54 protein-coding genes (2 of these 54 only partly in view) are annotated in these 57,079 nt (G+C 62.0%); 29 read left to right on the forward strand and 25 right to left on the reverse strand.

The features are described from left to right. Together ACPJXG_RS16205 and ACPJXG_RS16210 are read left to right on the forward strand one after the other, a co-directional pair. Positions 1-491, forward strand: the 3' portion of a protein-coding gene (locus ACPJXG_RS16205) for a voltage-gated chloride channel family protein (RefSeq protein ID WP_425251687.1). 763 nt of this gene lie to the left of the window's left edge; 491 of the gene's 1,254 nt are visible here — the last part of the coding sequence; its start codon lies beyond the left edge, outside the window; the stop codon is at positions 489-491. Next, a complete protein-coding gene (locus ACPJXG_RS16210) occupies positions 488-1,219 on the forward strand; it encodes a class I SAM-dependent methyltransferase (RefSeq protein ID WP_425251688.1) in 732 nt (243 codons plus the stop codon). The genes ACPJXG_RS16205 and ACPJXG_RS16210 overlap by 4 nt, the downstream gene beginning before the upstream one ends. On the opposite strand, the gene ACPJXG_RS16215 is transcribed toward ACPJXG_RS16210, so the two are convergent. Beyond that, entirely contained in the window at positions 1,216-2,142 is a 927-nt protein-coding gene (locus ACPJXG_RS16215; protein WP_425251689.1) for an ADP-ribosylglycohydrolase family protein, read from the reverse strand. The two genes, ACPJXG_RS16210 and ACPJXG_RS16215, sit on opposite strands and share 4 nt — an antisense overlap. 16 nt (positions 2,143-2,158) lie before the next feature. Continuing rightward, entirely contained in the window at positions 2,159-2,716 is a 558-nt protein-coding gene (locus tag ACPJXG_RS16220; RefSeq protein WP_425251690.1) for a helix-turn-helix domain-containing protein, read from the reverse strand. Positions 2,717-2,767: 51 nt separating this feature from the next. Here ACPJXG_RS16220 and ACPJXG_RS16225 point away from each other — a divergent pair, with 51 nt between their 5' ends. Next, the gene (locus ACPJXG_RS16225; protein ID WP_425251691.1) at positions 2,768-3,679 is read left to right on the forward strand and encodes a DMT family transporter; all 912 of its coding nucleotides are present in this window, start codon (positions 2,768-2,770) and stop codon (positions 3,677-3,679) included. Here ACPJXG_RS16225 and ACPJXG_RS16230 read toward each other — a convergent pair. From ACPJXG_RS16230 to ACPJXG_RS16255, 6 genes are all read right to left on the reverse strand, one after another. Further along, positions 3,676-4,623, reverse strand: a complete 948-nt coding sequence (locus ACPJXG_RS16230) for a cupin-like domain-containing protein (RefSeq protein ID WP_425251692.1) — start codon at positions 4,621-4,623, stop codon at positions 3,676-3,678. The two genes, ACPJXG_RS16225 and ACPJXG_RS16230, sit on opposite strands and share 4 nt — an antisense overlap. A 52-nt stretch (positions 4,624-4,675) precedes the next feature. Continuing rightward, a complete protein-coding gene (locus tag ACPJXG_RS16235; protein ID WP_219310555.1) occupies positions 4,676-5,668 on the reverse strand; it encodes a chemotaxis protein CheB in 993 nt (330 codons plus the stop codon). A 244-nt stretch (positions 5,669-5,912) separates the two neighbouring features. Next, the gene (locus ACPJXG_RS16240) at positions 5,913-6,656 is read right to left on the reverse strand and encodes a DNA-binding protein (RefSeq protein WP_035818092.1); all 744 of its coding nucleotides are present in this window, start codon (positions 6,654-6,656) and stop codon (positions 5,913-5,915) included. 142 nt (positions 6,657-6,798) lie between these two features. Further along, positions 6,799-7,416: an LON peptidase substrate-binding domain-containing protein gene (locus ACPJXG_RS16245; RefSeq protein ID WP_425251693.1), complete on the reverse strand. Its 618-nt coding sequence runs from the start codon at positions 7,414-7,416 to the stop codon at positions 6,799-6,801. 53 nt (positions 7,417-7,469) lie between these two features. Continuing rightward, on the reverse strand, positions 7,470-8,708 hold the full coding sequence (locus ACPJXG_RS16250; RefSeq protein WP_425251694.1) for a DEAD/DEAH box helicase: 1,239 nt from the start codon (positions 8,706-8,708) through the stop codon (positions 7,470-7,472). Between the two features lie 118 nt (positions 8,709-8,826). Then, positions 8,827-10,908, reverse strand: coding sequence for a TonB-dependent receptor plug domain-containing protein (locus tag ACPJXG_RS16255; RefSeq protein WP_425251695.1), 2,082 nt, complete (start codon positions 10,906-10,908; stop codon positions 8,827-8,829). Positions 10,909-11,294: 386 nt separating this feature from the next. Here ACPJXG_RS16255 and asd point away from each other — a divergent pair, with 386 nt between their 5' ends. Continuing rightward, positions 11,295-12,143: an archaetidylserine decarboxylase gene (gene asd, locus ACPJXG_RS16260; protein ID WP_425251696.1), complete on the forward strand. Its 849-nt coding sequence runs from the start codon at positions 11,295-11,297 to the stop codon at positions 12,141-12,143. A gap of 17 nt (positions 12,144-12,160) precedes the next feature. On the opposite strand, the gene ACPJXG_RS16265 is transcribed toward asd, so the two are convergent. Then, positions 12,161-13,066: a LysR family transcriptional regulator gene (locus tag ACPJXG_RS16265; protein ID WP_035818083.1), complete on the reverse strand. Its 906-nt coding sequence runs from the start codon at positions 13,064-13,066 to the stop codon at positions 12,161-12,163. Positions 13,067-13,180: 114 nt separating this feature from the next. Between ACPJXG_RS16265 and ACPJXG_RS16270 the strand changes: the two genes are divergently transcribed. The 3 genes from ACPJXG_RS16270 to ACPJXG_RS16280 all read left to right on the forward strand — a co-directional run bounded on the left by ACPJXG_RS16270 (position 13,181) and on the right by ACPJXG_RS16280 (position 15,801). After that, positions 13,181-13,780: an FMN-dependent NADH-azoreductase gene (locus tag ACPJXG_RS16270; protein ID WP_425251697.1), complete on the forward strand. Its 600-nt coding sequence runs from the start codon at positions 13,181-13,183 to the stop codon at positions 13,778-13,780. A gap of 57 nt (positions 13,781-13,837) precedes the next feature. Next, positions 13,838-14,713: a pirin family protein gene (locus ACPJXG_RS16275; RefSeq protein WP_425251698.1), complete on the forward strand. Its 876-nt coding sequence runs from the start codon at positions 13,838-13,840 to the stop codon at positions 14,711-14,713. Positions 14,714-14,844: 131 nt separating this feature from the next. Further along, a complete protein-coding gene (locus ACPJXG_RS16280) occupies positions 14,845-15,801 on the forward strand; it encodes a cation diffusion facilitator family transporter (RefSeq protein WP_425251699.1) in 957 nt (318 codons plus the stop codon). Between the two features lie 60 nt (positions 15,802-15,861). Here the strand turns inward: ACPJXG_RS16280 and ACPJXG_RS16285 are convergent, their stop codons facing one another. The 3 genes from ACPJXG_RS16285 to ACPJXG_RS16295 are packed head-to-tail and all read right to left on the reverse strand — an operon-like array spanning position 15,862 to position 19,442. Continuing rightward, positions 15,862-18,114: a RelA/SpoT family protein gene (locus ACPJXG_RS16285; protein WP_035818071.1), complete on the reverse strand. Its 2,253-nt coding sequence runs from the start codon at positions 18,112-18,114 to the stop codon at positions 15,862-15,864. Positions 18,115-18,153: 39 nt separating this feature from the next. Beyond that, positions 18,154-18,504, reverse strand: a complete 351-nt coding sequence (locus tag ACPJXG_RS16290) for a RidA family protein (RefSeq protein ID WP_034784210.1) — start codon at positions 18,502-18,504, stop codon at positions 18,154-18,156. A 56-nt stretch (positions 18,505-18,560) separates the two neighbouring features. Next, positions 18,561-19,442 (reverse strand): alpha/beta fold hydrolase, encoded by an 882-nt coding sequence (locus ACPJXG_RS16295; protein ID WP_035818069.1) that lies wholly within the window; start codon positions 19,440-19,442, stop codon positions 18,561-18,563. Between the two features lie 226 nt (positions 19,443-19,668). Between ACPJXG_RS16295 and ACPJXG_RS16300 the strand changes: the two genes are divergently transcribed. Further along, on the forward strand, positions 19,669-21,006 hold the full coding sequence (locus ACPJXG_RS16300; protein WP_425251700.1) for a dicarboxylate/amino acid:cation symporter: 1,338 nt from the start codon (positions 19,669-19,671) through the stop codon (positions 21,004-21,006). A 233-nt stretch (positions 21,007-21,239) separates the two neighbouring features. Next, positions 21,240-21,650, forward strand: a complete 411-nt coding sequence (locus tag ACPJXG_RS16305; RefSeq protein ID WP_425251701.1) for a DoxX family protein — start codon at positions 21,240-21,242, stop codon at positions 21,648-21,650. Positions 21,651-21,702: 52 nt separating this feature from the next. Here the strand turns inward: ACPJXG_RS16305 and ACPJXG_RS16310 are convergent, their stop codons facing one another. Together ACPJXG_RS16310 and ACPJXG_RS16315 are read right to left on the reverse strand one after the other, a co-directional pair. Then, on the reverse strand, positions 21,703-22,353 hold the full coding sequence (locus ACPJXG_RS16310) for a CoA transferase subunit B (protein ID WP_035818065.1): 651 nt from the start codon (positions 22,351-22,353) through the stop codon (positions 21,703-21,705). A gap of 20 nt (positions 22,354-22,373) precedes the next feature. Beyond that, positions 22,374-23,075 (reverse strand): CoA transferase subunit A, encoded by a 702-nt coding sequence (locus ACPJXG_RS16315; RefSeq protein ID WP_425251702.1) that lies wholly within the window; start codon positions 23,073-23,075, stop codon positions 22,374-22,376. Between the two features lie 147 nt (positions 23,076-23,222). Between ACPJXG_RS16315 and ACPJXG_RS16320 the strand changes: the two genes are divergently transcribed. Beyond that, positions 23,223-23,789, forward strand: coding sequence for a LuxR C-terminal-related transcriptional regulator (locus ACPJXG_RS16320; RefSeq protein ID WP_035818062.1), 567 nt, complete (start codon positions 23,223-23,225; stop codon positions 23,787-23,789). Here ACPJXG_RS16320 and ACPJXG_RS16325 read toward each other — a convergent pair. Next, positions 23,786-24,562, reverse strand: a complete 777-nt coding sequence (locus ACPJXG_RS16325) for an SDR family oxidoreductase (RefSeq protein ID WP_034752351.1) — start codon at positions 24,560-24,562, stop codon at positions 23,786-23,788. The two genes, ACPJXG_RS16320 and ACPJXG_RS16325, sit on opposite strands and share 4 nt — an antisense overlap. A gap of 263 nt (positions 24,563-24,825) precedes the next feature. Here ACPJXG_RS16325 and ACPJXG_RS16330 point away from each other — a divergent pair, with 263 nt between their 5' ends. After that, positions 24,826-26,502: an electron transfer flavoprotein-ubiquinone oxidoreductase gene (locus ACPJXG_RS16330; protein ID WP_174718100.1), complete on the forward strand. Its 1,677-nt coding sequence runs from the start codon at positions 24,826-24,828 to the stop codon at positions 26,500-26,502. A 139-nt stretch (positions 26,503-26,641) separates the two neighbouring features. Here the strand turns inward: ACPJXG_RS16330 and ACPJXG_RS16335 are convergent, their stop codons facing one another. From ACPJXG_RS16335 to ACPJXG_RS16345, 3 genes are read right to left on the reverse strand one after another with little or no spacing between them, the layout of a single operon-like run. Continuing rightward, positions 26,642-27,700 carry a class I SAM-dependent methyltransferase gene (locus tag ACPJXG_RS16335; protein WP_425251703.1) on the reverse strand — a complete coding sequence of 353 codons (1,059 nt, stop codon included), beginning with the start codon at positions 27,698-27,700 and terminating at the stop codon, positions 26,642-26,644. Positions 27,701-27,760: 60 nt separating this feature from the next. Then, a complete protein-coding gene (locus ACPJXG_RS16340) occupies positions 27,761-28,510 on the reverse strand; it encodes a class I SAM-dependent methyltransferase (protein WP_402721055.1) in 750 nt (249 codons plus the stop codon). A gap of 26 nt (positions 28,511-28,536) precedes the next feature. Then, positions 28,537-29,493: a glycosylase gene (locus ACPJXG_RS16345; RefSeq protein WP_099402292.1), complete on the reverse strand. Its 957-nt coding sequence runs from the start codon at positions 29,491-29,493 to the stop codon at positions 28,537-28,539. Positions 29,494-30,003: 510 nt separating this feature from the next. On the opposite strand from ACPJXG_RS16345, the gene ACPJXG_RS16350 reads away from it, so the two are divergent. The 11 genes from ACPJXG_RS16350 (at position 30,004) to ACPJXG_RS16400 (ending at position 43,158) form a co-directional block, all read left to right on the forward strand. Continuing rightward, positions 30,004-31,155, forward strand: a complete 1,152-nt coding sequence (locus ACPJXG_RS16350) for a DegT/DnrJ/EryC1/StrS family aminotransferase (protein ID WP_099402293.1) — start codon at positions 30,004-30,006, stop codon at positions 31,153-31,155. Further along, on the forward strand, positions 31,152-31,862 hold the full coding sequence (locus ACPJXG_RS16355; protein WP_425251704.1) for a WbqC family protein: 711 nt from the start codon (positions 31,152-31,154) through the stop codon (positions 31,860-31,862). The genes ACPJXG_RS16350 and ACPJXG_RS16355 overlap by 4 nt, the downstream gene beginning before the upstream one ends. Positions 31,863-31,991: 129 nt before the next feature. Next, positions 31,992-32,963, forward strand: coding sequence for a hypothetical protein (locus ACPJXG_RS16360; RefSeq protein ID WP_425251705.1), 972 nt, complete (start codon positions 31,992-31,994; stop codon positions 32,961-32,963). Then, positions 32,960-33,415, forward strand: coding sequence for a GNAT family N-acetyltransferase (locus ACPJXG_RS16365; RefSeq protein ID WP_425251706.1), 456 nt, complete (start codon positions 32,960-32,962; stop codon positions 33,413-33,415). The genes ACPJXG_RS16360 and ACPJXG_RS16365 overlap by 4 nt, the downstream gene beginning before the upstream one ends. Positions 33,416-33,550: 135 nt before the next feature. Beyond that, entirely contained in the window at positions 33,551-36,763 is a 3,213-nt protein-coding gene (locus ACPJXG_RS16370) for a tetratricopeptide repeat protein (protein WP_425251707.1), read from the forward strand. Positions 36,764-36,888: 125 nt separating this feature from the next. Then, on the forward strand, positions 36,889-37,776 hold the full coding sequence (locus ACPJXG_RS16375; protein WP_035818044.1) for a flagellin: 888 nt from the start codon (positions 36,889-36,891) through the stop codon (positions 37,774-37,776). Positions 37,777-37,956: 180 nt separating this feature from the next. Next, complete coding sequence (locus tag ACPJXG_RS16380) at positions 37,957-38,826, forward strand: flagellin (RefSeq protein WP_035818042.1); 870 nt, start codon at positions 37,957-37,959, stop codon at positions 38,824-38,826. Positions 38,827-39,002: 176 nt separating this feature from the next. Beyond that, the gene (locus ACPJXG_RS16385) at positions 39,003-39,875 is read left to right on the forward strand and encodes a flagellin (RefSeq protein WP_035818039.1); all 873 of its coding nucleotides are present in this window, start codon (positions 39,003-39,005) and stop codon (positions 39,873-39,875) included. 192 nt (positions 39,876-40,067) lie between these two features. Next, positions 40,068-40,949 (forward strand): flagellin, encoded by an 882-nt coding sequence (locus ACPJXG_RS16390; RefSeq protein WP_035818037.1) that lies wholly within the window; start codon positions 40,068-40,070, stop codon positions 40,947-40,949. Between the two features lie 173 nt (positions 40,950-41,122). Continuing rightward, positions 41,123-42,001 carry a flagellin gene (locus ACPJXG_RS16395; protein WP_425251708.1) on the forward strand — a complete coding sequence of 293 codons (879 nt, stop codon included), beginning with the start codon at positions 41,123-41,125 and terminating at the stop codon, positions 41,999-42,001. Positions 42,002-42,057: 56 nt separating this feature from the next. Beyond that, a complete protein-coding gene (locus tag ACPJXG_RS16400) occupies positions 42,058-43,158 on the forward strand; it encodes a hypothetical protein (RefSeq protein ID WP_425251709.1) in 1,101 nt (366 codons plus the stop codon). A 62-nt stretch (positions 43,159-43,220) separates the two neighbouring features. Here the strand turns inward: ACPJXG_RS16400 and ACPJXG_RS16405 are convergent, their stop codons facing one another. From ACPJXG_RS16405 to ACPJXG_RS16435, 7 genes are all read right to left on the reverse strand, one after another. Continuing rightward, positions 43,221-45,308 carry a flagellar biosynthesis protein FlhA gene (locus tag ACPJXG_RS16405; protein WP_035818030.1) on the reverse strand — a complete coding sequence of 696 codons (2,088 nt, stop codon included), beginning with the start codon at positions 45,306-45,308 and terminating at the stop codon, positions 43,221-43,223. Beyond that, positions 45,305-46,444 carry an EscU/YscU/HrcU family type III secretion system export apparatus switch protein gene (locus ACPJXG_RS16410; RefSeq protein ID WP_099402300.1) on the reverse strand — a complete coding sequence of 380 codons (1,140 nt, stop codon included), beginning with the start codon at positions 46,442-46,444 and terminating at the stop codon, positions 45,305-45,307. The genes ACPJXG_RS16405 and ACPJXG_RS16410 overlap by 4 nt, the downstream gene beginning before the upstream one ends. A gap of 137 nt (positions 46,445-46,581) precedes the next feature. Further along, positions 46,582-47,379 carry a flagellar biosynthetic protein FliR gene (locus ACPJXG_RS16415; RefSeq protein ID WP_219310537.1) on the reverse strand — a complete coding sequence of 266 codons (798 nt, stop codon included), beginning with the start codon at positions 47,377-47,379 and terminating at the stop codon, positions 46,582-46,584. A gap of 11 nt (positions 47,380-47,390) precedes the next feature. Next, the gene (locus ACPJXG_RS16420; protein WP_034757874.1) at positions 47,391-47,663 is read right to left on the reverse strand and encodes a flagellar biosynthetic protein FliQ; all 273 of its coding nucleotides are present in this window, start codon (positions 47,661-47,663) and stop codon (positions 47,391-47,393) included. A 3-nt stretch (positions 47,664-47,666) separates the two neighbouring features. Continuing rightward, the gene (gene fliP, locus ACPJXG_RS16425; protein ID WP_035818023.1) at positions 47,667-48,437 is read right to left on the reverse strand and encodes a flagellar type III secretion system pore protein FliP; all 771 of its coding nucleotides are present in this window, start codon (positions 48,435-48,437) and stop codon (positions 47,667-47,669) included. Continuing rightward, a complete protein-coding gene (locus tag ACPJXG_RS16430) occupies positions 48,434-48,799 on the reverse strand; it encodes a FliM/FliN family flagellar motor switch protein (protein WP_035818022.1) in 366 nt (121 codons plus the stop codon). The genes fliP and ACPJXG_RS16430 overlap by 4 nt, the downstream gene beginning before the upstream one ends. Before the next feature lies 1 nt (position 48,800). Continuing rightward, positions 48,801-49,601 (reverse strand): FliM/FliN family flagellar motor switch protein, encoded by an 801-nt coding sequence (locus ACPJXG_RS16435; RefSeq protein ID WP_099402303.1) that lies wholly within the window; start codon positions 49,599-49,601, stop codon positions 48,801-48,803. A gap of 629 nt (positions 49,602-50,230) precedes the next feature. On the opposite strand from ACPJXG_RS16435, the gene ACPJXG_RS16440 reads away from it, so the two are divergent. From ACPJXG_RS16440 to fliD, 7 genes are all read left to right on the forward strand, one after another. Next, a complete protein-coding gene (locus tag ACPJXG_RS16440; RefSeq protein WP_034787870.1) occupies positions 50,231-50,569 on the forward strand; it encodes a flagellar hook-basal body complex protein FliE in 339 nt (112 codons plus the stop codon). 60 nt (positions 50,570-50,629) lie between these two features. Then, entirely contained in the window at positions 50,630-52,360 is a 1,731-nt protein-coding gene (fliF, locus tag ACPJXG_RS16445) for a flagellar basal-body MS-ring/collar protein FliF (RefSeq protein WP_402721050.1), read from the forward strand. Beyond that, positions 52,338-53,378 carry a flagellar motor switch protein FliG gene (locus ACPJXG_RS16450; RefSeq protein ID WP_176388762.1) on the forward strand — a complete coding sequence of 347 codons (1,041 nt, stop codon included), beginning with the start codon at positions 52,338-52,340 and terminating at the stop codon, positions 53,376-53,378. The genes fliF and ACPJXG_RS16450 overlap by 23 nt, the downstream gene beginning before the upstream one ends. Then, complete coding sequence (fliH, locus tag ACPJXG_RS16455) at positions 53,375-54,064, forward strand: flagellar assembly protein FliH (protein ID WP_034787861.1); 690 nt, start codon at positions 53,375-53,377, stop codon at positions 54,062-54,064. The genes ACPJXG_RS16450 and fliH overlap by 4 nt, the downstream gene beginning before the upstream one ends. After that, the gene (gene fliI, locus ACPJXG_RS16460) at positions 54,061-55,371 is read left to right on the forward strand and encodes a flagellar protein export ATPase FliI (RefSeq protein ID WP_035818012.1); all 1,311 of its coding nucleotides are present in this window, start codon (positions 54,061-54,063) and stop codon (positions 55,369-55,371) included. The genes fliH and fliI overlap by 4 nt, the downstream gene beginning before the upstream one ends. 8 nt (positions 55,372-55,379) lie before the next feature. Then, on the forward strand, positions 55,380-55,817 hold the full coding sequence (locus ACPJXG_RS16465; RefSeq protein ID WP_046684908.1) for a flagellar export protein FliJ: 438 nt from the start codon (positions 55,380-55,382) through the stop codon (positions 55,815-55,817). 89 nt (positions 55,818-55,906) lie between these two features. Beyond that, positions 55,907-57,079, forward strand: partial view of a flagellar filament capping protein FliD gene (gene fliD, locus ACPJXG_RS16470; RefSeq protein ID WP_035818011.1) — the 5' portion only. It continues 237 nt past the right edge of the window; only the first 1,173 of its 1,410 coding nucleotides appear in the window; the start codon lies at positions 55,907-55,909; the stop codon falls past the right edge of the window.

The following is a 57,079-nucleotide window of genomic DNA, read 5'->3' on the forward strand; positions in this document are numbered from 1 at the left end:
TCGCCTACGCCCCGCTGCGTCCGCTTGCCGGCGGCGTGATCATCGCCGCCGCCGTATGGCTGATCGGCACGGACAAGTATATCGGCCTGGGCATTCCCACCATCGTCGATGCGCTGAAGGAACCGCTGCCCGCCTGGGATTTCCTCGGCAAGATGGCGTTTACCATCATTTCATTAGGCACCAGTTTCAAGGGCGGCGAAGTGACGCCATTGTTCTTCATCGGGGCGACCCTGGGCAATGCGCTGGGCCCGCTGCTGCACCAGCCCGCCACCCTGCTGGCCGCCATCGGTTTTGTCGCCGTCTTTGCGGGCGCGGCCAACACGCCGATCGCCTCCACCCTGATGGCGATGGAACTGTTCGGCGCCGAAATCGGCGTGTACGCGGCCATCGCCTGCGTCGTGGCCTACCTGTTTTCCGGCCACGCGGGCATTTACCGGGCGCAACGCAGTGGCCATGCCAAGCGCACAGAGCACAAGGATCTCGATACATGACACAGAATATCTACGACAACGACGCCTTTTTCACGGCTTACAGCCAGCTGCCCCGCTCCCTCGGTGGCCTCGACAGCGCCCCCGAATGGCCAGCCCTGCGCGCCATGCTGCCAGAGCTGCAAGGCAAAAGCGTACTCGACCTGGGCTGCGGCTATGGCTGGTTCTGCCGCTGGGCTGCCGAGGCGGGCGCGGCATCAGTGCTGGGGGTGGACGTGTCGGCAAAGATGCTGGCGCAGGCACGCAGCATGGGGGAGTACGCGGTGGTCGACTATGCACGGCTGGACCTGGAGCAATTGGTTTTGCCGCCCGCCAGCTACGACCTCGTCTACAGTTCGCTGGCGTTCCACTACATCGAGGATTTTGGCACCCTGCTGGCCGCTATCCACCACGCCTTGAAGCCTAGCGGCAAGCTGGTATTTTCCATCGAGCACCCGATCTTCATGGCGCCACGCCAGCCCGGCTGGCTGACGGATGCGCAAGGATGCAAGACCTGGCCCATCGACAGCTACCAGCAGCAAGGCCCGAGGACGTCGGACTGGCTGGCGCCCGGAGTGATCAAGCAGCACCGCACCCTCGGCACGACCTTGAATGCACTGATACGCGCCGGTTTCCAGCTGGAACACGTGGAAGAATGGGGGCCGACCGACGCGCAGGTGGCGCAACAGCCGGCCCTGGCGGAAGAGCGCGAGCGGCCGATGCTGCTGCTGGTGGGCTGCGGCCTGCGCTAGGGTCTGGCCCGCTCGAACAAATTGTCCGCCAGCTCTTCGATATCTCCCCGCATGGCCAGGACGTCGAGCCAGCGCGCAGGAATTGCCTGGGCGCCATAATAGGCGCCGGCAAGCTGGCCGACGATGGCGCCGGTTGTATCGGCATCCTCGCCCAGGTTGACGGCGCGCAATACGGCCTCTTCCAGTGAATCCGTATTGAAGAAGCACCAGAGCGCCGCTTCCAGCGATTCCACGCAATAGCCGGTGCCGCGTATCTGCTGCTCCGTTTTGCCGATGAAACTGCCGCTTGCCAGCTCCCTCAGCTTCGGTTCGGCAGGCCGGTACGCGATGCTGCCCATCAACGCTTCCTTCGCCGTGCCCGCCAGCGCACTGCACAGCAAGGCGGCAAACAGCTGGCAGCTTTCGACCGCTTCCGGCGCCGCGTGGGTGGTGCGGGAACTGTCGGCGGCGCAGGCCACGGCTGCCGCCACATCCGGATAAGCAAACAGCACGACCGGGGCCAGGCGCATGAGTGAGCCATTGCCCGCCGTGTCAGGCGCGGTGGAACCACTCCAGGGGTCGCCCGTTTCCTGGAAACTGGCCAGCGCGTCCCTTACCGTTCCGCCGATATCGAAGCAGGTGCCGGTGGAACTCAGGTAACCCCATTGCCACCAGTTCAAATACCGCACCATCTGGTCCGCCGGATCGAACGCCCCTTTCAATACCAGACTCTCGGCCAGGCACAGCGCCATCGAGGTATCGTCCGTCCATTGTCCCGGCTGCAGGCCGAATGGGCCGCCGCCAATCATGTCCGTCACGGGCGCAAAACTGCCGCGCGGGGAAAACTCCACGGTCGTGCCGACGGCATCGCCACAGGCAAGTCCCAGCATGGCGCCCAGATATCGGTCATGCAAAGTCGGCTGGTATAAAGTTGACGTCATCATGATTCTCCCTTGGTTCCTAGCTGGCCACATTGCGCGTAAAGCGCAAGGTGGATGCGCCCGCATTCACGTAGGCATACGCTTGCGCGCTGCTGAAGACGAAAAAATCGCCCGTGGCCAGTTGCCTGGTTTCCGCCGCCAGCACGAGCTGCAACTCGCCTTCGAGCACGTAGAGCATTTCGCTGAAGCCGGCCGGGTCGGCTTGCGCATCGTAGCGCTCGCCCGGCGCCAGGGTCCATGACCACAGTTCCACCTGGCGGCTGGCGGGCGCCGCGCCCAGCAGCACGGCCTGGCTGGCCTGCGATGCACTTTGCCACATCAGCACGCGCAGGCTGGCCTGCGCTTGCTGCGGCGGCTGGACGAGGTCGACAAAGGCCACGTTCAAGGCGGCCGCCACATGGTCGAGATTGGCCAGGCTGATGTTGGTGCTGCCCGCCTCCACGCCATTGACCATGCGCCGGCTCAGACCCGACAGGCGCGCCAGCTCTTCCTGGCTAAGGCCGGCGGCAAGGCGCAAGCGCCGCAAATTGGTGGCCAGGTGTGCCAGCACGCCACCGGCCTCGGCTTGACTGCGCAATATATTGCTCCTATTATGATGGGAAATATTTTGCTCATAGCATAGCCTCCCATGAAAACACACGCAAGTCCCCCTCCCGCCATGGGTCTGCCCGAACTGGCCCTGATCGCCATTACCTTCATCTGGGGCGGCACGTTTCTCATCGTGCAACATGCCGTGACGGTCAGCGGCCCCTTGGCCTTCGTGGCCGCCCGCTTTGCCGTGGCCGCGGGCATCGGCGCTCTGATTTGCCGGGGCCAGTTGCGCCAGTTGACGAAGGCGGAGTTATTCACCGGCATGGCCATCGGCGTGAGCATCTTTGGCGGCTACGCGCTGCAAACCTATGGCTTGATGCATATCACGAGCAGCAAATCGGCCTTCATCACAGCCTTCTACGTGCCCATCGTGCCGCTGGTGCAATGGCTGGTCTTCAAGCAGCGGCCCCACCCTGCCGTATGGGCGGCCGTCGTGCTGGCGTTCGTCGGCTTGCTGCTGCTGACGGGAACGGATGGCTTGAGCATGGGTTTCGGCAAGGGCGAGCTGATGACGGCCGTGGGCGCCATCGCCATTGCCCTGGAAATCATCCTCATCAGCCGCGTCTCGCCGCAGCTGAACATCCTGCGCGTGACCATCGTGCAACTGGCCACGGCGTCCTTGATCGCCCTGCTGCTGATGCCCGTCATGGGCGAAGCGCCGCCAGTACTCGGCAAGACTTTCATCCTCAGCGTGCTGGCGCTGGGTTGCGCCAGCGCACTGATCCAGTATGTGATGAACTGGGCGCAAAAGCGCATTTCCGCCACCAAGGCCACCTTGATCTATGCGGGCGAACCTGTGTGGGCGGGCGTCATCGGCCGCATTGCCGGCGAACGGCTGCCGGCCCTGGCCATCGTGGGCGCGATATTGATCATCGCTGCGGGCATCCTCAGCGAGTGGCGGCCCCGGCGTTTGCGCGCCGATGGCAAGGCCATCGTGTCATCAGATTAAGCCTCGGTACGCCGCAACTCCGCCCCGCCATGCAAGGCCAGCGGCACGGCCCTGGCCCAGCGGTTCGACGACAGCGAAAACGTCAGCGCCCGCACCTGGTGGTACCAGCCGGCGGGCACGTACAGCATGTCGCCCGGCTCGACGAGGCACTCGATCATGGTGGCCTGGCGCGCCAGGGGAAAGCGCTGGAAATCGGGCGCTTCCGGATCGAAGGGCGAGCCGAACAGGATGGCGTTCGCTTCGCTGGGATACAGAAAGGCGTCATGGTGCGGCGGCGATAAAAAGATGCGCTTGCGGCCCCACACTTGCGCGAAGATATTGTCATCGTAATCGCAATGCAAGGGCGTGACAGTGCCTGCCGGCCCGACCCAGAAGCGCGGCGGGCCCATCTTGTCGAAATACGTGGGCCAGTGGCACAAACGGTTCAGTTCGCGCAATTCCAGGTTGCCCAGGTAAGGCGGCAGCACATGCGCGCCCCCTTCCACCAGGTCCAGGTATTGCCCCATCGACATATCCTGCATGGCGCGGTCGGCAGCAAAGGCCGTGTTGATGTAGTCGCCCACCCGCGCCCGCACGGGCACATGGCTGAACTGCTCGCGCAAGACTTCGGGCGCCAGCTGGGACAAAGGCCAGCGCTGTACCAGCCCGCGCATCAGGAAAGGCAAGCCCAGCGCGGCGCGTGCGCGGAAGGCGGCGGCGTCCAGCATGCCCAGGCATGGCACGGCGGTGATAGCCGGCAAGTCACGCGCCGCCAGCTTGATGGCCTCGCGCATGGCGTCGATGGAGGTCACTCCGCGCACCTGTGCATCCTTGTCTTCGCGCGCCTGCTTGCGCGCCAGGGCCGCTTCGGGCGAACTGAATTCGGCTGGGGGCCGGGGCGGCAATGCGCGTGGCAATATGGGGGCTGCCGCAAGCGGAAGCGGCTGTTTTTTTTCTGCAGACATAAACCTTCTTTGCGATCAGGCGTCGCGCGCCATGGCGCGACCGTGCGCTATTTTAAGCCAGCAGAGCCCGTTTCAGCACATCGGCCTGCTCGCCCGCCTGGCGCGCCTTGGCCGCATACTCGCTGGCCGTGCCTGGATGCTGCCAGACCTGGGCCTTGGCGGCCAGGTTCAGATACAGTTTTTCTTTTTCCTGCAGCGCCCTGACGGCGGCCCAGATGGCGTCTTCCGCCTTGTCATGCTGCAACTCACCGAGCATCTTCGCCGTGAAACTGTGGCCCGTATGGCAGCGAAAACGCTGCGGCTGCTGGCCATGCAGCTCCCACAGGGTGCCCTGGCATTCAGGACAGGTGAAAGTCGATGGCGTGGCAATTTTTTCCAGTTGGTCCATATTCCCCACTCCCCGGGCAAAACGGTTTTCCACGGCAATCCATTGGGGTACGGGCGGCAAGGACGGCGCGGCGCTGGCCGGCGCCGAGTTGCCGCTGGCCAGCGCCAGCAGGGCCGGCCCGATCTCGGCGGCCGGCAGACGCCAGTCCACTTCGGCATAGTCGATCGCGCTTTGCGGCATCGACGGCGCCACCGCGTCCTGCGGCTCCTGCACCAGCGCCCTGCCGCCGCAAGCCTTGATGGCCTGTAAGCCTGCCGTGCCATCGTCGAGGTAGCCGCTGAGTACCACGCCCACCACCTTCGGGCCGAAAGCGGCGGCCGCACTGCGAAACAGGGGGTCGATGGCGGGACGCGTATGGTTTTCCTTCGGTCCCCGGGTCAGCTCGACCGTCGCCTGGCCGGCCAGGTTGGCAACAAGCATGTGCCGGTCCGGCGGCGCCAGCAGGATGCGCCCTGCGCGCACGGGTTCGCGTTCTTCGGCAAAGCGCACGGGCAAGGCGGAGGTTTTGCCGAGGATCTCGTGCAACACGCTGTTGCGCGCGCCTACGTGCATGACGGCCAGGATTGCCGCGGGAAAATTCGCCGGCAAGGCGGCGAAGATGGTGGACAGTGCGCTCACGCCGCCCACCGAGGCTCCCATGACGATCAACGTTTCCATGCCGGCCCTTTCCCGCCTGGATCACTGAACTATTTTGCCGCGTCTGGCGACACGATTCCGTGCGCCGGCTAACACTGTACGCAGCGTTAGCTTACAACAGAGACGTCACGACACCTGACAAAACCGTCGCGAGCGGAAGGGAGAGGTGGCCGAGAAGCGCAACCGCACTGAAGTGCGGGGGCGCCGAGCCGGTGAGCATCGCAAGCCACCTATGCCGACGCGCAGCAGGTTTGGTCAGGCGTCTTCAGACTGGCGTCTTGAATATTGGGTCCACGATGAACTGCTGCGCCTTGATGCGCAAGGTGCGCTCTTCGTCGAGTTCGGCGCGCGTTTCGCCCAGCTCTTCACGCTCCGCTTCCAGTTCCAGACGCGCGGCAGCCAGTTCCGTTTCCACGCGCGTCAGGCTTTCCAGCTTCAGCTGGGCCTGGATCAGTTCCGCGCGCGCCGCTTCGGCGGCCTCTTCCAAGCGGGGGATGCCTTCGAGCTTGAATTGCGCCTTGGCCAGGTCCATGCGGGCCTGCTCGGCCGCCTCTTCCAGGCGCGGCAAGCCTTCCAGGCGCAACTGCGCCTTGGCCAGGTCCGTGCGGGCCTGGTTCGCCACTTGCCGCTCGCGTTCAAGTTCCTCGCGCAAGGTTTCCAGCTCACCGGCCTGCAGGTCGAGCAACTCTTGCTGGCGCTCGTTCTCGCTGGCCAGGTCCATCAATTCCTGTTGATTGTCGTTCATCTCGGCTTCATGCGCGCTGTGGCTGGCGCTTAATTCCTGTCCTACATAATCGAGGATGGCTTGCTGCAGCACGGGCGACAGTTCGGCGGCGGCAGCGATCTGGCGCTGCGCACCGGCCTTGCGGCGCAGCAAGAGCTTGCTGATGGTGCCCAGGCAGGCGCCGTTGCCCAGCCGTTCGCGCAGGGCGCGCACCGTGATGGCCTGGCCTTCGCCCGCCATCGCTTCCATTGCCGCATTGATCTGTTCCGCGCTTACTTTTGCCATGTCGTCTGCTCTTGAATGTTGCCCAGGGCAATCTTGCCCAGGGGCATTATCTTATGCCAGCGGCGGCAAAGCGTAAAGTATTTCTCAATAGAAATTGCAATTGCACAACGGAAGCATGAGAAAACATGCGGCCTCAGGCAATTTATTCCTCTAACAAGCCGTTTTCCGTGAGCATATCCTGCACCAGTTCCAGGCGCAGCACGGGATTGTCCTGGCTCAGCAACAATTGTTTTTGCATGGCGCTCAGGGACAACAGCTCGCACCAGCGGTTCGCCACCCAGCCGCACTCGTCGAGCCGGTATGGCGGCTGCAAGGGCATTTGCTCGGGCGGGATCTTTTGCTCCTGCAATGTGCGGATCAGGGCGCCGAGCGCGTCGGCCACGTTCTGCTGCTCTTGCGGGATGGGGATGGTTTTATCGGGCGCCAAGGTCTCGACCTGCGCCATCCACAAGCCGTGCTTCAGCTGTTCGCTGGAAACGATGTGAAAGCGCTGCATGCCCATGCATTTGATTTGCAGCAAGCCCGACAGGGGCGCGGCCCAGTCGACGACGCGCGCCAGGGTGCCCACGGGCGCCAGAGCTTCTTGCTGGCCCGGCTTGCGCACTTCCGTGCCGTCCAGCAGCTGCACCACGCCAAACGGCTGCTCGCCCATGATGCACTGACGTATCATGTCCAGATAGCGTACCTCGAAGATCTGCAGGGGCAGATAGCCGTCGGGATACAGCACCGTATTGAGCGGGAACAAAGGTATCGAGGTCATGGCGCATGATGGCACGAATGCGATATCCGTGCAGCGCGCCTTGCGTCCCCTTTTTACTTATAAAAACGGCGCTTCTTGGCCCGCTCCGCCGCCTTCGGCGCCAGCACTTTCACGGCCTTCTTCTGGATGGTGCCGCCGGCGGACGTGCCCGGCACGCGGTGCTCGGCCTCGAAACCGGGCTCCTCGTTGCGTTTCAGGGTTTGCCGGGTCAGCGCTTCCACGGCCGACAGCAATTCCACCTCGTCGGCGCAAACGAGCGAGATCGCTTCGCCTGAAGCACCCGCGCGGCCCGTGCGGCCGATGCGGTGGATATAGTCTTCCGCCACGGTGGGCAAGTCGAAATTGACGACGACAGGCAACTGGTCGATGTCCAGGCCACGGGCAGCCACGTCGGTCGCCACCAGCACCTGCACCTCGGCCGATTTGAAGCGGGCCAGCGCGCGCAAACGGTTCGGCTGGGTCTTGTCGCCGTGGATGGAATCGGCGCGCACGCCCTGCTCCAGCAAGGTGTTCACCAATAGCTCGACACACTTGCGCGTCTTGACGAAGACCAATACCTGGCCCCAGCGCTTTTTCTTCAGCAAGTGCAAAAAGAGTTCCGGCTTGCGTTTCTTGTCGCACACGATCACCGATTGCTTCACGGCCTTGACGGTGCTGTTGCGCGCGCTGACCTCCACCGAAACGGGATCTTTCAACATGGTTTTCGCCATGGCGCGGATGGCGTCCGAGAAGGTGGCCGAGAACAGCAGGGTCTGGCGCTGCTTGGGCATGGTCATCAGCAATATATCAAGCTCGCGCTCGAAGCCCAGGTCCAGCATGCGGTCGGCCTCGTCCAGCACCAGGGTTTGCACTTGCTCGAACTTGACGGCGCCCTGCGTCTGCAAGTCCAGCAAGCGGCCTGGCGTAGCCACCAGCACGTCGAGGCCCTTGCGCAGTTTGCTGATCTGCGGCTCGATGGGCACGCCGCCGTACGCGACAAAACTGCGCAGCGGCAAGTTGCCGCCATAGCTGCGGAAGCTGGCATAGACTTGCTCGGCCAGTTCGCGCGTGGGCACGAGCACCAGCACGCGCACGCACTCGGGCGCCACCACGCCTTCCAAAGTCAGGCGCTGCAGCAGCGGCACGGCGAAACCGGCCGTCTTGCCCGTGCCCGTCTGGGCGGCGGCCATCAGGTCGCGGCCAGCCAGCACGGCAGGAATGGCCTGCGCCTGCACGGGCGTGGGCTTGGCATAACCGAGCTCGTCAAGTTTGCGGACCAGGGGATCGATCAGACCGAGGGAGGAAAACGTCATGGGGAAAGCAATCTTGGCAAAGTAAAAGGTGGCGCGCACGGACGGGCCGTGCGCGCGATTGCCGAGATTATAGGCCAGCGGGGATGCCGGCCGGGGTTTCACCGTTAAAACAAACGCGTCAAAACTTCATTTCCAGGGTCGCGCGCGCCTGCGGTGAACTCGGTGAAATGCTGTTGCGCACGATGGTGCCGCTGGCGTCCGCATACGCTGTGGTGCTTTCGAAGTCTTGCGCCAGCAAATTCGACACGGCCAGGCGCAGCTGGTTTTTCGCATCGAATTTCCACAGCGCATAAATGTCGACGTCGCGCCGCGGCGACGTATAGGCGCTCTGGCGTTCGGTGATGCGCACGGGGCCGCCATTGCGGAAATTGAAGCTGCCGCCCGTCGTCAGCACGCCATCCGGCGTCTTGTAATCGAGACCGAAATTGCCGCTGACGGGCGTTTGCTGATCGAGCCGATTGTTTGGCCCCGGCACCTGCTCCACCTGCGACCAGTTGCGGCTGACGCTGGCGCGCAAGTCGATGGCGGGCACGGGCGCGGCCAGCACGGCGCGCAGCGGGAACTTCGCCTCCAGTTCCAGTGTCTGAGTATTCGCGCGGCCATCATTGACGGGCGTGGACACCCAGCGATCATTGATGAACAGCAAGCCTTGGCGCGTATAGCCATCGATACGGCGGGCCGAGGCGCGCGCGCTGAGCAAAGCGCCTTCGGCCCAGTAGTGCTCGTACGAGGCGTCGATGCCCAGCGCCAGCTCCGGCTTCAGGTAGGGATTGCCTTCGCGGTCGGGGTCCGTCTGGCTATTGTTGGTCGAGGTATTACGACGCGGAATCAGGCTCGCCGTGGGCTGCGCCTTGTAGGTGCGCGTCAGGGCCAGGCGTACCTGGTCACCCTTGGTATCAGGCAACTTCCACAAGGTTTGCAACAGCGGGCTCCACACGCTGGTGCGCTGGCTCACTTCATCATAGGTATTGCCCGCGCTGCGCGTGTCGATGCCTTCCCAGCGCACGCCCGCATACATGGACCAGCGCGGCGTGATTTCCCAGTCGTCCTGCACAAACAGGGCCAGACGCTTGATGGTGGCATCGAAACCTTCGTCGCTGTCGACGGGCGGGCGCGCACCCGAGGTGCCCAGCACCGCTTCGCGCTGGCGGCGCGTTTCCTCGCGCTCCGTGTAGGCGCCGTCCCAGCCCATCGACAGGGCGTGGCCGGGCAGCAAGGGTGTGGAGTACTTGCCGGTCGAACTGACGCCGTTTTCCGTCGCCTTCACGCCCACTTTGCGGTCGAGCGCCAGGCCGTTGCCATCGATAAAGCCCTGCTGCAGGCTGTCGGACGTATTGCGGGCGGCCGAGGCGCCAACTTTCAGTTCCAGCCGGGCGCCGCCGGCCAGCTTGTGCATCCACGTCAGGTCGCTGCGGCCGAAGGCATTGTGGTTGCTGGAGCTGCCCGTATTCGTGTCGTAATCGGGGCGCATGCCCTGCTGCGTTTCCGCGCGGCTGAAATTGCGGTGGTTCGAGCGCCCGCCATTGAAAAAGAATTGCGCCGTCACGTTATCGCCGTTGGCCAGCACCCAGTTCAGGCGTGGCGACAGATTGATGCCTTCCGGGCGGCCATCGCCCGTGCCGTTCGTGCGGCGCAGCAGGTTTTGCCGACCATCGGGCGCGTAGCCCAGTTCCAGCCCGGGATTGTCGTAATGGTAGTCGTAGCGGAACAGCGAGCCAGCCAACGAATACGAAAAATTGCCGTCGCGGTCGGACAGTTGCACGTTGACGCTGGGCGAAAAGCTCACGTCGCTACCCTGCACGCCCAGCTTGAGCTCGCGCTGCGCTGTCTTCACGGCTTTCTTGAGCACCACATTGATGGTGCCGGCAATCGACTGCGTGCTGTATTCGGCGCTGGCCGCATGCAAAATCTCGATGCGTTCGATCACGTCCGGCGACAGGGTGTCGAGCGAAAAACCGGCCGGCGCCCGCTCGCCATTGAGCAATATCTGCGTGTAGCCGCTGCCCAGGCCGCGCATGCGGATTTCGCCGCCCGAGCGCCCGGCCGCGCCGGACACGGTAATGCCGGGCAAGCGCTTGAGCACGTCGGTGACATTCGTGTCGCCATACTTGAGGATTTCCTCGCTGCCAACGACCATCTTGCTGGCCGTATCGTCGCGGCGCGGATCATAGTCGCTGCCCTTGACTTCCACGGTTTGCATCGCGGGCGCGGCGGGCTTTTCAGCCTTCAGCGGCGCAGAGGCAGCGGCAGCGTCGGCTGGCGCTTCGGATTGCTGGGCCTGGGCATTCCAGGCAAGTAAAACGGCTGAACAAAGGACGGTAAGGCGAAGGCAACGGCGTGGCATCATGACCTGGCTAAAAAAGTTGGCTGAATAAAAATGGCTAAAAGCTAAAAAACAGGCCGCTGTATTGTGCTGTAATTTTTTCCAAGTGACACAGTTTCCTGAAAATATTTCCTATGGCAAATTAAATTCGGCGGCGGGCTGCGATACGCACCCTTGCATACGGCGCATAGTATTGCGCGCCACATCGCCGCTATAATGCGTTTTCACCATTGTTCCCATCACCCCGTCAAAGGCTTCCCATCGTGTCTGACCGTCTTGCCGTCCTGCCTCAATATCTGCTTCCCAAAGGAGCGTTGACCAACTTTGCCGGCCGTGTCGCCGGCGCCAAAGGCGGCGCCATGACGACGCGTTTGATCCGCTGGTTCGTCGGCTACTACAACGTCAACATGGATGAGGCGCTGGATCCGGACATCACGCACTACACGAGCTTTAACGACTTTTTCACGCGCGCGCTGCGCCCCGATGCCCGTCCGCTGGCCCAGGCCGACTACGTCTGCCCCGTCGATGGCCGCATCAGCCAGTTCGGCAGCATCGACAAGGACCAGATCTTCCAGGCCAAGGGCCACAACTTCAGCACGACGGCCCTGGTCGGCGGCGATGCGGCACTGGCGGCCCAGTTCGAACACGGCAGCTTCGCCAATCTGTACCTGAGCCCGCGCGACTACCACCGCATCCACATGCCCTGCGACGGCCGCCTGACGCGCATGATTTATGTCCCTGGTGAATTGTTCTCCGTCAACCCGACGACAGCGCGCGGCATTCCCGGCCTGTTCGCCCGCAACGAGCGCGTCGTCTGCGTGTTCGACACGGCCAACGGCCCCTTCGTCATGACCCTGGTCGGCGCCACCATCGTCGGCAGCATGGCCACCGTCTGGCACGGCGTCGTCAACCCGCCCCGCACGGGACAGGTGCGCGACTGGAGCTATGCGAACGACAATGTCGTGCTGAAACAGGGTGAAGAGCTGGGACGCTTCCTGCTCGGCTCCACCGTCGTCATGCTGTTCCCGAAAGACACCGTGACGTTCAATGCCAACTGGCAACCGGCCGGCCCCGTGCAGCTGGGCGAGGTCATGGGCAACCTGCCCAAGTAAAGCATCCGGACGCGCGCCTAGACGGGCGCGTCCGTGCGATACATCTCCTCCATCAGATCCAGAAACGCGCGCGTCTTGGCCGGCATCAAGCGCCGGCCAGGAAACACGGCCCAACCCGTGACCAGCGGGAAACTCCACTCCGGCAACACCCGCACCAATTCCCCCGTCGCCACATACGCCTTGGCAAAACGGTCCGTGCTGGCCGCGATGCCCACGCCCGTGCACGCCATGCGCACCAGCAATTCCGGCGAGTTGGCCAGCAGGCGCACGGGCAGATCGCGTTCCCACGTCGTCTTGCCGCGGATCAAAGTCCAGTGCACGAGGCCATGCACGGCCCGTGGCAAGCTGAGCAGATCATGGCCATACAGATCGTCGGGATGCTCGGGCAAGCCGTGCACGCTCGTGTATTGCGGCGAGGCATACAACGCCAGGGTGCTGAAGGCCACGCGGCGCGCGGACAGGCTGGCGTCGTCGGGCAAGTTGCCCATGCGGATGGCCAGGTCGAAATTTTCTTCCAGCAAATCCACCCTGCGCGCCGACAAGTCCAGTTCCAGCGAAATGGCAGGATAGCGGCGCACGAACTCGGCCAGCACCTGGCGCATCAGGGTGTCGCCAAAGTCGGCCGGCATGGAAATGCGCAGCAAGCCGCTGGGACCTGCCTGCCGGTGCTGCGCCAAGGCGCCGGCCGCCTCCGTTTCCTCGACCACCTTGCGCGCATGCTCGAGCAGGCTGGCGCCAAACTCCGTCAGCGCCAGCTTGCGCGTGGTGCGCAGCAGCAATCGTTCGCCCAGTTTTGCTTCCAGCAGCGAGATGCGGCGCGACAGGGTCGACTTGGGCAAGTCCACGCGCACGGCGGCACGACTGAAACTGCCGCATTCGACGACTCTGGCAAACAGCAATAAATCTCCGGGATCGATATCCATACTTTTGATTGTTCCATGAGTGGATTAATGTTATCCATTTTAACGGCTTCCGCATCAATTTTGGAATTGCTATAGTTCATCCATCGCAAGACACCTCACAACGGAGAAAACAAGATGAACATCCTGCAAATCAATTCCAGCGCCCGCAGCACCGGTTCCGCCTCGACCCGCCTGGCTGACGCCATCGTCAGCCGCGTACAAGCAGCCAACCCGGGCGCCGCCCTCGTCCGCCGTGACCTGGCTGCCGCACCGCACCCCGTGCTCGACGAGCCGACCCTGCAAGCGCTGTTCACGCCAGCCGACAAGCGCACGCCGGAGCAAGCGGCCCGCATCGCCCTGGACGACGCGTTGATTGCGCAAGTGCAAGCAGCTGACGTGATCGTCATCGGCGCGCCGATGTACAACTTCGGTATCACCGTGCAACTGAAAAGCTGGTTCGACGCGATTGCCCGCGCCAACGTCACCTTCAAGTACACGGAAAACGGCCCTGTTGGCCTCTTGACCGGCAAGAAAGTCTACGTGGGCCTGTCCCGCGGCGGCTTGCACCGCGACAGCGCCAATGATAGCCAAGTGCCTTACCTGAACACCATGTTCGGCTTCCTGGGCCTGACCGACGTGCAGTACGTGTATTCGGAAGGCATGGGCATGGGCCCGGAAGCCGTGGCCAAGGCACAAGCCCAGGCGGACGCCGAGATCAACGCCATTTTGGTGTAATTCCCAGCAGTGAAAGGGACGGCGCAGTGGCGCCGTCCTGGCCTAGAGGAGAAAGCAATGAGCGACATCACCACCGTCAACAAGCCACGCGCCGTCGAGCGCGTGATCGCCGGCCAGGCCGTCATGGATGGCGCCGGCGTGAAGATCAACCGCGTGCTGACGCAGCAACTGCAGCGCCGTCTCGACCCGTTTTTGATGCTCGACAATTTCGCCAGCGACAAGCCGAACGACTATATCGCCGGCTTCCCCGAGCATCCACACCGCGGCTTTGAAACGGTCTCGTACATGATCACGGGGCGCATGCGCCACAAGGACAGCGCGGGCCACGAAGGCTTGCTGACGTCGGGCGGCGTGCAATGGATGACGGCCGGCAGCGGCGTGATCCACTCGGAAATGCCGGAGCAGGAAGAAGGCGTGATGGAAGGTTTTCAGCTGTGGCTGAACCTGCCCGCGCGCGACAAGATGCGCACGCCGTGGTACCGCGATTTCACGAGCAGTGAAATCCCCCGCTACACGACGGAGGCAGGCGTGGCCGTGCAAGTGATCGCCGGCGAGAGCCATGGCGTGACGGGCGCCGTGCAGCGCGAACTGACGGAACCGTTGTACCTCGATATCGACCTGCCAGCCGGCGCCAGTTTCGAGCAGCCCTTGCCGCCAGGCCATAACGCCTTCATCTACACGTTCCGTGGCGAAGTGCAGGTCGACGGCAAGGCCGTGCCCGCCCTGCGCATGGCGATCTTCGCCAACACGCCGGGCAGCGACGGCGTGCGCATCGAGGCGCCCGAAGGCGGCCGCGTGATCCTCGTCGCCGGCCAGCCCTTGAACGAGCCGATCGCGCAATATGGCCCGTTCGTCATGAATACCCAGGCGGAAGTGTTCCAGGCCGTGCAGGATTTCCGCGAAGGCAAGTTTGGCGAGACGGCGCCGCAGTAAGCTTGTCTCCGTAAAAATGTTTGCTCCAGGTAAAACCTGCAGTGCCTCACGGCCTGCAGGTTTTTTTATGCGCCGACTATTTTGTTGCTTTTCAATTACACTGACGGCAACATCATTCCACAAAGCATTCCATGCATCCCACGCACGACAACACCGAACACGACGCCACCCATTTGCACGCCCACCTGAAAGGCGACGCCAAGCATACCCACTCGTTCGAGGGACGCAGCCAGAGCATCCTCGCGTGGGCGCTGGGGCTGACCCTGTCATTCGCCGGCATCGAGGTCATCGCCGGTTTCATGTCCAATTCGCTGGCCCTGATTTCCGACGCGGGCCACATGGTCACGGACGCGGCCGCGCTGGGCCTGGCCCTGCTGGCGCAGCTGATCGCGCGCCGCCCGCCTTCCCCGCGCCACTCGTTCGGCTTTGGCCGCGCCGAGGCGCTGGCCGCCTTCGTCAACGGCCTGGCCATGCTGTGCGTGGTGGGCTGGATCTGCTATGAAGCCGTGCAGCGCTTTTCCGCGCCGCAAACCGTGCAAGGCGGCATGGTCTTCATCGTCGCCTTCATCGGCCTGGCCATCAACCTGGTGGTGGCGTGGGTCTTGTCGAAAGACAAGCAAAGCGTCAACACGCGCGCCGCCCTCGTGCATGTGATGGGCGATTTGCTCGGCTCGGTCGCCGCCATCGTCGCCGGCGCCGTGATTTACTTCACGGGCTGGATGCAGATCGACCCGCTGCTGTCCGTGCTGGTGTCCCTGCTGATCCTGAAGTCCACGTTCGGGGTATTGAAAGAGTCCTACCACTTCCTGATGGAAGGCGTGCCCATGCACATTGACTACATCCAGGTGGGCGCGGACGTGGAGCAGGTGGACGGCGTGATTTCCGTGCACGACCTGCACGTATGGGACATGTCGCCAGGCCAGCCAGCCCTGATCGGCCACGTGGAAATCGAGCATCTCGACCATTGGCCGAAGGTCTTGCGGGCGATCAAGAAGATGTTACTGAGTAAGCATGGCATCGACCATATTACCTTGCAGCCGGAGACGGCGGCGATGGCGGGGTTGCATGCGGGTGACAAAACCCACTAGCAAGGACCGGGGTCGTACCCTCAGGGTACGACCCCAGCATCTGTCCTTGGGGTGCAAAGACTAGCTACGCCTTGCCTCCAGCACCCCACTCACGTCTTTAATTACATTCAGCGCCTTCAACAACTGCGCCGTCGAGCTGATCTCGGCCGTAAAGGTCATGCGGGCCTGGCCCTTGGCGCTTTGGGTATTGACGCCGATGACGTTGATCTTTTCACGCGAAAAGATTTCGGAGATGTCGCGCAGCAAACCCTGGCGGTCGCCTGCCAGAATGAAAATGTCGACCGGATACACGGTGTCGTGCCCGCCCGTGCTGCCCCACTCCGTGAAGATCACACGCTCGGGCGACTTGGCGCGCATTTCCTCGAAGTTCTTGCACGTGGCGCGGTGTATCGACACACCCTTGCCGCGCGTGACAAAACCGACGATGCTGTCCGGCGGCGCCGGCTTGCAGCACTTGGCCAGCACGGTCATCAAGCCTTCGGTGCCCACCACCAGCACGCCGGACTTGGCGCCCTGCTCCACGCTGGAAGCGCGGCTTTTGCCGACCAGCACGGCGTCTTCCGGCACCACCACTTCGCCATTGTCGTGCAGCGCCTGCTCCACGTGGCGCAGGCTGAATTCATCCTTGCCGACCGACAGGAACAGCTCGTCGACTTTCGCAAAACCCAGCTTTTGCGCCAGCGCTTCGAGGTTGACGGCCGTCTTGCCTTCGCGCTGCAAGGATTTCTCCACCAGCGCGCGGCCGTGGGCCAGGGTTTCCTGCATGTCGATGGCGTGGAACCAGGCGCGGATTTTCGAGCGCGTGCGCGTGCTGACGGCGTAGCCGGCGCTGAGCCAGTCGCGCGACGGCCCGGCCGTGCCCGGCGCGCCCTTGGCCGTGATGATTTCGCAGGTCTGGCCGTTTTTCAGTTGCGTATTCAGCGGCACCATGATGCCGTCGACCTTGGCGCCGCGGCAGCGGTGGCCCACGTCCGTGTGCAGGTGATAGGCAAAGTCGACGGGCGTGGCGCCCACGGGCAACTCCAGCACCCGCGCTTGCGGCGTCATGACGAAGATGCGGTCGTCCAGGGTGGCCGATTTGAGCTTTTCCACCCATTCGCGCTGGATTTCTTCCTGGCCCACGACGGCGTCGGCCACTTCCGTTTTCCAGGCCAGCAACTGGCGCAGCCAGGCGATCTTTTCGTCGTATTTCTGACCGGCAAAGTTCGAACCGCCCTCTTCCTTGTAGCGCCAGTGCGCGGCCACGCCGTATTCGGCAAAGCTGTGCATTTCATTGGTGCGGATTTGCACTTCCAGCGGGCGGCCATCCTCGGCCGTCACCACCGTGTGCAGCGACTGGTAACCGTTGGGTTTCGGCCGCGAAATGTAATCGTCAAATTCTTTCGGGATGGGGGTCCAGATATTGTGGACCACGCCCAACACCGTGTAGCAGGTTTTCACGTCGGCAACGATGACGCGGAAGGCGCGCACGTCGTACAGGGCCGTAAAGTCCAGTTCCTTGCCGCGCATCTTGTTCCAGATGCTGTAAATGTGTTTCGGGCGGCCAAACACTTCCGCCTGGATACCGGCCGAAGCCAGTTCCGTCTGCAGGCGCAAAATCGCGGAGGAAACAAAACCCTCGCGCATCATGCGCTTTTCTTCCAGCATCTTGGCGATGCGTTTATACGCTTCCGGCTCGATGAAGCGGAACGACAAATCTTCCAGTTCCCACTTCAGCTGCCAGATGCCGAGGCGGTTGGCCAGCGGCGCGTACAAATCCAGCGTTTCCTTGCCGTATTCACGCGTCATTTCGTTAAACAGCTTTAGTTCGGCAAAGTAACGCAAGGTCGTCACGCAGGCGGCCAGGCGCACCAGCACGACACGCATGTCGGAAGCCATCGCCAGCAACATCTTGCGCAGGGTTTCCACCTGGGCCACGGCTTGCTGCGCCGCATTCTTGCCGCGCCCGCCGACGCTGCCGTGCTGCGCCTGGGTCAGCGCGCGCAAGCGGATCAGCTGGCGCACGCCTGTCGCCAGGTCGCACACCTGCTTGCCGAAACGGGGCTCGATGTCGGCCGCCGTGTCCGGTTCCAGCAGGGTCAGCTCGAACATCAGGCCGGCGATGCGCGTTTCCGCATCGCTGCGCAGGAAAGCCAGCGTGGTGGCCACGCCGATGGCGAACTCCAGCGCGGAGCGGCCGGCAAAGGTCTGCTTGTCGCCATACGCTTCGGTGGCATACGCGAGCGCGTCCAGCACGCGCGCGCAGTCCGGCGCACTCAAGCCCTCTACCAGTTGTTCCGAGGTGACGCTATTCGGGGCCGAGATGGAAACCATGTAATACCTTTAAACTTGATGACTGAGCAACTTGATGACTTAGCGTTCTGCAGCGATGATGACGATTTCCACCAGGCAAGCCGGATTGGCCAGTTTCGCTTCCACCGTGGCGCGCGGCGGCGTGTGGCCTGAGGCGACCCAGTCGTCCCACACTTCATTCATGCCGGGGAAATCCTTCATGTCGGCGATGTATATCTGGCACGACAGGATGCAAGTCTTGTCGCTGCCCGCTTCCATCAGCAAACGGTCGACGTGGCCGAGCACTTCGCGCGTCTGGCCGACGATGCCTTGCGTGGTGTCTTCGGCGATCTGGCCCGCCAGGTAGATGGTGTTGTTGTGTATGGCTACTTCGGAGAGGCGTTTGCCTACGTGCAGTCGTGTAATTTCCATGCTTCTTCTTTCGGTTGTTTCAAAATCTGTACAGCGTTACTGATTGTTACTGACTATTACTTGCCCAGCAAAAACTTGCGGGCGATGGCGATCTGGTCGTCGTGGACGAAAGTGGGCGCATGGCCCACGCCGGCGATTTCCACCAGCTCCGCCTTCGGGCCGCGACCGAGCATGATCTGCGCCGTCTCGCGCGACAGCAGGTCCGATTCCGACCCGCGCACCAGCAAGGTGGGGCAGCGCACGGCATCATACGCGGCCCACAGCATGGCTTCGTCGCTGGCCGCCGATTCCGGCGTGGCCGAGCGGAACGGCATGGCCAGTCCCATATCATAGTGGCGGCGCCAGTGGCCATCCTTATCCTGGCGCAACACATCCACCGCCAGTTTATGCCATTCCGCGTCCGTGTGCGGGCCGAAGCTGGCGGACACGTCGCGCACGAACCTGGCGCCCTGTTCAAACGTCTCGAAACGCAGGTCCTGGCCGATGTAGTCGCCGATGCGCTGCAAGGCTTCCGGCGCCAGGGTCGGGCCGATATCGTTCAGCACCAGTTTGCTGATCGGGCTGTTGGGCAACGAGGCCAGGCCCAGGCCGATCAAGCCGCCCATCGAGGTGCCGAACCAGTCCACCGTCTGGCGCTCGCCATTGGCCAGCACGCGCGCCAGCAGGGTCACCATGTCGCTCACATATTGCGGCACGCGGTAAAACTGGGGATTGGCCAGCCAGCCAGAGCGCCCGCGTCCCACCACGTCGGGGCAGATCACGCGGTAATCGCTGGCCATGGCGCGCGCCAGGTTGTCGAAGTCGTCCGCCACGCGCGTCACGCCATGGGCGCAGACGAGCACGTTCGGATTATCGGCCGCCCCCCACTCCTTGTACGACATGGTATGCAAGCCTGCGGGGGAGATGCATTGCACGGATTTGATGCTCGCTTCGATCATGCCAATTCCTTATTCGATATAAAAAGAGCACCGCTTCCTGCCCGCCAAGAGGTGTCCCGCGCGCGACGCTACGGCAGTGTAGCGCAGCGCGGGCAATGCTCCAAGCGCGCGCCTGAAATGCTGCGCCGCAGCACAGTACTCGCACGGTCGCCATGGCGCAATACCCGATATAGCGAAAATGCATATCTGCGGTTATCCACAATTGAGGCGGCCTGGCAATGGGCGGATGATCGCAGCATCAACCCGCAAGAGGAGACCACTCGTGAAAAAACCATTCTATAAAATCCTGTACGTACAGGTGCTGTTCGCCATCGTGGCCGGCGTGCTGCTGGGGGTGTTCTACCCTTCGAACGCCGTCGACATGAAACCGCTGGGCGACGGCTTTATCAAACTGATCAAGATGATCATCGCCCCGGTGATCTTCTGTACCGTGGTCTCCGGTATCGCCGGCATGCAGGACGTCAAGAAGATCGGCCGAGTGGGCGGCAAGGCGCTGCTGTACTTCGAAGTGGTCTCCACCTTCGCACTGGCCATCGGCTTGCTGGTCGCCAACATCCTCAAACCGGGTGCCGGCTTCAACGCCGATCCGGCCCACCTGGACGCCAAGTCGATCGCGCAATACACGCACGCCGAAGGCATGTCGACGGTCGACTTCGTGATGAACATCATCCCGAAGACCTTCGTTGACGCCTTCGCCAAGGGCGACATCCTGCAAGTGCTGTTGATCGCCATCCTGTTCGGTTTCTCGCTGTCCCTGCTGGGCGAGCGCGGCCGTCCGGTCACCAAGCTGATCGACGAGCTGTCGCATGCCATCTTCGGCATGGTCAACATCATCATGAAAGTCGCTCCCGTCGGCGCGTTCGGCGCGATGGCCTTTACCATCGGTAAATACGGCCTGGCTTCGCTGATCCCGCTGGCCAAGCTGATGGGTTCGTTCTACCTGACCTGCTTCCTGTTCGTCTTCGTCGTGCTGGGCCTGATCGCCAAGTACACGGGCTTCTCCATCGGCCGCTTCTTGCTGTACATCAAGGAAGAGCTGCTGATCGTGCTCGGTACCAGCTCGTCGGAATCGGCCCTGCCGGCCCTGATGAAAAAACTCGAACGCCTGGGCTGCTCCAAGCCAGTCGTCGGCCTGGTCGTGCCGACCGGCTACTCGTTCAACCTGGACGGCACCAATATCTACATGACCATGGCCGCCCTGTTCGTGGCGCAAGCCACCAACACGGAACTGACCATCTGGCAGGAACTGACCATCTTGGGCGTGGCGATGCTGACGTCGAAAGGCGCCTCCGGCATCACGGGCGCCGGCTTCATCACCCTGGCCGCGACCCTGGCCGTCGTGCCGACGATCCCCGTGGCCGGCATGGCGCTGATTCTGGGCATCGACCGCTTCATGAGCGAATGCCGCGCGCTGACCAATTTCGTCGGCAACGGCGTGGCCACCATCGTCGTGTCGAAATGGGAAAAGGAACTGGACATGGACAAGCTGCATAGCGAGCTGGCGAATCCCACCCACCCGACCGACGACGCGTATGTCGCCCCGGCCGTGAATATCGTCAAGTAAGCAGTACACTCCTTTGAAAGCCCCGCAGAGCGATCTGCGGGGCTTTTTTCATGGCGCGCGCAATTGATCACATCATCAACACACAGTAAATCATGCATCAATATTTACCACGATGATCAATGATTGAAAAACCATTACAGTACTGTCACCTGTTCGCCGCCAGGCTCGCGCATAATGACATTGCGTTAATGCAAGCCTGACACCGAACCATCCACCTTTGAATGGAGTACGTCATGTCCCTCTCGCCCGCCTTTTACGCCACCTGGAGCTCACGTTTGCTGGGCCTGCTGCGCATCATCCTCGGTTTCCTCTTCCTGCAACACGGCACGGCCAAGCTGTTCGGCGCGCCGCACGTGGCCATGTTCGATGGCTTGCAACTGTTTTCCGTGATGGGCGCGGCCGGCGTCATCGAACTGGTCGGCGGTACCTTGCTGCTGGTTGGCCTGTTCACGCGCCCCGTCGCTTTCATCCTGTCGGGCCAGATGGCGGCCGCCTATTTCATGGCGCATGCGCCAGCAGGTTTCCTGCCGATCCTGAACGGCGGCGAAATGGCCGTGATGTACTGCTTCACCTTCCTGTATTTCGCAGCAGCGGGCGCCGGCGCCTACAGCCTGGACGGGCTGCGCGGCAAGGCGGCCGCATAAAAAAGGGCGGACATCGCTGTCCGCCCTGCTTTCATACGACGATCCGCCGAGCTTACACGGCGGAGACGTCCAGCTCAGCGCCCGTGGCCGCCTGCACTTGTTCCTTGGTCACGCCCGGCGCCAGCTCCACCAGCTTCAAGCCGTTTTCCGTCACATCGATCACGCCCAGGTCGCTGATGATGACGTCGACCACGCCCACGCCCGTCAGCGGCAAGTCGCACTGCTTCAGCAGCTTGTGCGACGTCGTGCCATCCTTGGCCGTGGCCACGTGTTCCATCAGCACGACCACGCGCTTGACGCCGGCAACCAGGTCCATCGCGCCGCCCATGCCCTTGACCATTTTGCCTGGAATCATCCAGTTTGCCAGGTCGCCCTTTTCCGACACTTGCATGGCGCCCAGGATGGCCAGGTTGATCTTGCCGCCGCGGATCATGCCAAACGAATCGGCCGAGCTGAAGTAGGCGGCGCCGGGCAAGGCCGTCACCGTCTGTTTGCCCGCGTTGATCAGGTCGGCATCGACTTCCGCATCGGTGGGGAACGGGCCGATGCCCAGCAAGCCGTTTTCCGACTGCAGGAAAACTTCGATGTTCTCCGGCACATAGTTGGCCACCAGGGTCGGCAAGCCGATGCCCAGGTTCACATAAAAGCCATCCTGCAATTCCTTTGCCGCGCGCGCGGCCATCTCATCTCTCGTCCAAGCCATAATAATCTCCGTATTCTGTTTTATGCTTCAGTGCGCACGGTGCGCTGCTCGATGCGTTTTTCCGGGTTCGCGTTGACCACGATGCGGTGCACGAAGATGCTCGGCGTGTGGACCTGGTCCGGGTCGATCTCGCCCACTTCCACCAGTTTTTCCACTTCGACGATGGTGATCTTGCCGGCCATGGCCACGTTCGGGTTGAAATTGCGCGCCGTCTTGCGGTAGACCAAATTGCCTGCACGGTCGGCCATGTAGGCTTTGACCAGCGACACGTCGGCCACGAGGCTGCGCTCCATCACGTATTGCTCGCCGTCGAATTCGCGCAGTTCCTTGCCGTCGGCAACGATGGTGCCCACGCCCGCCTTGGTGAAGAAGGCGGGAATGCCGGCGCCGCCGGCGCGCAGTTTTTCAGCCAGAGTGCCTTGCGGCGTGAATTCCAGTTCCAGTTCGCCGGCCAGGTACTGGCGCGCGAATTCCTTGTTTTCACCCACGTAGGAGGCGATCATTTTCTTGATCTGGCGCGTGGTCAAGAGCTGGCCCAGGCCGAAGCCGTCCACGCCGGCGTTATTCGAAATGGCCGTCAGGCCCGTCACGCCCGAATCGCGCAAGGCGCCGATCAGGGCTTCGGGAATGCCGCACAGGCCGAAGCCGCCGACGGCGATGGTCTGGCCATCTTGGACGATACCGGCCAGCGCCGAGGCGGCGTCAGGATAAACTTTATTCATGGGTGTCCCTCTATCTTTTGTTAAGCTTTGATCTTGAGTCCATGACTCAGGCAGCGACTCAGCATAAAATACGCGAGTGGAAAGTACAATACCGTAGAACTACCGGCGCCGTGCCAGCAATCCCCCTGTGAGAGTGATACGTATCAGATGAACGCCGCGTCAGCCATCGATTATGAAAGCATCTTCCTGCACGCGCCCGTGGGCATGTGCATGTCGGAAAACCGTATCATGCGCAGCTGCAACGAAGCGCTGGCAGCCATGTTCGGCTATGCGCGCGCCCAGCTCGACGACCAGTCCTTCGAAGTACTCTACCCCACGCACGACGAATTCCTGCGCACGGGTGACCGCATCATCCCCATCATGAACGCCAAAGGCCGCTATTCGGACGAGCGCATCATGCGCCGCAGTAATGGGGAATTGTTCTGGTGCCACGTCACGGGCCACGCCATGCTGCCGAACAAACCGCTGGGAGCGGGCATCTGGACGTTCGAGGATGTCAGCGAGAAACGTCCCGTGACGGCGGAGCTGACCCCGCGCGAGCGCGAAATCGCCGCCCTGCTGGTGGAAGGCAAGACCAGCAAGGTCATCGCCCGCCAGATCGACCTCAGCCCCCGCACGGTGGAAATGCACCGCGCCAAGCTGATGCGCAAGTTCGCCGCATCGACGTCGTCGGAACTCGTGCACAAGCTGGTGGGGCTGCAGCTGCAGCGTTAGAAGGTACTCATTCCACCGTCTGCGGAAATGATGGCGCCGTTGATGAAATGCGAATCCTCGCCGGCCAGCAGCAGCAACAGGCCGTCGAGGTCTTCCGGCTTGCCCGGACGTTTATTCGGCAGCATTTCGATCAGCTTCTTGCCCTGCTCGGTGGCAAAGTAATCTTCATTGATTTCCGTGGAAATATAGCCGGGACAGATGGCGTTGGTGTTGATGCCATATTTCCCCCACTCCACGGCCATGGCGCGCGTCATGTGCACCATGCCCGCCTTGCTCATGCAGTACACGCCGATCTGCGGCAGCACCTGCAAGCCCGCCATCGAGGCGATATTGATGATGCGGTGCTGTTTCTTCGGGTCGCCCTTGGCGCGCGCGATCATGCGCTTGGCCGTTTGCTGGGCCACGAAGAACGATCCGCGCAGGTTGGTGTCCATCACGAACGAGTAATCTTCGGGCGTGACGTCGACCAGGCGTTGCGTGGTGGAGACACCGGAATTGTTGACGAGGATATCGATGGGGCCCGCTTCCGTTTCCGCATGCGCGATGGCCGACTTGATGCTGGCGAAGTCGGTCACGTCGAGCGACACCACGTGCGCGGCGCCGCCGTCCGCTTCGATCTCGGCGCGCAACTCCTTCAGGCGTTCGGTGCGGCGCGACGCCAGCACGACCTGTGCGCCGGCCTGGGCCAGCACTTTCGCAAAGCGCGCGCCGAGGCCGCTCGATGCGCCGGTAATCAGGGCAATCTTGCCCTCGAAATTGACTTCTATGCCCACGAGCTACTCCTGTTTTATTTTAGACAACACTTTACGCCGTGCCTATGGCAATCGGGCACATTCCCCCGCAGCGCACTCGAGCAAAAGTAAACGCCATCATTACACAAAATGGCCGGATTTAGATTGCGGCGAGGGGCAATGTCACGCAAAATGGCGCCAAAGTTGCAATCCTCGTCAAAAACAAGCACACTCGTGCTTAAATTTCCCCGATGATGCTTTATTCCCTATCCTTGCTACCTATTTAGTTACTAACAATCGAGACCATGACACAGCCTAATAACTTAGTTGAACAGTACGGACCGCGCGAAACCATGGAGTATGACGTGGTGATCGTCGGCGGTGGCCCCGCAGGCTTGGCCGCGGCGATCCGCCTGAAGCAGCTGGCCGCTGAAAAGAGCCAGGAAGTGTCCGTCTGCGTGCTGGAAAAAGGCGGCGAACTGGGCGCGCATATCCTGTCGGGCGCCATCATGGACCCGAAAGCGTTGACCGAACTGATTCCGAACTGGAAAGAACTGGGCGCGCCCCTGAACACGGAAGTGACGGAAGACCGCATCCTGTTCCTGACCGAAACGAAAGCGTATAAAACGCCGGGCTTCGCCGTGCCGGCCTGCTTTGAAAACCACGGCAACTACATCGTCTCGCTGGGCAATGTGGTGCGCTGGATGGGCCAGCAGGCGGAAAACCTGGGCGTGGAAATCTTCCCGGGCTTCCCTGCCGCGGAAATCCTCTACAACGACGACGGCTCCGTGAAAGGCGTGGCGACCGGCAACATGGGCGTCAAGCGCGACGGCGAACCGGGCCCCGACTTCCAGCTGGGCATGGAATTGCACGCCAAGTACACCCTGTTCGCCGAAGGCGCGCGCGGCCACCTGGGCAAGCAATTGATGGCCAAGTATGACTTGAACGCCGGCAAAGATCCCCAGTCATACGGTATCGGCATCAAGGAATTGTGGGAAATCGACCCGGCCCAGCACAAGCCGGGCCTGGTGATCCACTCGAGCGGCTGGCCGCTGGACACGAAAACCTATGGCGGCTCCTTCCTGTACCACCTGGAAAACAACCAGGTGATGGTCGGCTACGTGGTGGGCCTGAACTACGAAAACCCGTATTTGTCGCCGTACGAGGAATTCCAGCGCTATAAAACGCATCCGGAAATCCGCAAGTTCTTCGAAGGCGGCAAGCGTATTTCCTACGGCGCGCGCGCGATCGCGGCCGGCGGCCTGCAATCATTGCCGAAACTGGTGTTTGCCGGCGGCGCGCTGATCGGCTGCGATGCGGGCTTCCTGAACATGAGCCGCATCAAGGGCAGCCACGCGGCCATCAAGAGCGGCATGCTGGCGGCGGACGCGGCCTTCGGCGCGCTGGGCGAACAGCGCCAGCACGACGAACTGACGAGCTACCCTGTCGCGTTTGAACAATCGTGGCTGCATGAAGAGCTGCACGTGGCGCGCAACGTCAAGCCATGGCTGTCGAAGGGCCTGTACCTGGGCAGCCTGATGACGGGCATCGACCAGCTGATCTTCCGCGGCAAGGCGCCGTGGACGCTGCACCACTCGCATGGCGACCATGAATGCCTGAAACCGGCCGCCCAGTCGAAAAAGATCGTGTATCCGAAACCCGATGGCAAGCTGACGTTCGACAAGATGTCGTCCGTGTTCATTTCGAACACGAACCACGCGGAAGACCAGCCGATCCACCTGACGTTGAAGAACGCCAGCGTCCCGGTCGACGTCAACCTGGCCACGTATGCGGGTCCGGAAGCGCGTTACTGTCCTGCCGGCGTGTACGAATTCGTGAAAAACGACGACGGCGCCGAACGCCTGCAGATCAATGCGCAGAACTGCGTGCACTGTAAAACCTGCGACATCAAGGACCCGACGCAGAACATCGTGTGGGTGACACCTGAAGGCGGCGGCGGGCCGAATTATCCGAATATGTAAGTTGGCGATCAGCCGCCGGGGTGGCGGCTGTTGCCGCCTGCTTTAGCGGCAATATGACATTCGTTGCAACAACGGGGCTGGCCAGACGAGCCTGCCCCGCAGCTCCCCCGTTGCCGGCACCGCTGGCGCAAGACGCAGGCTAGCTTGCTACCTGGATAAAGAGTGCCCCACCCGAGAAAAAGGCGCAGGAAATGCGTGCAGCATGCTGGAACAGGAATTCATCCGTGGCGCGGCGCGGTCCGTCACCGTAAGCCCATGCATAGTCATCCATCACGATCCAGCCACCCGGTCTGACCAGATCGCACCAGGAGGCAATATCGGCCCGCACTTCGGCGTAGCCGTGGTTGCCATCGATATGCAGCAAGGCGATGTTGCCGCTGTACTCGGTCCGGCCAAAGGCCTCCGTCTCGACCACGTGATCCTGGCGGTATTCGAGCGCCGCCTCCACCGAGGGCAAGCGCAGATAATTCACCATGCCATTCGCATAGGGCAACAGGTTGAGCTGGAAGACGGTCAGCGCTTCACTGGCATCCCACGCAACGTTATCGATCAGGTCGCTCTTGTTTGCCTGCACCAGGTGCTCGCTCGTCCACGGATCGACGCACAGCAGCTTGCCCGTACCATGGCAACGCGCCAGCGAAGCGAGCACGAAGGCGGATTTCCCCCACCAGCTGCCCACTTCCACGACATCGCCTGCCGGGCAATAGCGGAAAACTTCGCACAAGGCACGTATCTTTTCCTGGTCGCACATGCCAGGGATGGTTTCGGCATGCCGGAACAGCGCGGCGATCTGAGTCGCGGCCGCCGGCGCCTGCTCGCCGCTGGCCGCCAGCCCGAATGGCTGCGCCAGCACCGCCTTGCCGAATGCAAGGGCACGCGCATACGGCGCCATTTCACTGGCGAGCGGCGCGCTGTTGACCAGCACCAGACCCGGGAAGTCGCGCTCCAGACGCCGCTGCAGGTAATCCCAGACGACGGGATTGGGCGTGTAGATGCTGCCGATATCATGGGCAGCAACGGCCTGCCGCAAGGCCTGGTCGAATTCCGGCGCGGTCACGTAGGGCAGCTGCACCCAGCGCGAGTAACGCTCGCGCGCAGGGTCGTGCCCGAGCGAAGACGAACCCACCACCTGCATGCCGTTCGCCAGGGCCTGGTCGAGGTAGGCCAGCGAGCGTGGCATGCCTGCGGGAAAAATCAATACGCGCTTATTTATAGTGTCCGCCTTTCCAATATTCATCGATAGCCAATCCAGACAGGGCTAGGCCTTGGGACGCGCGATCGCGTACACGTCCGCGCACATATCGGGATACTCGTTGCCCATGCGATACAGGCCTTCCAGCTGCGGCTCGCCGAGGATGCCGGAATCAATCATCTTGTCCATCTGGAAATCTGCCAGCGGCTTGAAGAAGATCCCGCCCAGCGCTACCACCTCGAAACCGGCAGTCTCAAGCTCACGGTTCAATGTCACGCGGTCGTAGACCCGGCGATGACCGCCACGCAGATCGTTCGGCGTCAGCTCATACAGGTCGTTGATCAGCCCCATGTGACGCGCGAGCTGGCGCGACATGGCGCGCGCATTCGGCACCGCCACGAGCAGGTGTCCGGTAGGCGACATCTGCGCCTTGACCTGCTTCAAGACCTGCTGCACATCCAGCAGATGTTCCAGCACGTGCGAGGCGAACACGGCCTCGTAAGGCTGCTCGGCAACATATTCCTCGAACAGGGAACAGAAAAAGCGCGCGTTGGGGATGTTGCGCGCCCGCGTTCTTTGCAGGAACAACTCGGAGGCATCGACGATGTCGAGCTGGTCGACCAGCGGCGCGATCAGTTCGGACATGTAGCCGATTTCGCAGCCCAGTTCCAGCGCGCGTCCCCTGTTGACATACGGCTTGAATACCCGCATTTCCAGATGGCGCATCAGTCTTTGCTGGCTCGAATCATCCGAGGTAATGTAGTTGGCCGCATAATTTTCCAGCAGCGTTTTTTCCTCATTCAAACCTGTTTGCATTTTCACTACTCCCTCTGCGCAATTATTCATTGTATGTTCATCCTCGCCAGACCAAAGCCGTGCCGTCCCATCTGATTGCCCAAGTAAAGCAGGTAGATTTCGCCATCCAGGGCAAACACGTGCGGGAAGCACACCATTTCCGAGTCCCAGCCCTCTTCGGACACGCTCAGTCCGGCCTTGCTGTCATCGCGTTCCCAGTGCAGCAGATCGTCCGACACCGCGTAGCCGAGCTTGTAGCCGCCGTCTTTCCCGTGATAATTCTCATGCGCCCGATAACAGAACAGCATGTGGTATTTGCCGCCAAACTCGAAGACGTCGGGACAGGCCTGGCATTCGTTGTCGCCGATCACGCACTCGACCAGGTCGCGATCTTCCTTCACCCAGTGCACCCCGTCGTCCGACGTAGCCATGCGGATGTGATACACAGGCTCCGCCCTGCGGCCCGTCTCCACCCACCGCTTGCCGGCGCTGTACCACATATGCCAGCGCGCGCCGAACTTGCGGACCCGCGGGGTCGTCAGGAAGAACGGTTCATTCGGGGTACAGGGCAAAAGTGGCCCTTGGCCCAGGCGACTGAAAGTGTTGCCGCCATCGCGGCTGACTGCGGCGCCGATATTGATAGTGAACGGTACCGATTCGCAACGGGTATAACCTACGTAGTAGGCCATCACGTCATCGTCGCGCGCCACCACCGACGTGAAATAGGCGCCGAATTCGTCAAACGTGCCGAGGCCGCCCAATTCCAGCAAAGGCTGCTCGCTGACGCCGACCAGTTCAAGCAGGTTGTCGCGCCGAAAATCGGCGTAGGCGGAAAGGCTGACATAATTCCCCTGCGCATCGGGGGGCGGACGGCAGGCGAAATACACGCGCACCACCTGGTCCATGACCACCACGGATGGCGCCTGGGAAAACTCTTTCATCCAGGGACGATCTCTCACTGTCGAGGGATCGAACATTTTCCCCAGCTTTTCCCACTTGAACATCGCTCGCTTCTCCCATCGCAAGTAGGGCCAGATCCACTCTGCGCCACCGTTGAGCCGCGCAAGAAAAATCTTGCCAGCGGACAAGATTATCGCATATTCCCTTGGGCAGGGAGGTGAAATCAGGCGCAATATGCAGCCCTGCGGCACCGCGCGTGGCGGCAACAGCACAGTTACTCAGGAGACATCGAGGCGCGGCTTCCGGCAAGCCCGCGAGCGCCAGGCAATATGGAAATGCCATGATTTGCCGCGCTTTGACCTTCCTGCAACAGCCAGTTTGCGCCGCAACACCATGTACGAATTAATTCTGCCCGGAAAGTTTCTCATAAGCACTTCCAACAGTTACAATTCCTGTTGCTAATTCTTTTCGATCACTTCCGTCCATGAACGCGTCCCCTGCTGCGGCATTGCACCTCAAAACTGAACAGCTTGCACGCCCATGGGCACGGGCGGCATCCAATATGAACATGCCTGGCCTGGCCAGGCACTTACCCGCACCATTCGGAGGCCACCATGCGGCATGACGCACTGAGCAAACCGCTATATGTCACGCAACCCGCGCTGCCGCCACTCGAGGATTTCCTGCCCTACCTGCAGGAAATCTGGGGAAACAAGATCCTGACGAATGGCGGGCCGTTCCATCAGCAACTGGAGCAGGCCCTGTGCGACTACCTCGGCGTCAAACATATCAGCCTGTTTACCAACGGCACGCTGGCCCTGATTACCGCCTTGCAGTCGCTGCGCATCACCGGCGAAGTCATCACCACGCCCTACTCGTTCGTGGCGACGGCCCACTCGTTGCTGTGGAATGGCATCAAGCCGGTATTTGTCGATATCGATCCGCACACCTTCAATCTGGATCCGGCCAAAATCGAGGCGGCCATTACGCCGCAGACCACCGCCATCATGCCGGTGCACTGCTACGGCCACCCTTGCGACGTCCAGCGCATACAGAAAATCGCGGACAATTACGGCCTGAAGGTCATCTACGACGCGGCCCATGCATTTGGCGTCCGGCACGCGCAAGGCAGCGTCCTCAATGACGGCGACCTGTCCGTACTGAGCTTTCACGCCACCAAGGTCTTCAATACCTTCGAGGGCGGCGCGATCATTTCGCCGGATGCCAAGACCAAGCAGCGTATTGACCATTTGAAAAATTTTGGCTTTGTCGATGAGACAACCGTCGTGGCGCCGGGCATTAACGGCAAAATGAGTGAAATCAATGCCGCCTTCGGCCTGCTGCAGCTCAAGAATATCGATACGACGCTTGCACAGCGCAAGGAAGTCGACGCGCGCTACCGCAGAAATCTGGCGCACGTGCGCGGCATCGACTGCATCAGCCCGCCGCCCAACGTCACCCCCAACCACGCGTATTTCCCGATACTCGTCAGGCCCGACTACCCGCTGAGCCGCGACGCCCTTTTCGAGAAATTGCGCGAGAGCAATATCTACGCGCGACGCTATTTCTATCCGCTCATCAGTGACTTCCCCATGTACCGCGGCATGCCTTCGGCAGCGCCGGCGAACCTGCCAGCAGCTCGCGTTGCCGCGGAGCAAGTGATTTGCCTGCCGCTGTATCCGACCTTGGAAACAGCACACATCGACGCCATCAGCGAGCTGATCGCGCAATATGGGGCGCCGCCGGCGCTGCTGCACGCCATATGAGAGTGGCCATCATGCAGCCGTATTTCCTGCCCTACATCGGCTATTTCCAGCTGATCGCGGCGGCGGACCTGTTTATTGTCTATGACAATATCAAATACACCAAGAAAGGCTGGATCAACCGCAATCGCATGCTGCTCAACGACGGGGATGCACTCTTCAGTGTGCCTCTGAAAAACGCTTCGGACCAGCTGGATGTCTGCGAGCGCGAGATTTCACCGCAGTTCGACGCGGAAAAACTGCTCAACCAGTTCAGGGGGGCGTACCGTCGCGCACCGTATCTGCGCGAAACCATGGCCCTGCTGGAAACCATCGTGCGCCACCCTGCCGTCAACCTGTTTGATTTCCTGCTGCACAGCCTGGTACAGACCTGCGGGCACCTTGGCATCACCACGCCTCTGCGGCGTTCGTCCGACATCGGCATCGACCATGCGCTCAAGGGGCAGGACAAGGTGCTGGCCCTGTGCCAGGCCACTGGCGCCGACCACTACATCAACCCCATTGGCGGCCTGCAACTGTATCGCGAGGCGGATTTCCTCGCCAAGGGCATTGCGCTGGAGTTCCTGCAGTCGCGCCTGCACCCCTACCCGCAGGGCGGGGGCGAATTCGTGCCGTGGTTATCCATTGTCGACGTGATGATGTTTACGTCGCCGGCGTCCTTGCAGGCGGCCATTCGCCAGCAGTTCGACATGACGCGGCCTACGGCGTGAAGCCAGAGGAATCAGCATGACAACCAATTCACTACATCAGGCGCGGGACATTCACGCCACGACGCCGGCAAGGCTGGCATCGCCATGGCGCGCCAACCTTGGCCAGCCAGTATCAAAAGGACATGACGCATGAACAAAGCCATGCAATGGAAAAAACTTGGCCACATATTCGATCCCGCCGAGCATGTGCTGGCAAACGACTGCAAGCAGTTTGCGCAGTCGCCGCAGGCACTGGTCTTCGACGACTTCGTGCGCATCTATTTTTCGACCCGCGCGGTCGATCCCGCGAATGGCAAATACCTGAGCCACATTTCCTACGTCGACATGCGCAAGGACCTGCGCACGGTCATCGGCGTTGCCGAGCATTCCGTCATCGCCCTTGGCGGCCTGGGCTGTTTCGATGAGCATGGCATTTTCCCGATGAGCGTCATGCGCCACGGCGACGCCGTGTATGGCTACACGTGCGGCTGGAACCGGCGCGTTTCTGTTTCCGTCGATACAGCCATCGGCCTGGCCATCAGCCACGACAATGGCTTGACGTTCGAGCGCATCGGTCCCGGCCCCGTGCTCGGCCCATCGCTGCACGAGCCCTGCCTGGTCGGCGATGGCTTCGTCAAGCACATCGACGGCGTCTTTCACATGTGGTACATCTTTGGCACAGGCTGGCGCCGCTACAGCGAGGACAGCGCGCCCGACCGAACCTACAAGATCGGCCATGCCACGTCCAGCGACGGCATCAACTGGACCAAGGAAGAAGCGCGCCAGATCATCGCGGACCGCCTCGGCGCCGATGAAAGCCAGGCACTGCCCACAGTGATCACCATTGACGGTCGCCACCACATGTTCTTCTGCTACCGGCAATCATCGGATTTCCGCGTGAACAGCGGGCGCGGCTATCGCATCGGCCACGCCTGGTCCGACGACCTGGCCAACTGGACACGCAACGACGAGCAGCCGGGCCTGGAAGGCACCGAGGGCGAGTGGGATAGCGACATGCAGTGCTATCCGCACGTGTTCGAGTGCGACGGCAACGTCTACCTGCTGTATAACGGCAACCAGTTCGGGCGCCATGGTTTCGGCCTGGCAAAGCTGGAACAATGAACACGCTACTCGACTTGCGCCGCGAGCACGCCTCGGCAGAAGAGATCGTCGCGCATTTTCTCGGCTGCGATGCGGCGTTCCTCGCACTCTTGCGTGCACGCGTCAATTTGCCCGACTACGCCAGCAAGCTGCACACGCGCGCGCTGCGCTTCGAAAACTGGTCCGGCACGCGGCTGGCCGGCTTGCTGGCCGTCTACCACGACGCAGCCGCAGGGACGGCTTACATCAGCAACGTCAGCGTGCTGAGCGAATTTTGCCGCCAGGGCATCGCCAGCCAGATGCTCACCGCCTGCCTTGCGCACGCGCGCCAGCTGGACCTGCGGGGCATCACGCTGGAAGTGGCAAGCGAGAACCAGGCCGCCATCGCGCTCTACCGCCGGCATGACTTTACTGCCCTGCCGGCAACGGATGGCCCGCGCTTGCGCATGCAGTGGCAATTCCAACATCGCTAGCAACAGGCCAGGCAGCGCCGCGCCCTGCTCATGTTTTGTTGCAAAACGGATGGGGCAAAAAAATTCCACACGGAAACTCTCCATTTCAATTCCTAGCAGTTACAATTCCCGCTGGCACACCTTCCTCCGACATCCATGAGCACCCATACCCCTGAAGCAGTGAACCTCGACGCTGAGCTGCAGCGCGCTATCGAACATCACCAGGCGGGGCGCCATGCGCAGGCCGAGGAGTTGTATCTGTCGATCGTCCAGGCGCAGCCCTACCATGCCATCGCCAACCACAATGTCGGCCTGCTGGCCGGGCAACTGGGCTTCCACGATGCGGCCCTGCCCTATTTGCGCACGGCACTATCGGTCAATCCGGACGAGGGCCAGTTCTGGATTTCCTACGCGAATGGCCTGCTGGCGGCGGAGCAGGTCGTACAAGGACTGGAGATCATTGAAAGCGCGATCCAGCGCGGACTCGACAACGCGGAGTCGCAGGCATTGCTGGCAAGGGCCAAAGCCGCGGTCGCGCAGCTGCCACAAACCCCGACGACAGAGGAAATGCAGCATGTAATTACCTTGTATAACGCCGGCCAGTACGCGCAACTGGAGAGCGCCACGCGCGCCCTGATCGCCAGCTATCCTGAATCAGGGTTCGCGTGGAGCGTTCTGGGTACGGCCTTGCAGCTGCAGGGCAAGGATGCGCTGGCGACCTTGCAGAAAACCGTGGCGCTCACACCGCACGATGCGGAAGCGCATGGCAATCTGGGTAATGCCTGGCAAGCTACAGGGCAATACGACCAAGCCATCGACTGTTATCTGCGGGCACTGGAAATCCAGCCTGACTTTGCCGAAGCACATGGCAACCTGGGCAGCGCACTGGTGGCGCTGGGACGACTGGACGAAGCGGCGCACGCATACCGCCAGGCCCTCGCCATCAATCCGGCCTATGCCATGGCGCATTTCAATCTGGGCAACACCCTCAAGTCGCTGGGCGACCTGGAAGGCGCCGTCGCCAGCTATCGCCAGGCGCTGGAGATCGTGCCCGGCGACGCGGAAATGCATGGCAACCTGGGCAATGCGCTGCAAGCCCTCGCGCAACTCGACGACGCGGCGGCCAGTTACCGGCACGCCGTCGCGCTGGCGCCGGACTATGCCATGGCGCACAGCAACCTCGGCGCCACCTTGCAAGACCTGGAACAACTCGATGACGCCCTGGCCAGTCATGCCACAGCGGTCCGCCTCGATGCCGGCAATGCCGCTTTTCAGAATAGCCTGGGACTGTGCCTGAGGGCACTGGAACGGCAGGAAGAGGCGCTCGACGCCTTCCAGCGCGCACATGACAGCAACCCCACGGACATCGGCATCTGCACCAATCTGGGCGGCACACTGCTGGCGCTGGACCGCAAGACGCAGGCACTGGAAATCTACCAGGCCCTGGTGGAACTGGATGCGGAAAATGCCCTCAACTATAACAATCTGGGCCTGATTCTGCTGGAGCTGGCACGCCTGGACGAAGCCATTGCCATGCATCGCAAGGCGCTGCAGCTGGACCCCGCTTATGGCAAGACCCTGCTGCACCTGGCCGACGCCCTGACTGCCGCGCGCGACTTCGACGGCGCGGTCGATTGCCAACGCCAGGCGCTGGCGCTGGATCCGCAGTCGGCCGACTTGCACAACCGGCTCGGCATCGCCCTGCAAAAAGCCAAATGCTATGACGAAGCACTGCTCGTGTACGCCAAGGCACTCGAATTTGACACCGGGCATGCTATCGTGCATAGCAATATCGGCGCCGTCCTGCATGACCAGAAGCACCACGAAGAGGCGCTGGAGGAATACCGCAAGGCGATCGCGCTCGACCCCGGCTTTGCCGCCGCCCACCTGAACATGGGCATCGCGCATCGCATGCTGAGCCAGTATGACGAGGCCATCGCCGCGTTCAACCAGGCGATCGCGCTCAAGCCTGCCTATCTGGAGGCGCATGCCAGCCTGGGCGCCACCTTGTGCGAAAAAGGCATGCTGCAGGAAGCCATCGCCAGTTGCCGGGCCGCCCTGGCCATCGATCCGCAATGCGCCCCCGTGTACAGCAACCTGCTGTTTTGCCTGACGCACCTGGATTACCCCGATCCGGCCCTGCTGTTTGCGGAACACCAGAAATTTGCCGACCTATTCGAAACGCCGCTGCGCGCCAGCTGGCCGCAACATCGCAATGACCGTGATCCGGAGCGGGTGCTCAAGGTGGGCTTTGTCTCGGGTGACTTCAATAACCACGCGGTGGCCAATTTTGTCCTGCCCATCTTCCATCACCTGAGCTCCTCACCGCGTGTCGTGATGTATGGTTATTACACCAATGTGCTCGAGGATGACTGCACCGCGCGCATCCGCGAACTGCTGCACCATTGGCGCCCAGTGAATCACCTCAGCAATACCGAGCTGGCGGCGCGGATTGAAAACGACGAAATCGATATCCTGATCGACCTGTCGGGCCATACCGGCATTAACCGCTTGCTGGCCTTTGCCCACAAACCGGCACCTGTGCAGGCAAGCTGGATGGGCTACCCTGGCACCACCGGCCTGCAAGCCATCGATTACTTCCTGTGCGACCGCTTTTACTTGCCGCCTGGCGAGATGGAAAAGCAGTTCAGCGAAGCCATCGCCTATCTACCGGCTGCCGCGCCGTTCCTGCCGTCCGCGATGTCGCCACCCGTGAATGCCCTGCCCGCGTTGCAGAACGGCTACATGACCTTTGGCAGCTTCAACCGGCCGAACAAACTCAGCCGCGAAGTGATCGCCGCCTGGGCGCAACTGCTGCGCGCCGTACCCACCGCACGCATGCTGATGGGTGCCATGCCGAAAAGCGGCACCTTCGACACCTATATCGACTGGTTCGCCAGCGAGGGCATCGCGCGCGAGCGCCTCGAATTCCATCCGCGCACCTCGACCGAGGAATATTTGCATTTGCATCACAAAGTCGACCTGTGTCTCGACACCTTCCCGTATACGGGCGGCACCACCACCATGCATGCCCTGTGGATGGGCGTGCCCACGCTGACCATTCCGGGCAACACCTTGCCGGGCAGGGTCACGGCGTGCGCCCTCAGCCACATGGGCCTGAACGCCTTCATCGCGCGCGACACCGATGATTTCGTGGCCAAGGGCACGTATATCGCCAACGATCCGTCGCTGCTGGCCAACATCCGCAGCAATTTGCGCCAACTGATTGAAAATTCGGCCATGGGCCGCTCGGAAGTCATCGCCGCCGGCTTCGAAGGCGCCATGCGTGCCATGTGGCACCGCTGGTGCGAGGGCAAGGCAGCGGCCAGCTTCGAGATTGAACTGGACACGCAAGCGGACGCGGCATGATTGTGCCCTGCCACATAAATATTTCCAGAAAGCATTTAATAAAGAAGCGCTAATGGTCGTCCTGTAGTGATGGAGAGCGCAACTTTGCAGCTCCCGGCCGAATTTACCCTATTAGGAGTTTTCCCATGTTGAGTTTGCATACCAACAACGCGTCGTTGTCCGCACAAAACTCGATTGCAAAAACGCAATCGCAATTGTCGACCTCGATGACCCGCCTGAGCACCGGCTACCGCATCAATTCGGCTATGGACGACGCCGCCGGCCTGCAGATCGCCACACGCCTGAAAGCCCAGACCAGCGGCATGACCGTTGCCATGAGCAACACGCAAAACAGCACCTCGATGCTGCAAACGGCCGAAGGCGCGTTTGGCGAAGTGACCAACATGCTGGTGCGCATGAAGGATCTGGCCACGCAAGCTGCCGATGCTTCGTCGAACACGGATGACCAGAAAGCCATGCAGGCAGAGTTCGACGCCCTGGGCCAAGAACTGTACAACATCATGAGCAACACCACGTTCGGCGGCAGCAAGCTGCTGGGCGACGGCGCCGGCACCGCCGGTTCGCCGACCCTGTCGACGACGATGACGTTCCAGATCGGCGCAAGCTCGACGGAAAAAATGTCGATCGACGTCTCGGGCGGCATGTCGACCCTGAACACGGCGCTGAAAGCCGTGTCGGCCAAGTTCTCGTCGGTTGCCACGACGACCGCCGGCGCCGAGATCTCCTCGGGCACCACCGCCAACGCCATGATCAAGACGCTGGCCGATGCCATCGACAACGTCGGCACCGTGCGCTCGGCACTGGGCGCCGCCGCCAACCGTCTGGACCACATCAACAGCAACCTGTCGAACATCTCGACCAACACCAAGGCTGCAACCGGCCGCATCATGGACGTCGATTTCGCCACCGAAAGCTCGAACATGACGTCGTCGCAAATGCTGCTGCAAGCCGGCACCGCAATGCTGAAACAAAGCAACAGCATGTCCTCGATGGTCATGTCCCTGCTGCAATAATCGACTGCGCTTCACGACCAGCCCCGGCAAGCGATTGCCGGGGCTTTTTTCATCCAGCAACATCCATATAAAAAATTTCCACATGGCATTTAATAAACGTCGCGGCATGGTCGTCTTGTACTAGGGAGAGCGCGATGGTTCGCGGCTCCCGACCGAACATACTTATTAGGAGTTTTTCCAATGCTGAGCCTGCATACCAACAATGCGTCGCTGTCCGCGCAAAATTCGATTGCTAAAACACAATCGCAACTGTCCACCTCGATGACCCGCCTGAGCACCGGCTACCGCATCAATTCGGCCATGGATGACGCAGCCGGTCTGCAGATCGCCACGCGCCTGAAAGCCCAGACCAGCGGCATGACCGTTGCCATGAGCAACACGCAGAACAGCACCTCGATGCTGCAAACGGCCGAAGGCGCGTTTGGCGAAGTGACCAACATGCTGATCCGCATGAAAGACCTGGCCACGCAAGCTGCCGATGCCTCGTCGAACACGGACGACAAAAAGGCCATGCAGGCTGAATTCGATGCCCTGGGTTCGGAACTGGCCAACGTCATGACCAACACCACCTTCGGCGGCAGCTTGCTGCTGGGCAATGGCACGGGCACCACCGGCACGCTGTCGTCGGCCATGACCTTCCAGATCGGCGCGAGCTCGACGGAAAAAATGTCGATCGACGTCACCGCCGGCATGACCGGCCTGGCAGCTGCCCTGAAAGCCGTTTCGGCCAGCTTCTCCACCGCCGGCGCCGCTGGTACGGAATTGACGGCAGCGGCCAACGCCGCCATCGGCAACCTGACCACCGCCATCGACAAGGTTGGCACCGTGCGCTCGGCTCTGGGCGCCGCCGCCAACCGCCTGGACCACATCAACAGCAACCTGTCGAACATCGCCACCAACACCAAAGCCGCTACCGGCCGCATCATGGACGTTGACTTCGCCACCGAAAGCTCGAACATGACGTCGTCGCAAATGCTGCTGCAAGCCGGCACCGCGATGCTGAAACAAAGCAACAGCATGTCCTCGATGGTCATGTCCCTGCTGCAATAATCGACTGCGCCTCACGACGAGCCCCGGCAAGCGATTGCCGGGGCTTTTTTCATGGCCATACGCGATTATGAAAAATTTCCATACAGCATTTAATAAGCTGGCAGATCTGGTCGTCTTGTACTATTGAGGGCAAGAAACGTTGCCCCTCGACGAATTCACCTTACAGGAGCAACACCATGCTGAGCCTTCACACCAATAACGCATCGCTGTCCGCACAGAACTCGATTGCCAAAACCCAATCGCAACTGTCGACCTCGATGACACGCCTGAGCACCGGCTACCGCATCAACTCGGCCATGGATGACGCAGCCGGCCTGCAGATCGCCACGCGCCTGAAAGCCCAGACCAGCGGCATGACCGTTGCCATGAGCAACACGCAAAACAGCACCTCGATGCTGCAAACGGCCGAAGGCGCGTTTGGCGAAGTCACCAACATGCTGGTGCGCATGAAGGATCTGGCCACGCAAGCTGCCGATGCTTCGTCGAACGCACAAGACAAGACCGCCATGCAGGCAGAGTACAACGCCCTGGGCCAGGAACTGTACAACGTCATGACCAACACCACCTTCGGCGGCAGCTTGCTGATGGGTAACGGCACGGGCACCACCGGCACGCTGTCGGCTGCCATGACCTTCCAGATCGGCGCGAGCTCGACGGAAAAAATGTCGATCGACGTCAAGCAAAACATGGTTGACCTGTCGGCATCGCTGCTGGCCGCGACGAAGAACTTCGCCGCAGCGGGATCGACCGGCGCGTCGGAACTGACCACCACCGCCAACACCACCATCGATTTGCTGGCTACGGCCATCAACGACGTCGGTGTCGTGCGTTCAGCACTGGGCGCCGCCGCCAACCGCCTCGACCACATCAACAGCAATCTGTCGAACATCGCCACCAACACCAAAGCCGCGACCGGCCGCATCATGGACGTTGACTTCGCTACCGAAAGCTCGAACATGACGTCGTCGCAAATGTTGCTGCAAGCCGGCACCGCGATGCTGAAACAAAGCAACAGCATGTCCTCGATGGTAATGTCCTTGCTGCAATAATTTTTATCCGCATTACTCGCTGGTACCGGCCAGCAAGAAAGCCAGACCGCGCGTCTGGCTTTTTTACGTCCATCGCATCCTATTAAATAATTTCCACGCAGCATTTAACATTTACTGGAACGCGGTCGCCTGTCTTGCTTGAGGACGAAAAATACCACCGTCCTGCAATGCATTCACCACAGGAGTTACCATATGCTGAGCCTTCACACCAACAACGCATCGCTGTCTGCACAGAACTCGATCGCCAAGACCCAATCGCAACTGTCGACCTCGATGACACGCTTGTCCACCGGCTACCGCATCAACTCGGCCATGGACGACGCCGCCGGCCTGCAGATCGCCACGCGTCTGAAAGCGCAGACCAGCGGCATGACCGTCGCCATGAGCAACACCCAAAACAGCACCTCGATGCTGCAAACAGCCGAAGGCGCGTTTGGCGAAGTGACCAACATGCTGGTACGCATGAAGGATCTGGCTACGCAAGCGGCCGATGCTTCGTCGAACGGTCAGGACAAGACCGCCATGCAAGCCGAATTTGACGCGCTGGGTCTGGAACTGTACAACGTCATGACCAACACCACCTATGGTGGTCAGACCCTGCTGGGCAACGGCACCGCCGGCAACGGCACGCTGTCGGATGCCATGACGTTCCAGATCGGCGCCAGCTCGACGGAAAAAATGAGCATCAACGTCTCGACTGACATGGGCGCTCTGAACACCAAGCTGGTGGCGCTGTCGGCCAACAACTTCAAGGCGACTTCCGCTGGCGTCGGCACCGAGCTGACCGCAGCCGGCACGGCCAACACCACCATCGACAAGCTGGCCGCGGCCATCGACAACGTCGGCATCGTGCGTTCGGCACTGGGCGCCGCCGCCAACCGCCTCGACCACATCAACAGCAACTTGTCGAACATCTCGACCAACACCAAAGCCGCTACCGGCCGCATCATGGACGTCGACTTCGCCACCGAAAGCTCGAACATGACGTCGTCGCAAATGCTGCTGCAAGCCGGCACCGCGATGCTGAAACAAAGCAACAGCATGTCCTCGATGGTCATGTCCTTGCTGCAATAATCTTTGCCTGGCCGTCCGCGGCCAGCAACGCCAAGCCAGACCGCGGTCTGGCTTTTTTTATGCGCAAAACGTATTTATTTGACTATATTGCCTTTCGATTTAACAATGCTGGCGCCGCAGTCGCCTATACAAGGTAGACCCGACTCACCCTCACCGCCCACCGGAGCCGCCACGTGCTGAGCATTCACACCAATATCGCCGCAATGTACGCCCAAAGCGCCGCCGCCAGTGCGCAAAGCCGGCTGTCGACGTCGATGATGCGCCTCTCCACCGGCTTTCGCATCAACTCGGCCATGGACGACGCTGCGGGCCTGCAGATCGCCACGCGGCTCAGCGCCCAGGTCAGCGGCATGACGGTGGCCATGCGCAATACGCAGAACAGCACCTCGATGCTGCAGACGGCCGAAGGCGCGTTTGGCGAAGTCACCGACATGCTGGTGCGCATGAAAGACCTGGCCACGCAGGCGGCCGACGCTTCGTCCAACCAGACCGACCGCGACGCCATGCAGTCCGAGTACGATGCGCTGGGGCTCGAGCTGTACAACATCCTGACCAACACTTCCTACGGCGGCAGCCTGCTGCTGGGCAACGGTGCTGCCGGCAAGGGTACGCTGTCGGAGGCGATGACCTTCCAGATCGGCGCCAGCAGCAGCGAAACCATGGGCTTCGACGTGTCGGGCAAGATGGGCAGCCTGGACACGATACTGAAAGCCATTTCCACCAACTTTGCCGCCACCGGCACGACCGGCAGCGAAATCGGCACGAATGCGAGCGCCAACAGCATGATCGACCAGCTGGCGGCGGCGCTCGACCAGGTCGGCGGCGTGCGCTCTGCCCTGGGCGCGGCGGCCAACCGCCTCGACCACGTGCACAACAACCTGGCCAACATGGTCAGCAACACCAAGGCCGCCATCGGCCGCATCATGGATGTCGATTACGCGGCGGAAAGCGCCAACATGGTGTCGGCGCAAATGCTGATGCAGGCCAGCACGGCGATGCTCAAGCAAAGCCAGAGCATGCAGAAAATGATACTGTCGCTGTTGCAGCCATGATGGCTGATACCGCCTGATTCACCGGCTTTTATGGACTTTCATCTGGACACAGTGGCATGGCGATAGACCGCATTTCATCGGGTAACCCGGTTCCCCTGATTACCCAGCGCTTCGACGTCAGCCCCGCTACGCCGATGGTGCCGGGCGTGGTCCAGCCGCTGGTGCCCATCGGTCCCTACATGGCGCCCGCCCCCGACGCCGGCACCCTGCCCGCCCAGCTGCAACAGAAGGGGCAGGACAGCCTGGCGTCCCTCATCAAGCCGAATGCCGACGGCACGGGCGGCGCCATGCCGCGCGACAGCAGCGCCATGCAGGTCAATCAACTGTTCTTCACGCGCCAGCTGGTCTGGCAACCGCCCGACGCGGCGCAGCTGGCCGCCTCGTGGCGCGTGATGGTCAAGACGTATGGCGAGCAATATGCGGCGCTGCAGGAGCAGGCGCGCGGCCAGCACGTGCCGGGCAATCTGTTCATGGCCGAGCAGCAACCGGCCCTGCTGCGCGAAGGCGCCCGTCCGCCGTTGACGGTCGACAGCGAAGCGTGGCGCTTTGCCGTGTATGGCTGGGGCGGCCAGCGCCTGCTGCTGCGCGTGCTGGCCAGCGACGAAGACGAAGAAGCAACACCGAGGCGGCGCGGCAAGGTGGCGCTGCGCGTCGAGCTGATCATCATCGACATCGGCCGGGTCGTGATCCAGATGGAGCCGTCCGGCGACGGCGTGCTGCTGGAACTGGCTGCCGACGAAGAACCGGCATTGCGCCATTTACGCCTGGCCCTGCCCGAGATCGCCGACGCCGTGCGGCGCACCGGCCTGCGCGTGGTGCGCTGCCGCCTGAACCGCCAACTGCATGCGCAGCGCGTGCACGGCAATTACCCGATGCAGGCGGGCGCCGCGTCGCTGTCGCTGGCCCTGTTCCGCGCCATGGCCGAAGTGGCCCTGCTGCTGACGCGGCCGGAAGCGGAAGCGGCAGCCGATCCCGAGGCGCCGGCAGAGGCGCCCGCCGCCGAGCCGGAGGAAGAAATCATCGTCTCGAAGGAAGTGGCGGCACCGCTCGGTTACGACTATGGCGACGAAGAAGACACGGCGCAAGCCAGCACCGTGCTGCTGCTGGCCGATGGCCAGGAACACGAGCTACTGCCACCCATCGACGAGCAGGATTGATGCAGCAGGATTGATACAATATAAAAACGGCGCCCGTAGCGCCGTTTTTGTTAATCCATCGATTACCCCACCGTGCCGATGATGCTCACTTCGCGGTTTTCCGGAATCTCGTTATACGACAGTACGTGCAGGCCAGGCGCGAACAGGCGCGCGTAGCGGGCCAGCAGCGGACGGATCTGCGGCAGCACCAGCAGCAGCGGCGGCGTGGCCTGCTGCTTCATCTGTTCGCGCGCCACCGGCATGTTCACTTGCAGCTGCGACAGCAGATGCGGATCGATCGGATAGTTATCGAGGGTCACCTTGCCGGACTGGCGCGCCTGGTTCAGCGAACCGAGCAGCATATTTTCCAGCTCGCCACCCAGGTTAAACGCCTGCATTTCCATCTTCTGGCCGAACAGGCCGCTGACGATCTGGCGCCGCAGCGCGCAGCGTACTTCGGCCGCCAGCAGGATCGGGTCCTTGGTGGTTTCCGAACTGTCGAGCAAGGTGGTGGCGATGGGCACGATATCCTTCAGCGACACATTTTCCGCCAGCAAGACGCGGAATACGCGCAGCAGCTGCGTGTGCGTCAGCGCCTTGTCCAGCGCGCCGGCCAGCTTGGGCGACAGGGCCGTCAGTCGCTCCATCATGTTAGAGACATCTTCGTGGCGGAACAGTTCCGGCAAGTATTCGCGCACCATCTTCGACAAGTGCGTGGCGATCACGCTGGGCGCCTCGATGACCTGGTAACCGAGACCCAGCGCATGCGCCTTCTCGCTCGGCTCAATCCACGTCACGGGCATGCCGTAGGCCGGCTCGATGCCGGGAATGCCGTCCAGCTGGCCATACACGTTCGGCGACGGGATCGCCATCAGGCGGTCGGCCTGCACTTCCGCCTGCGCCACGACGGTGCCCGACAGGACGATCGCGTATTGCGACGGCTTCAGGGCCAGGTCGTCGCGCACGCCGATATTCGGCAGCAGCAAGCCCATCGCCTCGGACAGGCTCTGGCGCACGCCCTTGACGCGCTTGTTCAGCGGTTCGCCTTGCGTTTTATCCACCATGCCAACCAGTTTATAGCCGAGCATCACCATCAGCGGCTGCACGGCAGGCAGTTGCTGCCACTCCAGTTCGGCCGGACGCTCGTCGCGCAAGGCCGCCTCGATGGCCGCCATGCCGGCCGCATCGGGTCCCTTCACGCGCTTGGTCAATCGCCAGGCGACAAACGCCAGCACGCCGGCGAAGGTCATGAACATAAACCATGGCATGCCTGGAATCAGGGCCAGCGCCACCATCATGCCGGCCGCGCTGTAGATCACCGTTGGCGAGGTCAGCACCTGGCCTGCCACCTGCTGTTCGAAGTCGCCCGAATCGCTGATGCGGGTGACCAGGATGGCGGCCGCGGCCGACAGCAGCAGCGCCGGAATCTGCGCCACCAGGCCATCACCGATGGTCAGCAGTGCGTATTGACGGAAGGCATCGCCGAACGACAGGTCGTGCATCAGCGAGCCGATGGCCACGCCGCCGACCATATTGATGATCAAAATCAGGATACTGGCGACGGCGTCGCCGCGCACGAACTTCGACGCGCCGTCCATGGCGCCATAGAAATCCGCTTCGGCGGCCACGTCCTTGCGGCGGATCTGGGCTTTTTCCTGATTGATCAGGCCGGCGTTCAGGTCGGCGTCAATGGCCATCTGCTTGCCCGGCAAGGCGTCGAGGGTAAAGCGCGCCGACACTTCCGAGATGCGCTCGGCGCCCTTGGTGACGACGGCGAAGTTGATGATCATCAAGATCACGAAGACCACGATACCGACGACGAAGTTGCCGCCGATCACCACGTTACCAAACGCCTCGATCACCTTACCGGCCGCATCCGCACCCGTATGGCCGTGCAGCAGCACCACGCGCGTCGACGCCACGTTCAGAGTCAGCCTGAGCATGGTGGTGGCCAGGATCACCGTCGGGAAGACGGAGAAATCGAGCGGCCGCTTGGCCGACACGCTGACCAGGATGACGATCAGTGCCAGCACGATATTGAAAGTGAACAAGATATCGAGCAGCACCGGCGGCAGCGGCAGGATGATCATTGCCAGGATCACCAGCAGGAACAGCGGCGTGGCGAACTTGTGGCGGCGCATTTCAGCAACCACGCGGTTCAGGAAATTCATGAAGGGACTACCTCGCTCAGATGAGATGGCACGGCCATCTCGGTGGGTAATACGGGCTGGGCGGCACGCTGCCCGGACCGGAATGCTTTCAATTGCAGGATGTAGTTAAGCACCTGCGACACGGCCTGGTACAGCTGCACGGGAATCTGCTGCTGCACCTGGCTGGTGTTGTAGATGGCGCGCGCCAGCGGCGGCAACTCCAGCGTTTCGATATTGTGTTCCTTCGCCACTTGCCGGATATACAGCGCCATCTCGTCGACGCCCTTGGCAACGACGAACGGCGCCTCGGCGCGGTCCTGGTCATACTTCAGTGCGACGGCGTAATGCTCGGGGTTGACGATCACCACGTCGGCGTCGGGCACGGTCTTGCGCACGCTGCGCCGGCCGATCTGCTGCTGCAACTGGCGGATGCGCTGGCGCACTTCGGGGCGGCCTTCGCTGCTTTTATGTTCTTCCTTGACATCCTGCTTGCTCATGCGCTGGTTGCGGGCAAAGAAAAACGCCTGCGCCGGCACGTCGATGATGGCAAACAGGACGAAGACGGAAATGAGCGCCATCAGGCCGTCGAGCATCAGCGCCGAGCCATCGAGCATGGCCTGCTGCAGGGGCCGGTGTTGCAAGTCCACGTATTGCACCAGGCTGGAGCGGCTCACGTGCACCAGCACCATGCCCAGCACGGCGGCCTTGGCGATCGACAAGCCGAATTCAAAAGCATGCTTGGGCGCAAACAGACGGCCCAGATTCTTGGCCGGGCTCAGGCGCTCCATCTTCGGCATCCAGTTCTTCGAGCTGATGACCCAGCCGCCGGGGATCAATGAGCCGAGCACGACGAACAGGGGCACGCAGAACAGCGGCACGATCATCTTGATCAGCAAGCCCACCGACGTCGTAAACGCCATCGACATGGCATTTTCCAGCGCGCCCTTGCTGTCGAGCGGCATGAAGGCCATGGCGAACAGCTCGCGAAAGCTCACCAGATAGCCCGGCAACAGGTAAATGAAGACCTTCATGCTGATCAGGATGCCCAGCGCCGTCGACAGGTCGCGCGAACGCACCACCTGCCCTTCCTGGCGCGACTTCTTCAGCTTTTGCTGTGACGCCTTTTCGGTTTTGTCGCCCGTGCTGCTATCCGCCATGGGCCACCCCTTTCCGCACGTGCCCTACAAGCGTAGCGAGCAAGTTCAATGCCGGGTTGAGTAGCGCAGCTGTACGGAGGTACAGCGAGCAACGGATGCCCGGAAGTGGACTGCGCAGTAGCTTGTTGGCACGTGCGCTATCCATGGGCCACCCGCATCTGTTCGGCGATCATATCGAGCACCCGGTTCGTCATGGCGATGTAGTGCTCCGGGATAAAGCGCACGATCTGCCCCAGCATCAGCAGGCCGAACACGGTGATCATGGAAAAGCCCAGCGAAAACAGGTTCAGCGACGGCGCCACGCGGTTCAGGAAGCCGAAACCCAGTTGCACCACCATGGTGGAAAAGACGATGGGCAAGGCCAGCAGCATGGCGGCGGCGAAAATCCACGCCACGTTGTACGCCACCGTCTGCAGCAACAGCGGCCCGTAGCCCTGCCCCACTGGCCAGGCCGTGAAGCTGGCGCCGATCACGCCCGTCAGCACGAGGTGGCCGTCGATGGCGAAAAACACGATCATGCACATGATGGTGAGCATCCCCGTGATCACGTCCGACGAGGTGCCGTTGAGCGGGTCGTTCATGACGGCCATGGAAAAGCCGACCTGGCTCGACACCAGGTAGCCGAGCACCGACATCACCGACATGGCGAAGTGGAAGGCCAGGCCCAGGACGAAGCCGATGATGGCTTGCTCAAGCGTGGCGACGAGGGCGTGCAGGGAAAACGGATCAATCTTCAGCAAGTCCTGCGACACGCCCGACGCCTGCATCACGGGCAGCATCAGGATTGCCAGCACCAGCGACAGCAGCACCCGCACGGGCACGGGCACCATGGCGTCGCCGATCACGGGCGAGGCGCTGAGCATGGCCAGGATGCGGCAGAACGGCCACCACACGGCCAGCAGAAACGGCAGCACCTGATTGAAAATCTGATCCATGGCGCGCGGCGCTATCCGACCAGGGTGGCGGCGCGCTGAAAGATGGACACGCAATAATCCATCAGATAACCGGCCATCCAGCGTCCGGCCAGGATCAGGGCCAGCAGGGTGACCAGCAGGCGCGGCAGGAAACTCATGGTCTGTTCATTAATCGAGGTGGCCGCCTGCACCAGCGCGACCAGCAGGCCCATGAGCAAACCGGGCACGACCAGGATCACCACCAGCAGCATGACGACATGCAATGCTTCGATGATCAGGTCGACGGCGACTTCAGGGGTAAACATCGGTCAATAGCCCTGTATGCTGGTAACTAGGGTGTTGACGGTCAGGGTCCAGCCGTCGACGAGCACGAACAGCAGCAGCTTGAACGGCAGCGAAATGACGAGCGGCGAGAGCATCATCATGCCCATGGCCATCAGCACGGACGCCACCACCAGATCGATGATGAGGAACGGTATGAACAGCATGCAGCCGATCTGGAACGCCGTCTTGAGTTCGGACAGCACGAACGCGGCCAGCTTGACCGTGAAACTGTGGTCTTGCGGGCGCATGCTTGCCGGTTCGCCTGCCAGGTGCGCGATCTGCGCCAGCGCCGCCTTGCTCGTCTGCGCCAGCATGAAGCGCGAAATGGGCACTTCGGCGATCTTCAGGGCTTCCTGCATGCCGATCTGGTCGCGGTCGTAAGGCACGAACGCTTCCTTCCACACCTGGTCGCCGATGGGGCGCATGACCAGCAAGGTGAGGATCAGGGCGATGCCGGTGACGATGCGGTTGGGCAAGCCCTGCTGCAGGCCCAGGGCCTGGCGCAGCAGGGACAGCACGATGACGAAGCGGGTAAAGCTGGTCATCATCATGACCATCACGGGCAGCAGCCCGAGCAGGGTCATGACGACGAGGATCTGCATCTTGACCGACAGGTCGGTCTTCGCGCCCGGCACCACGCCGGCCAATAAATCCTGCGCGCCAGCGGTGGCGCAGCACAGCATCAGGACGGGAACAGCCAGCGCGGCAGCCAGCGCGCCGCGGCGCCGGCTCAAACCGGGTACCGCCAGCTTCATGCTGTCATCAGGTCGAGATTGAGGCCGTCGAGGTCGATGACTTTCAGGCCATAGTTCTCGCCGGCCACCACCACTTCGGCGCGGCCGATCGGCGTGCCGTTGACCTTGATCACCAGCGGTTCGCCGGCCAGCATGTCGAGTTCGATCACGCTTTCCGGGCCGATGGCCATCAACTCTTCCAGCGAGATGCGGGCCGAGCCCACTTCCAGGGTCAGGGTGACGGGAATCTTGCGCATCATCTGCGGAATGTCGCGCCGCGCACGGCCGCTGGCCACGTCGGACACGTCGCCCTGCTCGATGATCATGTCATCGCCCAGGTCTTCCAGCAGGGTTTCGCTCTGGTTGGTATCGGTCATATTCATATTATTCGACATCTTCAAAGGAGGTTAAACAGAGCTTGCCCTTGTGTTCGGAAACAGCAGCTGTAAATAAACGGGAGTCGTCGAGCATGACGTCGGTACGGCTGAGGCTGACGGGAATCACGTCGCCCACGCGCAGGTCGAACAAGGCGCCCAGTTGCACCTGTTTGCTGACGAGCCGGCCTTCCAGGGTCACTTGCAGGCGCGACGCGAGCGGGCGTACGCTGCCGCGCAGGGCTTTCTTCGCTTGCGCGCGCTCGGGCAGCAAGCCGCGCAGCACGTCGGCCATCAGGCGCTTGTCCAGCGAGAACCAGAACTGGCCGCTCTGCCCCGCCTCGACGTCGCTGAGCGCCACGGTGACGATCCAGCTGCCGCGCACCGGATGCACGCCCGACTGCACGGCGACCTCGGCACTGGTGTCGATGTCGCTGCTTTTGCCCAGGGTTTGCAGATTCTTGTGGACGCGGGAAATCAAACTGTTGACCAACTGTTGTCCCAGCACCACAGCGAGGCGCTCTTCCGTGGCCGTCACGCGCACCTGCGCCGGATCGGGCAACGCGCCCTTGGCGCCGGCACTACCATAGCGATAGTTCAGCACGCTCAAGAGTATCTGCCGCTCGAGGGCAAAGCCCGTCTGGCTGGCCGGCGTGGAAAAACTCAGCCAGCGGTTCACGCTGTCCTCGTTTTCCACGCGCGACAAGGTGACGGCGTCGATCTGGAAATTACCCCAGTAGCGACGGCTCATCGGCTGGCGCAGGGCCACGGCCAGGTCGTCGCGCAGCTGGGCGCCGAATACATGCAGCAAATGGACAGGACGTCCAAGCAGACAGGAATCGAGGACTTGATGGCGCACAGTTTGATCTGTCTTGGTAAGGATTGTCATGTAGTGGTCATGTCGGTATTGCGGTGGCAGAACAAATTATACGGATCGCCCGAAATTAAATACAGCATCATCTTGACCCAGGGTACTGGTCCGCAAGCAAACGATTGCGCATCGTATCGCATGCTAGATGACTACGGTGCTGAACAATACATGAAAAAGCTAAATATTGCCATGTATCAATATTCCTTGAGGCAATCCTCTCTTTACTTTATAGTTGCCGCGAGGTAAGCTTATAGCGAGAAAATAGTGATTTGCAGTGCGCCATTCCGCTTACCTGATTCCGGTTTTTATGGCAGTTTTCAGTTTCCTTATTGCCACCAGAAGAAACTTTTATCAGATAATTATTAGTTGTCATGGCCATGTAAATCATATCGGCGCGGGTCTGCCGGGTTTGTTTGAATCTGCTTGAGCGGATGGTGTGGCAACTGATAAAACTGATGGGCCCTGTCATTCGGGCCGGGCGCGATGGCATTCAATGAAATGCCTGCCGGAATGGCAACACCAGTAATTTCTGATTGATACGTCACCGCATATTGAAAGTAGAGGGCACGATGAGCAACGAACTCGCAGGTCTGATCAAGGCCGATCTGGCAGCACTGAGCAACGACGCGCGCGCCCTGGGCGCCAGCATCGCGCCTGCCGCCCAATTCGGCGCCCCGGAACAATCGGGCTTCTCCTTTGCGCAAAGCATGAAAGACGCCATTGGCAAGGTCAACGGCGACGACCGCATGGCGGCGCAGAAAATGAGCGACGTCGACAGCGGCAAGAGCGACGACATGGTCGGCGCCATGCTGGCCAGCCAGGAAGCGAGCCTGTCCTTCTCCATGTTGATGCAAGTACGCAACAAGGTCATGGGCGCCGTCGACGAACTCATCAAACTGCCTCTGTAATCTTCACGTCCTGAACCACGCCCAGCCTCCCAGCGAAAGTTATCCCAAGTGATTACCCCCATGAAGTCCGCATTTGCGCGCTGGCGCCTTGGCGCCCAGCCCGCCATCCCGCCCGCCCTGCTGAAAAACCTGGTTCCCATCGTCGTGCTGGCCATCGGCATCACCGCCATGGTGACCATGTATGCCTGGCGCGACCAGGCCAACTACAAGCCGGTGTTTGGCGCGCGCGAAAAAGTGGCCGTGACGGACATGATGGCCACCCTGGACGCCGAGCACATCCCCTACCGCCTGCATCCGGACAGCGGCCAGGTGCTGGTGCCCGACGCCATGCTGGGCAAGGTGCGCATGCTGCTCGCCTCGAAAGGCGTGACGGCGCAGCTGCCGGCCGGCCTGGAGCTGATGGACAAGAACGACCCGTTGGGCGTGTCGCAATTCGTGCAGGATGTGCGCTTCCGCCGCGGCCTGGAAGGCGAGCTAGCGCAAAGCATCATGACGATGGACGCGATCGCTTCGGCGCGCGTCCATCTGTCGATTGCGAAATCGACATCGTTTGTCGCCAGCGACGGCGACAAATCGTCCGCCTCCATCGTCGTGGCGCTGAAACCGGGCCGCACCCTGGCGCCGGAACAGATCGCCGCCGTCATCAACATGGTGGCCGGCAGCGTCGCCAGCCTGGCGCCCACGCGCGTGAGCCTGGTCGACCAGGGCGGCAACCTGCTGTCCGCGCACGTCGACCTGACGGATGGCTTCGATGCCTCGGCCGCCGGCAATGAAGGCGCGAAACGTTTTCAGGATGAAATCCGCCGCAACGTCACGGGCTTGCTCGGTCCCGTCATCGGCGAAGACAACTTCAAGCTCAGCGTGACGGCCGCCGTGAACAACGACCGCGTGGACGAAACCCTGGAAAAATACGGCGAAGCCCCGAAAGTGACGAGCGAAGCGATGCGCGAAGAGCAGGAACGCAACCGCACCGTGGCCGGCATTCCCGGCAGCCTGTCGAACCGTCCGCCAGCGGCCGCCGTGCCGGCACCGGCCGACGCCGCCGGCGCCGCGCCCGCCGATGGCGCACCGAAACCGTCCGACGACGGCACGGCCCGCAAGAACGCCACCACGCGCCAGTACGCCTACGACCGCAGCATCACGCAGATCAAGCGCAGCCGCGGCCGTCTGGAAAAACTCAGCGTCGCCGTGGTCCTCAACAGCGCCGCCGCACCGAATCCGAAAACCGGCTGGACCCCTGCCGAACTGGGCAATATCGAAAAAATGCTCAACAGCGGCCTCGGCATCAACGCCCAGCGCGGCGACAGCCTGAGCCTGACGGCGCTGGCCTTCCCGGCCAAGCCGCCCGTGGCGCAGTGGTGGGAAGAGCGCGACACCGTCGTCGATTTCAGCAGCTGGCTGCTGTACGCGCTGGGCGCCATCCTCGGCTACTTCCTGATCCTGCGTCCGCTGCTGCGTCTGCTGACCACGCGCCTGGCGCCGCCAGCGCTCAAGCAGATCGATCCCGCCATGGCCCTGGCCGGCAGCAGCGCCGCTGGCGCGAATGGCGCGGCCGTTGCCGGCGCGCCAGCCCTGGGCGTGAATGGCAGCCCGCTGGCGCTCGAAGGCGAGTCCGCCGGCGGCAACATGCCGGTCGTGCCGCTGCTGGAAAACTATGACTTGCCGCCACCAGGCTCGGCGGTCGACGTGATGGTCGACCACCTGAAAGTGCTGGCTGAAAAAGAACCCGAGCGTGTCGCCGAAGTCGTCAAACAATGGATGCAGAAAAATGGCCGAACTCAACAACAATAATCCCTCCGACGGCGCCGAGTACGAAAGTGCCAGCCTGAATCCCGTGGAACAGGCGGCCATCGTGCTGCTGAGCATCGGCGAAGAACAGGCCGCCAACGTGCTGCGCTGCCTGTCGCGCGAAGAATTGCTGGAAGTCACCCAAGTGATGTCGCGCATGAGCGGCATCAAGGTCGAATCCGTGAAAACGGCGATGCAGACCTTCTTCGACGACTACCGCCAGCAAAGCGGCGTGCATGGCGCCTCGCGCAGCTACCTGAAGCGCTCGCTGGACATGGCGCTGGGCAGCGATATCGCAAATAGCGTGCTGAACAACATTTACGGCGACGCCATCCGCCCCAAAATGGCGCGCCTGCAGTGGGCCTCGCCAAAATGGCTGGCCGAATACATCGTCAACGAACACGTGCAGATGCAAGCCGTGTTCCTGGCCTTTTTGCCGCCCGCGCTGGCCGGCCAGATCCTCGACGCCCTGCCCGTCGAAGGCCGCGACCTGGTCTTGCTGAACCTGGCGCGCCTGGACGAGATCGACCGCGACCTGCTGGTCGAGCTCGACGAACTGGTGGGCCGCTGCCTGGGCACGCTCGACACGCAAAGCACCAGCGTGGAAGGCATCCGCCAGGCGGCAGAGATTCTCAACCGCATGCCGGGCAACCGCGCCGCGCTGGTCGAACTGCTGCGCGCACACGATCCGGACGTGGTCTCGGAAATCGAACTGAGCATGTACGACTTCCTGATCCTGGCCACGCAGAGCGATGTCACGCTCACGCGCATCCTGGAAGACGTGCCGATGGAACAGTGGGCGATTGCACTGAAGGGCGCGGAACCGTCGATCCGCGACGCCGTGCTGAAAACCATGCCGCGCCGCCAGGCACAGAGCTTCGAAGACATGATGCGCCGTTCCGGCCCCGTGCCGCTGTCGCGCATCGAACAGACGCGCCAGGAAATCATGGCCACCGTCAAGGGCCTCGCCGATGCAGGCGAGATCGAAGTGCAACTGTTTGCCGAAGCGGTGATCGAATGAAACACTTCCGCTCGTATCGCTTCCCTCCCCTGTCGCAATTCATCGCCGCCGGCCAGCGTGCCTCCAACGAGGACACGGATGGCCAGTGGCAGGCGTCCGTCTCGGAAGGCTTCGAGCAGGGCCAGCGCGACGGCTACGAAGTGGGCCTGGTGCAAGGCCAGCAGGACGGCTACGACACCGGACGCAACGACGGCATGGCGCAGGGCCGCGAAGAAGGCCGCAATGAAACCCTGGTGGCGCTGGACCGCCTGGCGCGCCCCGTCGACGCTATCCTGCGCGACCTGAAAAAAGTGCGCGCCGATTACCGCGAAGCGCAGCGCAAGGAAGTGGTCGACCTGGTGGCCAAGGTGGCGCGCCAGGTGATCCGCGCGGAACTGGCGTTGCAGCCGGTGCAATTGCTGGCTCTGGTCGACGAGACCCTGGCCTCGATGCCGCCCACGCGCGAAGAAATCGACGTCTTCCTCAATCCGGAAGAATTGAAACGCATCAGCGAACTCGATCCGAAGCGCGCCAAGCGCTGGAACCTGATCGCCGACGCGCGCCTCGACGCGGGCGAATGCCGCATCAAGGCGGGCGACAATGAAGTCGACGCGGGCTGCCATCAGCGCCTGTCGGCCTGCATGGAGCAAGTCAGCAGCCACCTGGCGCTGGCCGCCGAACACGCGGACCAGGGCGCGCCTGCATGATCGCCGACACGCTGCGCAGTTTCGAGATCGGCGATATCCCGGTCGCGACGCCGACCGGCCGCCTGGTCGGCGCGTCCGGCCTGCTGCTGGAAAGCGCCGGCTGCCGCCTGCACACGGGCCAGCGTTGTCAAATTGAAACTGTGAGCGGCGAGTGGCTCGATGCACAAGTCGTCGGCTTTCGCGAAAAACTGTCCTATTTAATGCCGTTCAAGAAAGCCACCGGTCTGACCACCGGCGCGCGCGTACTGCCCCTGCCCGACAAGGCCAGCCTGCAGATCGGCCCATCGTGGCTGGGCCGCATGGTCAATGGCCTGGGCGAGCCGATCGACGACCTGGGCCGCCTCGGTGGCGAACACACGCTGGAAGTCACGCCGCCAAAAATCAATCCCCTGAAGAAACAACCGGTGATCGAGCCGCTGGACGTGGGCGTGCGCGCCATCAACAGCATGCTGACCCTGGGCAAGGGCCAGCGCGTGGGCCTGATGGCCGGTTCCGGCGTGGGCAAGAGCGTGCTGCTGGGCCTGATCACGCGCCAGACGGTGGCCGATGTCGTCGTCGTCGGCCTGATCGGCGAGCGGGGCCGCGAAGTGCGCGAATTCGTGGAAAAGTCGCTCGGCGCCGAAGGTCTCAAGAAGGCCGTGCTGGTGATCGCGCCGGCCGATGAATCGCCCTTGATGCGCATCATGGCCACCGAGTTGTGCCATTCGATCGCCGCCCATTACCGCGACCAGGGCAAGCACGTGCTGCTGCTGGTCGATTCGCTGACGCGCTATGCGATGGCCTTGCGCGAAGTGGCGCTGGCCCTGGGCGAGCCGCCGGCCACGCGCGGCTATCCGCCGTCCGTCTTTTCGAACCTGCCGCAACTGGTGGAAAGCGCCGGCAATGGCGCCCACCCGGAAGGCAGCATGAGCGCCATCTACACGGTGCTGGCCGAGGGCGACGACCAGCAGGACCCCGTGGTCGACACGGCGCGCGCGATTCTCGACGGCCACATCGTGCTCACGCGCGAACTGGCCGAGCGGGGCCACTACCCCGCCATCGACATCGCCGCCTCGATCAGCCGCTGCATGGCGCAGGTGATCACGCCGCCCCACATGCAGGCGGCGCGCGCGCTGAAAGCATCGATGGCGCGCCATGCGCGCGTGCGCGACCTGATCCCGCTGGGCGCCTACGTGCCCGGCGCCGACCCGATCACCGACCGCGCCGTCCAGTTGCACGCGCCCATCGAAGCCTTCCTGTGCCAGGGCACCAAGGAAGAGGCGCCGATGGGGCCGTGCATCGAACAACTTGAACAGATCATGGCCTAGGAGCATACGTGAGCGACGCGCATACCATCCGCAACCTGACCACCCTGGTCGGCCTGCGCAGCACCGAAGTGGAACGCCTGCAAGGTGAAATGGCGGCGCAGACGGCCGTGCGCGAGCGCTACCAGAAAAACCTGGAGCGCCTGACGGGCCTGTACACGGATAGCGGCCCCAGCGGCGCCCTGCCCCTGGCCCTGTCCGTCAACTGCGGCAACTTCAAGCAAGCCGTGATGCAGATGGCCGACCAGCACCGTACCGATTTGCACCTGCACGAAGCCAATATGGCCGTGTCGCAACGCGCCCTGAATACGGCCTGGGCCAAGCGCGAAGTGCTGGACCAGGTGCTGACGCAAAAACAAAAGCATGTTGCAAATGAGCAACACCGAGTTGATGCCAAGCGGCAAGACGAGCTGGCGACGCAATTCTGGTTCCGCGGGCAGGTAAAATGAGGTTGGTGTAAGTTTCTTTCAGGAAAACTTCACAAAACGGGAATGGGGGTCGCCTTATACCGGTATATCCCTTTATTCAGGAGTCTGGCATGGCAAACGTAATTACCGCACCGCAATACGATCCGATCCCAACGTCTGAAAAACTGGCGACCAAGGCTGTCGCTGCGCAAAAGGCAGCCCTGCAGGCACAGAACACGCTGGCCAGCAACACCAGCACGGCGCTGGGCAATCTGAAGTCGGCCATCTCGGCCTTCCAGAGCGCCATGTCGAGCATGACCAGCAGCAAATCGGTGCTGAGCCAGTCCGCCACCTTCCCGGCCGCCGGCTACGGCTCTGCCACGGCCGGCATCAATGCGACGCCGGGCACCTATTCCTTTTTCGTTGAAAAACTGGCCACGGCCAGCCAGATGTCGTATGGCGGCCTGAGCAGCGTCAACACGGCCGATGGCACGGGTACGCTGAAAGTCAAAATTGGCGATGGCGTGGGCGACAACACGCTCGACATCGACCTGGCCGCCGCCGACAAGGATGGCAACGGCACACTGACACCGCAGGAAATCGCTGCCGCCATCAATGGCAACAGCAAGAACAATTCGCGCGTCACCGCGTCCATCGTGACCATCAACAACCAGGCGCAACTGGTACTGACGTCGAATGCGACGGGCATTGCAAACGCCGCCACGCTCGACGCCAGCGGCGTCGACAATATCGCGCTGAAAGGCGCGCTGATCGCTCCGGCCAACATCAAGGAAGTCGTCAAGGCTGACGACGCCACCGTCTGGCTGGGCGGCAAACCCGGCGGCACGGCCATCACGCAAGCATCGAATACCTTCACCAACGTGCAGGATGTGAAAATCACCTTCACCCGCGCCATGAGTGCCGCAGAAGCGCCCGTGACCTTGACTGTGGCCACGGACAGCAGCGGCACCGCCGCCAACGTGCAGGCGTTCGTCGATGCCTACAACAAGCTGAAAAGCCTGATGGATGGCCTGGCCAGTCCCGGCAACCCGGAAAAGGGGATTAGCGCGGGCATCTTCGCCCATGATTCCGGCCTGAATGCCCTGCGCAGCAGCATGGGCGATGCACTGCGCCTGAACGTCAATGGCGTATCGCTGGTGTCCTACGGCATTACGGCCCAGCGCGACGGCACAATCAGCCTCAACACCGCCAAGCTGACGGCCAAACTGGCCGACAACCCGACGGGCCTCGACAAGCTTTTTGGCAACAACAGCCTGTCCGCCCCTGCCGGCGTGCTCGGTAGC

The organism is Janthinobacterium sp. NFX145, from assembly GCF_049810325.1.
Lineage (GTDB): Bacteria > Pseudomonadota > Gammaproteobacteria > Burkholderiales > Burkholderiaceae_D > Janthinobacterium > Janthinobacterium rivuli.

Coding starts and splice junctions, on each gene's coding strand:
- ACPJXG_RS16300 (WP_425251700.1), top strand. CDS start 19,669: ATGATCGCAGCATCAACCCGCAAGAGGAGACCACTCGTGAAAAAACCA.
- ACPJXG_RS16350 (WP_099402293.1), top strand. CDS start 30,004: ATGCGGCATGACGCACTGAGCAAACCGCTATATGTCACGCAACCCGCG.
- ACPJXG_RS16420 (WP_034757874.1), bottom strand. CDS start 47,663: ATGTTTACCCCTGAAGTCGCCGTCGACCTGATCATCGAAGCATTGCAT.
- ACPJXG_RS16210 (WP_425251688.1), top strand. CDS start 488: ATGACACAGAATATCTACGACAACGACGCCTTTTTCACGGCTTACAGC.
- ACPJXG_RS16375 (WP_035818044.1), top strand. CDS start 36,889: ATGTTGAGTTTGCATACCAACAACGCGTCGTTGTCCGCACAAAACTCG.
- ACPJXG_RS16380 (WP_035818042.1), top strand. CDS start 37,957: ATGCTGAGCCTGCATACCAACAATGCGTCGCTGTCCGCGCAAAATTCG.
- ACPJXG_RS16315 (WP_425251702.1), bottom strand. CDS start 23,075: ATGAATAAAGTTTATCCTGACGCCGCCTCGGCGCTGGCCGGTATCGTC.
- ACPJXG_RS16320 (WP_035818062.1), top strand. CDS start 23,223: ATGAACGCCGCGTCAGCCATCGATTATGAAAGCATCTTCCTGCACGCG.
- ACPJXG_RS16450 (WP_176388762.1), top strand. CDS start 52,338: ATGGCCGAACTCAACAACAATAATCCCTCCGACGGCGCCGAGTACGAA.
- ACPJXG_RS16265 (WP_035818083.1), bottom strand. CDS start 13,066: ATGGATATCGATCCCGGAGATTTATTGCTGTTTGCCAGAGTCGTCGAA.
- ACPJXG_RS16285 (WP_035818071.1), bottom strand. CDS start 18,114: ATGGTTTCCATCTCGGCCCCGAATAGCGTCACCTCGGAACAACTGGTA.
- ACPJXG_RS16345 (WP_099402292.1), bottom strand. CDS start 29,493: ATGTTCAAGTGGGAAAAGCTGGGGAAAATGTTCGATCCCTCGACAGTG.
- ACPJXG_RS16310 (WP_035818065.1), bottom strand. CDS start 22,353: ATGGCTTGGACGAGAGATGAGATGGCCGCGCGCGCGGCAAAGGAATTG.
- ACPJXG_RS16410 (WP_099402300.1), bottom strand. CDS start 46,444: ATGGCGGATAGCAGCACGGGCGACAAAACCGAAAAGGCGTCACAGCAA.
- ACPJXG_RS16405 (WP_035818030.1), bottom strand. CDS start 45,308: ATGAATTTCCTGAACCGCGTGGTTGCTGAAATGCGCCGCCACAAGTTC.
- ACPJXG_RS16250 (WP_425251694.1), bottom strand. CDS start 8,708: ATGACGTTTTCCTCCCTCGGTCTGATCGATCCCCTGGTCCGCAAACTT.
- ACPJXG_RS16430 (WP_035818022.1), bottom strand. CDS start 48,799: ATGAATATGACCGATACCAACCAGAGCGAAACCCTGCTGGAAGACCTG.
- ACPJXG_RS16370 (WP_425251707.1), top strand. CDS start 33,551: ATGAGCACCCATACCCCTGAAGCAGTGAACCTCGACGCTGAGCTGCAG.
- fliF (WP_402721050.1), top strand. CDS start 50,630: ATGAAGTCCGCATTTGCGCGCTGGCGCCTTGGCGCCCAGCCCGCCATC.
- ACPJXG_RS16290 (WP_034784210.1), bottom strand. CDS start 18,504: ATGGAAATTACACGACTGCACGTAGGCAAACGCCTCTCCGAAGTAGCC.
- ACPJXG_RS16275 (WP_425251698.1), top strand. CDS start 13,838: ATGAGCGACATCACCACCGTCAACAAGCCACGCGCCGTCGAGCGCGTG.
- ACPJXG_RS16385 (WP_035818039.1), top strand. CDS start 39,003: ATGCTGAGCCTTCACACCAATAACGCATCGCTGTCCGCACAGAACTCG.
- ACPJXG_RS16240 (WP_035818092.1), bottom strand. CDS start 6,656: ATGGCAAAAGTAAGCGCGGAACAGATCAATGCGGCAATGGAAGCGATG.
- ACPJXG_RS16355 (WP_425251704.1), top strand. CDS start 31,152: ATGAGAGTGGCCATCATGCAGCCGTATTTCCTGCCCTACATCGGCTAT.
- ACPJXG_RS16365 (WP_425251706.1), top strand. CDS start 32,960: ATGAACACGCTACTCGACTTGCGCCGCGAGCACGCCTCGGCAGAAGAG.
- ACPJXG_RS16225 (WP_425251691.1), top strand. CDS start 2,768: ATGAAAACACACGCAAGTCCCCCTCCCGCCATGGGTCTGCCCGAACTG.
- ACPJXG_RS16360 (WP_425251705.1), top strand. CDS start 31,992: ATGAACAAAGCCATGCAATGGAAAAAACTTGGCCACATATTCGATCCC.
- ACPJXG_RS16270 (WP_425251697.1), top strand. CDS start 13,181: ATGAACATCCTGCAAATCAATTCCAGCGCCCGCAGCACCGGTTCCGCC.
- ACPJXG_RS16415 (WP_219310537.1), bottom strand. CDS start 47,379: ATGGATCAGATTTTCAATCAGGTGCTGCCGTTTCTGCTGGCCGTGTGG.
- ACPJXG_RS16215 (WP_425251689.1), bottom strand. CDS start 2,142: ATGATGACGTCAACTTTATACCAGCCGACTTTGCATGACCGATATCTG.
- fliH (WP_034787861.1), top strand. CDS start 53,375: ATGAAACACTTCCGCTCGTATCGCTTCCCTCCCCTGTCGCAATTCATC.
- ACPJXG_RS16440 (WP_034787870.1), top strand. CDS start 50,231: ATGAGCAACGAACTCGCAGGTCTGATCAAGGCCGATCTGGCAGCACTG.
- ACPJXG_RS16280 (WP_425251699.1), top strand. CDS start 14,845: ATGCATCCCACGCACGACAACACCGAACACGACGCCACCCATTTGCAC.
- ACPJXG_RS16340 (WP_402721055.1), bottom strand. CDS start 28,510: ATGCAAACAGGTTTGAATGAGGAAAAAACGCTGCTGGAAAATTATGCG.
- ACPJXG_RS16400 (WP_425251709.1), top strand. CDS start 42,058: ATGGCGATAGACCGCATTTCATCGGGTAACCCGGTTCCCCTGATTACC.
- ACPJXG_RS16305 (WP_425251701.1), top strand. CDS start 21,240: ATGTCCCTCTCGCCCGCCTTTTACGCCACCTGGAGCTCACGTTTGCTG.
- ACPJXG_RS16295 (WP_035818069.1), bottom strand. CDS start 19,442: ATGATCGAAGCGAGCATCAAATCCGTGCAATGCATCTCCCCCGCAGGC.
- fliP (WP_035818023.1), bottom strand. CDS start 48,437: ATGAAGCTGGCGGTACCCGGTTTGAGCCGGCGCCGCGGCGCGCTGGCT.
- ACPJXG_RS16390 (WP_035818037.1), top strand. CDS start 40,068: ATGCTGAGCCTTCACACCAACAACGCATCGCTGTCTGCACAGAACTCG.
- ACPJXG_RS16255 (WP_425251695.1), bottom strand. CDS start 10,908: ATGCAAACCGTGGAAGTCAAGGGCAGCGACTATGATCCGCGCCGCGAC.
- ACPJXG_RS16230 (WP_425251692.1), bottom strand. CDS start 4,623: ATGTCTGCAGAAAAAAAACAGCCGCTTCCGCTTGCGGCAGCCCCCATA.
- fliI (WP_035818012.1), top strand. CDS start 54,061: ATGATCGCCGACACGCTGCGCAGTTTCGAGATCGGCGATATCCCGGTC.
- ACPJXG_RS16330 (WP_174718100.1), top strand. CDS start 24,826: ATGACACAGCCTAATAACTTAGTTGAACAGTACGGACCGCGCGAAACC.
- ACPJXG_RS16235 (WP_219310555.1), bottom strand. CDS start 5,668: ATGGAAACGTTGATCGTCATGGGAGCCTCGGTGGGCGGCGTGAGCGCA.
- ACPJXG_RS16245 (WP_425251693.1), bottom strand. CDS start 7,416: ATGACCTCGATACCTTTGTTCCCGCTCAATACGGTGCTGTATCCCGAC.